The organism is Lentzea kristufekii, assembly GCF_033949925.1.
Lineage (GTDB): Bacteria > Actinomycetota > Actinomycetes > Mycobacteriales > Pseudonocardiaceae > Lentzea > Lentzea kristufekii.
On record NZ_JAXAVV010000009.1, the window covers coordinates 168,920 to 226,590 of the forward strand.

Annotated in this window: 44 protein-coding genes (2 of these 44 running past the window's edge); 22 read left to right on the forward strand and 22 right to left on the reverse strand. The window is 69.6% G+C overall.

Going from position 1 to position 57,671, the window contains the following annotated elements; all coding sequences use genetic code 11:
- The 11 genes from SK571_RS20010 to SK571_RS20060 all read left to right on the forward strand — a co-directional run.
- On the forward strand, positions 1–367 hold the 3' portion of the coding sequence (locus SK571_RS20010; protein ID WP_319985604.1) for a PH domain-containing protein. The gene continues 185 nt to the left of window position 1, outside the view; the window shows 367 of its 552 coding nt (coding positions 186–552); its start codon lies off the left edge, out of view; its stop codon occupies positions 365–367.
- A 40-nt stretch (positions 368–407) separates the two neighbouring features.
- A complete protein-coding gene (locus SK571_RS20015) occupies positions 408–1,004 on the forward strand; it encodes an NPCBM/NEW2 domain-containing protein (protein ID WP_319985605.1) in 597 nt (198 codons plus the stop codon).
- Positions 1,005–1,106: 102 nt separating this feature from the next.
- Positions 1,107–1,997: a cellulose binding domain-containing protein gene (locus SK571_RS20020; protein WP_319985606.1), complete on the forward strand. Its 891-nt coding sequence runs from the start codon at positions 1,107–1,109 to the stop codon at positions 1,995–1,997.
- A 77-nt stretch (positions 1,998–2,074) separates the two neighbouring features.
- Positions 2,075–2,530 carry a hypothetical protein gene (locus tag SK571_RS20025; RefSeq protein ID WP_319985607.1) on the forward strand — a complete coding sequence of 152 codons (456 nt, stop codon included), beginning with the start codon at positions 2,075–2,077 and terminating at the stop codon, positions 2,528–2,530.
- 173 nt (positions 2,531–2,703) lie between these two features.
- On the forward strand, positions 2,704–3,627 hold the full coding sequence (locus SK571_RS20030) for a carbohydrate ABC transporter permease (protein WP_319985608.1): 924 nt from the start codon (positions 2,704–2,706) through the stop codon (positions 3,625–3,627).
- Positions 3,617–4,450, forward strand: a complete 834-nt coding sequence (locus SK571_RS20035) for a carbohydrate ABC transporter permease (protein WP_319985609.1) — start codon at positions 3,617–3,619, stop codon at positions 4,448–4,450. Before SK571_RS20030 ends, SK571_RS20035 begins: the two co-directional genes overlap by 11 nt.
- Positions 4,451–4,465: 15 nt before the next feature.
- The gene (locus tag SK571_RS20040; protein WP_319985610.1) at positions 4,466–5,776 is read left to right on the forward strand and encodes an ABC transporter substrate-binding protein; all 1,311 of its coding nucleotides are present in this window, start codon (positions 4,466–4,468) and stop codon (positions 5,774–5,776) included.
- Complete coding sequence (locus SK571_RS20045) at positions 5,773–6,855, forward strand: Gfo/Idh/MocA family protein (RefSeq protein ID WP_319985611.1); 1,083 nt, start codon at positions 5,773–5,775, stop codon at positions 6,853–6,855. The genes SK571_RS20040 and SK571_RS20045 overlap by 4 nt, the downstream gene beginning before the upstream one ends.
- A complete protein-coding gene (locus tag SK571_RS20050; RefSeq protein WP_319985612.1) occupies positions 6,837–7,718 on the forward strand; it encodes a DUF6807 domain-containing protein in 882 nt (293 codons plus the stop codon). The genes SK571_RS20045 and SK571_RS20050 overlap by 19 nt, the downstream gene beginning before the upstream one ends.
- Positions 7,712–8,425 carry a cupin domain-containing protein gene (locus SK571_RS20055; protein WP_319985613.1) on the forward strand — a complete coding sequence of 238 codons (714 nt, stop codon included), beginning with the start codon at positions 7,712–7,714 and terminating at the stop codon, positions 8,423–8,425. Before SK571_RS20050 ends, SK571_RS20055 begins: the two co-directional genes overlap by 7 nt.
- A 74-nt stretch (positions 8,426–8,499) precedes the next feature.
- On the forward strand, positions 8,500–9,282 hold the full coding sequence (locus tag SK571_RS20060) for a glycoside hydrolase family 16 protein (RefSeq protein ID WP_319985614.1): 783 nt from the start codon (positions 8,500–8,502) through the stop codon (positions 9,280–9,282).
- Positions 9,283–9,331: 49 nt separating this feature from the next.
- On the opposite strand, the gene SK571_RS20065 is transcribed toward SK571_RS20060, so the two are convergent.
- Positions 9,332–10,603, reverse strand: coding sequence for a YncE family protein (locus SK571_RS20065; RefSeq protein WP_319985615.1), 1,272 nt, complete (start codon positions 10,601–10,603; stop codon positions 9,332–9,334).
- Between the two features lie 164 nt (positions 10,604–10,767).
- Between SK571_RS20065 and SK571_RS20070 the strand changes: the two genes are divergently transcribed.
- The gene (locus tag SK571_RS20070; protein ID WP_319985616.1) at positions 10,768–11,412 is read left to right on the forward strand and encodes a TetR/AcrR family transcriptional regulator; all 645 of its coding nucleotides are present in this window, start codon (positions 10,768–10,770) and stop codon (positions 11,410–11,412) included.
- A gap of 76 nt (positions 11,413–11,488) precedes the next feature.
- On the opposite strand, the gene SK571_RS20075 is transcribed toward SK571_RS20070, so the two are convergent.
- On the reverse strand, positions 11,489–15,202 hold the full coding sequence (locus SK571_RS20075) for a glycoside hydrolase family 2 TIM barrel-domain containing protein (RefSeq protein WP_319985617.1): 3,714 nt from the start codon (positions 15,200–15,202) through the stop codon (positions 11,489–11,491).
- 214 nt (positions 15,203–15,416) lie between these two features.
- Between SK571_RS20075 and SK571_RS20080 the strand changes: the two genes are divergently transcribed.
- From SK571_RS20080 to SK571_RS20095, 4 genes are all read left to right on the forward strand, one after another.
- Positions 15,417–16,820, forward strand: a complete 1,404-nt coding sequence (locus SK571_RS20080; RefSeq protein WP_319985618.1) for a BNR repeat-containing protein — start codon at positions 15,417–15,419, stop codon at positions 16,818–16,820.
- 1 nt (position 16,821) lies between these two features.
- Positions 16,822–19,659 carry a glycoside hydrolase gene (locus tag SK571_RS20085; protein ID WP_319985619.1) on the forward strand — a complete coding sequence of 946 codons (2,838 nt, stop codon included), beginning with the start codon at positions 16,822–16,824 and terminating at the stop codon, positions 19,657–19,659.
- A gap of 141 nt (positions 19,660–19,800) precedes the next feature.
- Entirely contained in the window at positions 19,801–21,564 is a 1,764-nt protein-coding gene (locus SK571_RS20090; protein WP_319985620.1) for a rhamnogalacturonan lyase, read from the forward strand.
- 130 nt (positions 21,565–21,694) lie between these two features.
- Positions 21,695–22,564 (forward strand): GNAT family N-acetyltransferase, encoded by an 870-nt coding sequence (locus tag SK571_RS20095; protein ID WP_319985621.1) that lies wholly within the window; start codon positions 21,695–21,697, stop codon positions 22,562–22,564.
- A 14-nt stretch (positions 22,565–22,578) separates the two neighbouring features.
- On the opposite strand, the gene SK571_RS20100 is transcribed toward SK571_RS20095, so the two are convergent.
- The gene (locus SK571_RS20100; RefSeq protein ID WP_319985622.1) at positions 22,579–23,544 is read right to left on the reverse strand and encodes an SGNH/GDSL hydrolase family protein; all 966 of its coding nucleotides are present in this window, start codon (positions 23,542–23,544) and stop codon (positions 22,579–22,581) included.
- 32 nt (positions 23,545–23,576) lie between these two features.
- Positions 23,577–25,826 carry a rhamnogalacturonan lyase gene (locus SK571_RS20105; protein WP_319985623.1) on the reverse strand — a complete coding sequence of 750 codons (2,250 nt, stop codon included), beginning with the start codon at positions 25,824–25,826 and terminating at the stop codon, positions 23,577–23,579.
- Between the two features lie 188 nt (positions 25,827–26,014).
- Between SK571_RS20105 and SK571_RS20110 the strand changes: the two genes are divergently transcribed.
- Positions 26,015–28,174, forward strand: a complete 2,160-nt coding sequence (locus SK571_RS20110; RefSeq protein ID WP_319985624.1) for a glycosyl hydrolase family 95 catalytic domain-containing protein — start codon at positions 26,015–26,017, stop codon at positions 28,172–28,174.
- 68 nt (positions 28,175–28,242) lie between these two features.
- Here the strand turns inward: SK571_RS20110 and SK571_RS20115 are convergent, their stop codons facing one another.
- Positions 28,243–29,535, reverse strand: coding sequence for a jacalin-like lectin (locus SK571_RS20115; protein ID WP_319985625.1), 1,293 nt, complete (start codon positions 29,533–29,535; stop codon positions 28,243–28,245).
- Positions 29,535–31,451, reverse strand: coding sequence for a ricin-type beta-trefoil lectin domain protein (locus SK571_RS20120; protein ID WP_319985626.1), 1,917 nt, complete (start codon positions 31,449–31,451; stop codon positions 29,535–29,537). Before SK571_RS20120 ends, SK571_RS20115 begins: the two co-directional genes overlap by 1 nt.
- Positions 31,452–31,779: 328 nt before the next feature.
- Between SK571_RS20120 and SK571_RS20125 the strand changes: the two genes are divergently transcribed.
- Both SK571_RS20125 and SK571_RS20130 read left to right on the forward strand, forming a co-directional pair.
- On the forward strand, positions 31,780–34,041 hold the full coding sequence (locus SK571_RS20125) for a cellulase family glycosylhydrolase (protein WP_319985627.1): 2,262 nt from the start codon (positions 31,780–31,782) through the stop codon (positions 34,039–34,041).
- 141 nt (positions 34,042–34,182) lie between these two features.
- Complete coding sequence (locus tag SK571_RS20130; RefSeq protein WP_319985628.1) at positions 34,183–37,302, forward strand: family 78 glycoside hydrolase catalytic domain; 3,120 nt, start codon at positions 34,183–34,185, stop codon at positions 37,300–37,302.
- A gap of 27 nt (positions 37,303–37,329) precedes the next feature.
- Here the strand turns inward: SK571_RS20130 and SK571_RS20135 are convergent, their stop codons facing one another.
- The 9 genes from SK571_RS20135 to SK571_RS20175 all read right to left on the reverse strand — a co-directional run bounded on the left by SK571_RS20135 (position 37,330) and on the right by SK571_RS20175 (position 48,067).
- Complete coding sequence (locus SK571_RS20135) at positions 37,330–38,565, reverse strand: SGNH/GDSL hydrolase family protein (protein ID WP_319985629.1); 1,236 nt, start codon at positions 38,563–38,565, stop codon at positions 37,330–37,332.
- A gap of 129 nt (positions 38,566–38,694) precedes the next feature.
- On the reverse strand, positions 38,695–39,990 hold the full coding sequence (locus tag SK571_RS20140; protein WP_319985630.1) for a rhamnulokinase: 1,296 nt from the start codon (positions 39,988–39,990) through the stop codon (positions 38,695–38,697).
- Positions 39,987–42,011, reverse strand: coding sequence for a bifunctional aldolase/short-chain dehydrogenase (locus SK571_RS20145; RefSeq protein ID WP_319985631.1), 2,025 nt, complete (start codon positions 42,009–42,011; stop codon positions 39,987–39,989). Before SK571_RS20145 ends, SK571_RS20140 begins: the two co-directional genes overlap by 4 nt.
- Positions 42,011–43,165 carry an L-rhamnose isomerase gene (rhaI, locus tag SK571_RS20150; protein ID WP_319985632.1) on the reverse strand — a complete coding sequence of 385 codons (1,155 nt, stop codon included), beginning with the start codon at positions 43,163–43,165 and terminating at the stop codon, positions 42,011–42,013. The genes SK571_RS20145 and rhaI overlap by 1 nt, the downstream gene beginning before the upstream one ends.
- Positions 43,166–43,183: 18 nt before the next feature.
- Complete coding sequence (locus SK571_RS20155) at positions 43,184–43,495, reverse strand: L-rhamnose mutarotase (protein ID WP_319985633.1); 312 nt, start codon at positions 43,493–43,495, stop codon at positions 43,184–43,186.
- Position 43,496: 1 nt separating this feature from the next.
- The gene (rhaS, locus tag SK571_RS20160) at positions 43,497–44,558 is read right to left on the reverse strand and encodes a rhamnose ABC transporter substrate-binding protein (protein ID WP_319985634.1); all 1,062 of its coding nucleotides are present in this window, start codon (positions 44,556–44,558) and stop codon (positions 43,497–43,499) included.
- On the reverse strand, positions 44,555–45,514 hold the full coding sequence (locus tag SK571_RS20165; RefSeq protein WP_319985635.1) for an ABC transporter permease: 960 nt from the start codon (positions 45,512–45,514) through the stop codon (positions 44,555–44,557). The genes rhaS and SK571_RS20165 overlap by 4 nt, the downstream gene beginning before the upstream one ends.
- Positions 45,507–46,553, reverse strand: a complete 1,047-nt coding sequence (locus SK571_RS20170) for an ABC transporter permease (RefSeq protein ID WP_319985636.1) — start codon at positions 46,551–46,553, stop codon at positions 45,507–45,509. Before SK571_RS20170 ends, SK571_RS20165 begins: the two co-directional genes overlap by 8 nt.
- On the reverse strand, positions 46,550–48,067 hold the full coding sequence (locus tag SK571_RS20175; RefSeq protein ID WP_406602009.1) for a sugar ABC transporter ATP-binding protein: 1,518 nt from the start codon (positions 48,065–48,067) through the stop codon (positions 46,550–46,552). Before SK571_RS20175 ends, SK571_RS20170 begins: the two co-directional genes overlap by 4 nt.
- A gap of 108 nt (positions 48,068–48,175) precedes the next feature.
- On the opposite strand from SK571_RS20175, the gene SK571_RS20180 reads away from it, so the two are divergent.
- Entirely contained in the window at positions 48,176–49,189 is a 1,014-nt protein-coding gene (locus SK571_RS20180) for a LacI family DNA-binding transcriptional regulator (RefSeq protein WP_319985638.1), read from the forward strand.
- 32 nt (positions 49,190–49,221) lie between these two features.
- Here the strand turns inward: SK571_RS20180 and SK571_RS20185 are convergent, their stop codons facing one another.
- Positions 49,222–49,545: a hypothetical protein gene (locus SK571_RS20185; protein WP_319985639.1), complete on the reverse strand. Its 324-nt coding sequence runs from the start codon at positions 49,543–49,545 to the stop codon at positions 49,222–49,224.
- Here SK571_RS20185 and SK571_RS20190 point away from each other — a divergent pair.
- Positions 49,538–49,720 carry a hypothetical protein gene (locus tag SK571_RS20190; protein ID WP_319985640.1) on the forward strand — a complete coding sequence of 61 codons (183 nt, stop codon included), beginning with the start codon at positions 49,538–49,540 and terminating at the stop codon, positions 49,718–49,720. The two genes, SK571_RS20185 and SK571_RS20190, sit on opposite strands and share 8 nt — an antisense overlap.
- Here SK571_RS20190 and SK571_RS20195 read toward each other — a convergent pair.
- On the reverse strand, positions 49,698–50,501 hold the full coding sequence (locus SK571_RS20195) for a S1 family peptidase (RefSeq protein WP_319985641.1): 804 nt from the start codon (positions 50,499–50,501) through the stop codon (positions 49,698–49,700). The two genes, SK571_RS20190 and SK571_RS20195, sit on opposite strands and share 23 nt — an antisense overlap.
- A 165-nt stretch (positions 50,502–50,666) precedes the next feature.
- Here SK571_RS20195 and SK571_RS20200 point away from each other — a divergent pair, with 165 nt between their 5' ends.
- Positions 50,667–51,782 carry a serine/threonine-protein kinase gene (locus tag SK571_RS20200; RefSeq protein ID WP_319985642.1) on the forward strand — a complete coding sequence of 372 codons (1,116 nt, stop codon included), beginning with the start codon at positions 50,667–50,669 and terminating at the stop codon, positions 51,780–51,782.
- Between the two features lie 7 nt (positions 51,783–51,789).
- Here SK571_RS20200 and SK571_RS20205 read toward each other — a convergent pair whose 3' ends face one another.
- From SK571_RS20205 to SK571_RS20225, 5 genes are all read right to left on the reverse strand, one after another.
- Positions 51,790–53,376 (reverse strand): CocE/NonD family hydrolase, encoded by a 1,587-nt coding sequence (locus SK571_RS20205; RefSeq protein WP_319985643.1) that lies wholly within the window; start codon positions 53,374–53,376, stop codon positions 51,790–51,792.
- Entirely contained in the window at positions 53,373–53,945 is a 573-nt protein-coding gene (locus SK571_RS20210) for a TetR/AcrR family transcriptional regulator (RefSeq protein ID WP_319985644.1), read from the reverse strand. Before SK571_RS20210 ends, SK571_RS20205 begins: the two co-directional genes overlap by 4 nt.
- Before the next feature lie 40 nt (positions 53,946–53,985).
- Positions 53,986–54,981, reverse strand: a complete 996-nt coding sequence (locus tag SK571_RS20215) for a TerC family protein (protein ID WP_319985744.1) — start codon at positions 54,979–54,981, stop codon at positions 53,986–53,988.
- A gap of 71 nt (positions 54,982–55,052) precedes the next feature.
- Positions 55,053–57,350 carry a beta-xylosidase/alpha-l-arabinosidase gene (locus SK571_RS20220; RefSeq protein ID WP_319985645.1) on the reverse strand — a complete coding sequence of 766 codons (2,298 nt, stop codon included), beginning with the start codon at positions 57,348–57,350 and terminating at the stop codon, positions 55,053–55,055.
- Positions 57,351–57,357: 7 nt separating this feature from the next.
- Positions 57,358–57,671, reverse strand: partial view of a LacI family DNA-binding transcriptional regulator gene (locus SK571_RS20225; RefSeq protein ID WP_266040462.1) — the final stretch only. Its footprint extends 700 nt past the window's final position; only the last 314 of its 1,014 coding nucleotides appear in the window; its start codon lies beyond the right edge, outside the window; the stop codon is at positions 57,358–57,360.

Here is a 57,671-nt window from a genome sequence, read left to right on the forward strand (position 1 = left end):
GGTCGGCGCGCACTCGGTGGTGGAGGTGCACGACTCGGGTGTCCTGGTCGTGAACTGGTTCCGCAGGTACTGGGTGCCGTGGGCCGACCTCGCGTCGGTCGAGGCGACGCGGGAGCTCACCCTCGTCACCACCTCGGGGGAGCGGATCAACGTGGCCGTCGGCGCTTTCTCCGCGGCGAGCTCGTTGCGGGGGAACCAGGTGCAGGCGCGGCTCCGGGAGGCGATCGAGCAGCACCGGCCGCACCCGGTGCCCACCGGCGGCGGTGGCGTGCGCAAGAGCCTCGACCTGGTGCCGTGGCACTTCGCGGGCGTGGTCGCGTTCCTGCTCGTCGTCGCCTGGATCGGCCTGTGGCTCAACGGGAGCTGACCGTGTAACGAAGAGGTGCCCGTCTCGGACAAAGCCGGGCATGACAACTGGTGGCGCAGGTCACAAACCCAGGCGGTGGATCGCGGGCGCGGCCGCCGTGGTGATCGTGCTGGTGATCGGGACCTCCCTGCTCGTCAGCGGAGTGCTGAACGGCGACGAGCCCGCGGCCACCGTCCTCACCACGTCACCGGCCGCGCCTCCGCCGCCCGTCGAGGACTGGTACGACCTCACCGCCTACCAGACGGTCGAGTCCGGCGACGGGCACGAGACCGTGCCGTCGATCAGCATCGGGGTGGGCAAGGAGCCGTTCTCCCACGGCATCTGGGGTTCGGCCGGCTCGTCGGCGAACTTCCGCACCTGGTCCACCGCGGGCAGGTGCACCCGCCTCTCGGTGTGGATCCGGAAGGACGCGGCCTCACCTCAGCAGGACGGGATCGGGCAGTTCGTGATCAAGGCCGACGAGAAGGAGGCCACCACCCGGCAGGCGAGCATCGTCGACGCTCCCCAGCACGTCGAGATCGACATCTCGGCCGTCACCCGGCTGACGTTGCTCGACGTGCGTGGTGGCCGGGACGCGCACAACGCCCGGGGAACCCCGAAGGTGTTCTGTTCCGCTCCGCCCGGCAGGACCGTCTGACCCGGACGTAACGCGGTGATCAGCTCAACCGACATTCCAGCAGCTGGGTGAGTGCTGTCGTCCACGCAAGACAGCGTGTCGGGGAGATGGTCGGGAGTGACGGTGGCGCGCAAGCACCTGCTGGTGATGTTGTTGCTGTTCACAGGCGCGTGCTCAGCGGAACCCGCAGCGCCGTCACCCTCTCCCCAGTCGCCGCTGAAACCACCGACGCTCGTCAACGAGGTGGTGCCGCCGCAGGACGTGCTCACCGTCGTGCGGGACGTGATCGACGCGCGGACGGTCGAGTTCGCCGACGGCACGAGGGTCCGCGTCGCGTCGCTGGCGGAACCGAAGGAGTGCTTCGCGGAGGCCTCGCTCTCCTTCGCCAGGTCGACGCTGCTGGCGAGCTCCGTCAGGTACACCGGGCTGGAGATCGGCGTGGTGGACCTGGAACTGGAGGACGGCACCGACTACGCGGTGCTCGCCGTGCAGCAGGGTGCCCTGAGGCCCGAGGGCGTCGAGAGCGGACCGCTGATCAACGCCCGGGACGAGGCGTCCGCGGCCAAGCGGGGGCTGTGGGGCCCGCCCTGCGAGGGTTCCGACACGTCCAAGCCCGCACCCACCACGACGACCACGACGCCCGCGCCGCCGCCACCACCTCCGACGACCACGACTCCGCCGCCGCCTCCCGCGAAGGCCTGTGCCGTCGCCTACCGGATCACCGAGCAGTGGCAGGGAGGGTTCCAGGCGAACGTGACCGTGCGCAACACCGGCACCGCCGCGGTGAACGGCTGGTCGCTGGTGTGGACCTTCTCGAACGGCGAGAGCGTCCGTGAGATGTGGGATGCCTCCGGGAGGCAGTACGGGTCGATCGTCAGCGCTGCGAACACGAGCTACAACCGGCAGATCGCGGCAGGCGCGTCGGTGCGGTTCGGGTTCAACGGCAACTCCCGCGGCCGTCCGGTCCCACCGGCCGGGTTCTCGGTCAACGGCGTGAAGTGCTCTGTGGAGTAGCGGGTCTCACTCGCACTGGCTTTGCGCTGGGGTGCAATAGCTTCTGCCCGCGCGGGTGAGCGTTGTCAACTGCCGCCATGGTTTCGAGAACCTTCACCAAGATCGCCGGCCGGGTCGCGGCCGCCGCCGTGGCCGCGCTCTCCGCCGTCGTCGTGAACACGCCTTCGGCAAGTGCCGCCGACCAGGAGTTCATCTACTCGGGACAGGACTACGGGTACGCCGGGGCGACGTTCGACTGGGCCGGGCGCAGCTCGGTCAGGAACATCGACCTGCTCGTCTCCGACTGGGGCTGCGACGCCAAGCCGGTGTACGCCTACTTCCTGTTCTACAACGGCTCGCTGCACCCCGACACGACGGCCACGCGCCGGTACGACCACTCCGGCTGCGACAAGGAGGACTACTCGTCGTACAACGACCTGACCTGGTCGATCAGCGGCGACTCGATCACCTACATGGGCGTCGTCGTCTGCCGTGACGCGGCGAACGGCCCGTGCAAGGTCGGCGGGCTGTCCGGACGCAACCCTTACGCCTAAAGCGAGCTCGGAGGGCGGCGATCCCGCCCTCCACCCCAAGCCTCCACAGAGGACTCCGCTGTTCGACGCCGTTCGACAGGTTGGTTCGACGGCATTCGACAGCTTGCTTGACGCTCATCAGGCGCCGATGCAGACTCCGGAAAGCGTTTTCCGAACGGCGAGGTCGGGGGTCGATGAGCGCTCTAGACGAACTGCGTCAGCTGCGCCGGGGTGGCGTCCAGGTCAGGAAAAGCGACAACAGAGCCGCGTTCTGGTTCCTCGCGCCCTGGTTCGCCGGACTGCTCCTCGTCACGATCGGCCCGGTGATCGCGTCCTTCGCACTGGGCTTCACGAAGTACAACCTGATCCAGCCGCCGAGGTTCATCGGGTTCGACAACTTCGCGCGCATCCTCAGCGACTCCCGCCTGCACAACGCCCTGCGGGTCACGTTCACCTACGTGCTCGTCTCCGTGCCCCTGCAACTGGCCTGCGCGCTGGGCGTCGCGCTGCTGCTCAACCGGGGGCTGCGCGGGCTCGCGTTCTACCGCTCGGCGTTCTACCTGCCGTCGCTGCTCGGGTCGAGCGTGGCGATCGCGGTGCTGTGGACACAGGTCTTCGGCACCGACGGACTGGTGAACCGGGTGCTGGACTTCTTCGGCGTCGAGGGCAGGGGCTGGATCTCCGACCCGGACACCGCGCTGTCGACGCTGATCGTGCTGAACGTGTGGACGTTCGGCTCACCGATGATCATCTTCCTGGCCGGGCTGAGGCAGATCCCGGAGGTCTACTACGAGGCCGCCGCGATCGACGGGGCGAGCAGGTGGTCGCGGTTCCTGCGGATCACCCTGCCGCTGCTCTCGCCGATCCTGTTCTTCAACCTGGTGCTGCAGATCATCCACGCGTTCCAGTCGTTCACGCAGGCGTTCGTCGTCTCCAGCGGCACCGGCGGGCCGTCCGACTCGACCATGTTCTACACGCTCTACCTGTACCAGCAGGGTTTCAGCCGGTTCGACATGGGTTACGCGTCGGCGCTGGCGTGGTTCCTGCTGCTGATCGTCGCCGCGTTCACCGCGATCAACTTCTGGGCGGCGAAGTACTGGGTGTTCTATGACGACTAGAAGGCTCGCCACTCCCGCCAAACATCTCGGCCTGGTCCTGATCGGGTTCGTGATGCTGTACCCGGTGCTGTGGATGGTCGCGAGCTCGCTGCGGCCGGGCGACGAGATCTTCCGCAGTCCGGGCCTGATCCTCGACGGGCTTCAGACCGAGAACTACACCGAGGGCTGGAACGCCCTCACGCCGTCGTTCGGCACCTACCTGCTGAACTCGGCGATCCTGGTGCTCGGCTGCATCGTCGGCAACCTCGTGTCGTGCTCGATGGCCGCCTACGCCTTCGCCCGGCTGCAGTTCACCGGCAAGCGGTGGTGGTTCGGCATCATGCTCGGCACGATCATGCTGCCGATCCACGTGATCATCGTGCCGCAGTACGTGCTGTTCTCGAACATCGGCTGGGTCAACACGTTCCTGCCGCTGATCGTGCCGAAGATCCTCGCCACCGACGCGTTCTTCGTCTTCCTGATGGTGCAGTTCATCCGCGGCCTGCCGCGCGAGCTCGACGAGGCGGCGCGCATCGACGGCTGCGGCCATCCGCGGATCTTCCTCCAGATCATCCTGCCGCTGATGACGCCGGCGCTCGCGACCACCACGATCTTCACGTTCATCTGGACGTGGAACGACTTCTTCAGCCAGCTGATCTACCTGACGGACCCGGACATGTACACGGTCCCCGTCGCACTGCGGTCGTTCGTCGACTCGACGGTCGCCACGTCGTGGGGCTCGCAGTTCGCGATGAGCGTCGTGTCACTCCTCCCGATCTTCCTCGCCTTCCTCGTCGGCCAGCGGTACCTCGTCAAGGGGATCGCCACGACCGGGGGCAAGTAGCCGAAAGGACAGCTCATGTTCAGAGGTGCTCGCCGCGGGACCGCGTGGGCGGTCCTGCTGTCGCTGACCGCGTCCCTGCTGACGGCGTGCGGATCCGGCTCGGACGCGGGTGGAGACCTGACGACGGAGAAGGTCACGCTGCGCTTCACCTGGTGGGGCGCGGACGATCGGCACAAGCGCACCCAGCAGGTCATCGAGATGTTCCAGCGCAAGCACCCGAACATCACCGTCAAAGGCGAGTTCAAGGAGTGGAACGGCTACTGGGACAGCCTCGCCACCACCATGGCGGCCAACGACGCGCCCGACATCATGCAGATGGACGAGCTCTACATCGCCTCCTACGCCGAGCGAGGCGCGCTGCTCGACCTGAACGAGGCCAAGAAGCACCTGGACACCGCGAACTTCGACCAGAAGGCGCTCGCGACCGGTGCGATCGCCGGCAAGCAGTACGGGCTGCCGGTCGGCCTCGGCATGTACTCGATCATGGTCAACCTCGACCTGCTGGAGAAGTACGGCATCCCGGTGCCCGACGACACGAAGTGGTCGTGGGACGACCTGAGGAAGGTCGGCGAGCAGGTGTCGAAGGCCGGTGGCGGCCAGGTGTTCGGCGTGCAGTCGCCGGGCATCAACGACGCGGCCGGGCTGAGCATCCGGGCGAGGCAGCAGGGCAAGGCGATGTTCGACGCCGACGCCAAGGTCGTGCTGCCGCAGGAGATCGCACGCGACTACTGGCAGTACATCCTCGACCTGTCCAAGTCCGGTGTCGCGCCACCGCCCTCGGTGAGCGTCGAGAAGGCGTCCGCCGGGCTGAACCAGTCCGCCACCGCGACCGGCACCGCGGCGTTCGGCCTGTGGTGGAACACCCAGCTGACCGCGCTGACCGCCGCCAGCGGCGCCAAACTGAAGCTGTTGCGGCTGCCCGGCGAGACCCAGGGCACGGCACCAGGCGCCTACTACAAGCCGTCGATGTTCTGGTCGGTGTCCGCGCGGTCGAAGTACCCGGCCGAGGCCACGGCGTTCGTGAGCTTCCTCGCCAACGACGACGAGGCGGCCAAGGTCCTGCTGACCGAACGCGGCGTGCCCGCCAACCAGAAGATCCGCGAGGCGATCGCCGGGCAGCTCAAGGACACCGACAAGGCCGCCAAGGAGTACCTCGACACCGTCCCGGTCAGCGATCCGCCGAGGATCACGCCGAACGGTGCCAGCACGCTCGACACGATCCTCAAGCGGCACACCGAGGACGTCCTGTTCGGCCGCACCACACCCGACGCCGCCGCGGCGGCGTTCATCAGGGAAGTCCAGTCCGAAGTGGACGCCGCGAAGTGAGGCGGGCGGCCGTCGTCGGCACCGGGGCGATCGCGGCCGCCCACGCCGAGGCGTTGCGGGCGGCGGGGGAGCGCGTCGAACTGGTGGCCGTGGTGGACGTGGACGCCGATCGCGCAGCGGCGTTCGCCGAGGAGTGGAATGTGCCGCGCGTGCACCCCACTTCCGCCGCGTTGCTGGAGGCGGAGGACCTGGACTTCGTGCACGTGTGCACGCCGCCACGCCATCACGTGCCGGTGGCGCTGGACTGCCTCGCCGCGAACGTGAACGTGCTGGTGGAGAAGCCACCCGCGTTGTCACTGAGCGGCATCGACGCGCTGATCGCGGCCGAACGCCGTTCGACCGGCCGCGTCGCGACGGTGTTCCAGCACCGCTTCGGGCCGGCCGCGATCCGGCTGCGGCGCCTGGCCGCCGAAGGCGTGTTCGGCCGGTCGCTCGTCGCCAAGTGCGACACGCTCTGGTACCGCGGCGACGCCTACTTCGACGTGCCGTGGCGCGGAACCTGGGACAGCGAGGGCGGCGGCCCGACGATGGGCCACGGCATCCACCAGTTCGACCTGCTGCTGTCGGTTCTGGGGCCGTGGCAGGAGATCCGTGCCGTGGCGGTCCGGCAGGCCCGGGACGTGCAGACCGAGGACGTCTCGATGGCGCTGGTGACCTTCGCCGACGGCACGGTCGCCTCGGTGGTCAACTCGCTGCTGTCGCCCAGGGAGACGTCGCAGCTGAGGTTCGACTTCGAACGCGCCACCGTCGAGGTCGAGCACCTCTACGGCTACACCGACGCGGACTGGACCGTGACACCGGCGCCCGGCCACGACGAGGTCGTCACGCACTGGCACGGGGAGCCGTCGGGGATCGTCAGCGGTCATCGGTGTCAGCTGACGGCGTTCCTGGACGCGCTGGACAGCGGCGAGGCACCGCCGGTGACCCTCGCGGACACCAGGAACACGATGGAGTTCATCGCGGCGCTCTACGCGTCCGCGTTCACCGGTACCGTCGTGAAGGCAGGTCAGATCGGTCCGGACAGCCCGTTCCACGCGACGATGGAAGGGATCGGTGCCCCGTGGGCGAACGCTCGGTGATCACGCGGCAGGACGACGAGGCGCTCACCGCGTCGGTGGGCGACGTCGAGATCTTCCGGTACGTCCACCGGCCGTCCACGCCCGCGTTCGAGGGCCCGAAGCCCTACCTGCATCCCGTGCGCACGCTCGCCGGTGACGTGGTGACGGCGTTCCGGCCGCACGACCACCGCTGGCACAAGGGTGTGCAGATGACCGCGACGGACGTGTCGGGGGAGAACTTCTGGGGCGGCGTCACGTACGTGCGCGACCGGGGCTACGCGGCGCTGTCGAACGTCGGGACCATGCGGCACGAGGAGTTCGAGGTCGACGGTGCCCGCTTCGACGAGCGGCTGTCCTGGTTCACCGAAGAGGGAGAACGCTGGGTCGGCGAGTCGCGTTCGTTCGCCGTGCGCGACGTCGAGGACGACTCGTGGACGCTGGAGTTCGCCACCACCCTGACGAATCTGCGTGCCGAGCCGCTGGTCTTCGGCAGTCCGACGACCAACGGGCGTGAGCTCGCCGGCTACACCGGGTTCTTCTGGCGCGGCCCGCGCTCGTTCACCGACGGCACCGTGATCGCCGCCGACGGGGGAGCCGGGCAGGAGATGATGGGCAAGGCCGCGCGCTGGCTCGCGTTCATCGGCCGGCACGACGAGGTCGACCGCTCGTCGACGCTGCTGTTCCTGGACCACCCGGACAACAAGAACACGCACTGGTTCGTGCGCAGCACGCCGTTCGCGGCGGTCAACCCGTCCTTCGCCTTTCACGACACGGTGGAGCTGGCTCCGGGCGCGACGCTGACCCTGCGCTACCGGCTCGTCGTGGCCGACGGCGACTGGGACAGAGCGCAACTGGAATCCTATGTGGAGGAACATCCGTGGTGACGCCGTTCCCGGGCGGTGTGGGCATCTCCGGCCTCCGGGTGTACGACTGGCCGGCGGTGGACGGGGTGTGCGGCGGTTCGCCGCACGTCCACCTCGCCTGCTCGGAGTGCTACTACGTGATCGGCGGGCAGGGCAGCGTCCAGACCCTGACCCGGCGCGGGTTCGCCGAGACACCGCTGCGCGAGGGCGGTGTCGTCTGGTTCACGCCCGGCACGATCCACCGCCTGGTCAACGACGGTGACCTGCGGATCATCGTCGTGATGCAGAACAGCGGCCTGCCCGAGGCCGGGGACGCGGTGTTCACCTTTCCCGCCGAGGTGCTGGCCGACGCGGAGACCTACCCCGCGCACGCCCAGGCCGGTGACGAGGAGTCCGCCCGGCGGCGCAGGGACCTCGCTCTCGAAGGGTTCCTGGAGCTGCGGCGACGCGTCGAGGCGGGCGAGGACGCGGCGCTGGACGACTTCTACCGCTCCGCCGTGCGGCTGAAGCAGGACGTCCTGGACGCCTGGGAGAAGCGCTGGCGGACCGGCGCCTTGGCGTCGGCCGAACGCACCGGTGAGCAGCTGGACCGGTTGCGGGACGGCGACATCGGCCACCTCGCCGAGGCGGACGTCCACGTGGTGCGCGCGGAAGGGCCGAGGCGGTTCGGGATGTGCGGCCGGCTCGACGTCCACGACCCGGCCGAGGGATTCTCGCCGCACGACTGACCTGTCGATTCGAACCGCCCGTCGAATCGACGGAACTGTTGTGCGGCAACGAGTCCGTCCAGGACAGTGAGGCGATGAGAATCGCAGCAGGCGCACTCGTCATCGTCCTCACCGCCGCCTCCACGACCCCCGCGAACGCGGCGGCGTGGGAGGAAGTGATCGGGACGGGGTCCTTCAGCGGCTACGGCGCGCTGGAGTCGGAATGGAACTACCGGTACCCGTGGGGCTCCGACCACAACGGCACGGCCAGGATGTACGCGAGCTCCAGCGACCACAACCACGTGTCGCTGTCCGGCGGTGTGCTGACGGTGAAGGCGACCCGCATCTCCTGGGACGAGGGCAACAGCAGCGCCGATCCGCACCTGCCCATCCGCTACCACTCCGGTGCGATCCACGCGAAGGAACACGTCGTGGTGAACGACCAGTTCCCGAACTGGGAGGTGAAGGGAGACTTCCAGGCGCCGTCCACCCGCGGCACCTGGCCCGCGTTCTGGCTGACCGGTGTCAACAGCTGGCCGCCCGAGAGCGACATCCTCGAGTTCAAGGGCGACAACCGGAACTGGTTCAACACCTTCCGGACGTCCAGCGACGTGTCGAGCTCGATCGTCGGCGTGTCCTCGCCGGGTTCGTGGCACACCTACCGGGCGTGGATGACCAAGGTGAACGGCACCGACGTCGACATCCACTACTACCTCGACGGCAAGTGGATCGCCAAGCACACCGCGAGGAACTTCGTCGGCAAGCCGCTCTGGGTGATCATCAACCTGCAGATGGAGGGCTCGTCCGGCAGTCCGGGCCCGACGGCGGAGACCAACTACCGGGCCCGCAACGTCTACATCGGACGCACGCGGGCATGAAAGTGAGGTGGCCCCGGTGGACACCGGGGCCACCTCCTTGGACCGGTTGTCAGTTGGTGGGGCTGGTCCAGCCGGCGGAGATGCGGGCGACGCGGACGCGTTGCGGGTGGTCGCCGACGGGTACGGAGGCGACTTTCCGGCCGGTGCCGAAGTCGATCGCGGTGACCTGGTCGGCGCCGCTCTCGGAGATGACGCACTGGCGGCCGTCGCCGCTGACGGTGGCCCAGTAGGGCTTGGAGGCGGTGACGAGCGGGCCTTCCTGCAGGGTGGCGCGGTCCACGACAGTGGCGTAGTCGTCCATGGTTCCGGCGACGCACAGCTTGCTGCCGTCCGGGTTCATGGACAGGCCGTGGTGGCGTGAGTCGTTGACGAAGGTGGTGCGGTCGTCGCTGGTGTTCGGGTTCTTCGGCAGGGTCTTCACGCGGGTGACCCTGTCGGTGGCGACGTCGTACTCGATGAAGCCGTTGAAGTACGACACCTGGAAGTACAGCTTCGAGAAGTCAGGGCTGAACGTCGCGGGCCGCACCGCGTTGGACAGGTCCTTGCGGCCGAAGGCGTCCAGCCTGCCGCGCAGGTCGATGGTGCGGACGACCTGGTAGGTGGCGGCGTCGACGACGGTGATGTGCCGGTCGCCCTTCAGGAAGTCCTGCCACGGGGCGTCGAAGTTGTTGTTGACCTCGCCGATCGACATGTTCCAGAGGTACCTGCCGCCGTTGGTGAAGACGTTCTCGTGCGGCTTGTCACCGGTCTTGAAGGAGCCGAGCTGCCTGCCGGTGTTGATGTCCAGCACGTGCACGGTGTTGGACGTCGACGCCGAGACCGCGATCTTGGTGCCGTCGGGGGAGACGGCCATGTGATCGGAGCGGAAGCCTGACACGGGGAACCGCCACTTGATGTTCCCGGTGGCCAGGTCGAGGGAGACGACGTCGGCGAAGCTCGGTCGTGAGACGACCATGGCCGTGCCGTCGGGGGTGGAGTACATGTCGTCGACGAACTGGTCGTGCCCCTCGCCGGGGCCCGAGCGAATACCGAGGAAGAAGGCCAGCTTGATCGGGTTGAGGTAGATCTCGGTGAGTCGCTGGTCCTTGTCGGGGATGACGTTGATCCGGCCGATCTTGGCGAAGTCGCCGGTGGACCTGATGACGTCGGCGGTGCCGTCCCAGTTGTTGCCGACGAACATCACTTCACGCAGCGGCGCCGCGGAGGCGGCCGGAGTGGTGACGCATGCGGCGAGCACTGCCACCGCGGTGACAGCGTGGGTGAGGCGGCGTGTGAGAGCGCTTCCGGAAGGTTTCCGCGCAGGGTTGGACGAAGCGTGCATCGTTGCATCTCCGAGTGAAGTGGGCGCCGGCAAGGGAGGGCGCATGCCGCAGGGAGATCTGAACTCGGCCAAGTTCAGATTTTACCTACTGGATAGTAGGCTGGCGTGATCCCGGCCACAAGAGCCAGTGGAGGCAACCACCGCACACATCCGTTGGAGGCACCGTGGCAGGCAGGATCACCCCGGCGGAGGGTCGTTACGGTGGCAAGGACGCGGCCGAACGCCGGGACGAGCGGCGCGGGCGGTTCCGGGAAGCGGGCCTGGAGACGTTCGGCACCGGACCGGGTTTCCGGGGGACCCGCCTGGGTGATCTGTGCAAGGCCGCCGGTCTGTCGAGCCGCCAGTTCTACGAGGAGTACCGCGCCCTGGAAGACCTGCTGGCCGATCTGCACCTCCACGTCAACGACGTGGCGGGGAAGGCCGTCGCCGAGGTGCTGCCCGCCGCCGGGCACCTGAGACTGCCGGAGCTGCTGCCCCGCTTGGTGCACGCCTACGTGAAGGGCGCCTGCGCCGACCCGCGGCACGCCCGCATCGCCTACGTCGAGGTCGTCGGAGTCAGCCCCCGCATGGACCGTCAGCGCCTCGAACGCCGCGCCATCTGGGTCGAGATGATCAACCGGCTGGCCGCGGACGCCGCCGCACGGGGCGAGATCCCTCCTGGCGACTACCGCATCACCGCCGCGGCCATCATCGGCGCCGTCAACGGACTCATGCACGACTGGGTCGTCGGGTGGGTCGATGCGACGCTGGACGAGGTCGCGGACGAGCTGACCCAGATGGTGCTCGGCAGGTACCAGATCGCCGAGTGAGCAGAACGTCCACATCGGACGAACGCGGGCGTGAAAAGGAGGTGGCCCCGGCGGACACCGGGGCCACCTCCACCGGTCAGGCCCCCGCCGGAAGGCCCGACCAGGCTTCCTGTGACGTCAGCGGTCGCATCGTGATCGTGTACTCGTAGGTGCTGTCAGGCCGGACCTGGCTGCGCTGCCGCACCGGGTTCGGCGTGTCACCGACACCGGTCACGGCGTGATCGGCGTGCAACGTGAAGTAGCCCTTGTTGCGCTGCAACATGAACGGGTACGCCGCACGCTCGATGTCGTCGTACTGCGTCACGCTGACCTCGCGAGCCCCCGACACCAGCAGACCGGACGTGCGTCCGTCGGTGAGCAACGCCCACCGGGTGTCGGTGTGGTTGCCGTGGTCCTGCGGGCGGTGGTACTCGACGTACTGGTCGGCCACCGAGGTGGAGTGCACCCCGATCGGCGTGCCGTCCCTGCGGTCGACGTAGCTCTCCGCCTTCCTGCCGTACCAGGAGAACTCGGAGAAGCGGTCGGGCACGGACAGCTGGACACCGATGCGCGGCAGGTACGGCAGGGTCCGCATGGAGCCCTGCGGCGTCACCCGGTGCCCGAGTCGCAGCACACCGGCCGAGTCCACCGAGTAGACCATCGTCTGGTCGAACCACGCCCCGCTCACTCCAGGCGCGGCCACCTTGCTGTCCACGACGATCCTGGTGGTCTTGTGCCCGTCCTTCTCCACGCGCACACCGGACACCGTGGTCTCCAGGCGGTCCAGTCCGGCCTTGCGCCAGTCCTCGCCCTCGGCACGGCCCCACGTGTAGGTCTCGTTGCTGATCGGCGCTCGCCAGGCGTCGAGCTTCGGGCCGCTGGCGAGCAGCTCGCGGCCCCACGACTTCATGGACGTCAGCGCGCCGGACTTCTTGTCCACCGTGTAGGCGGCGCCTGCCGCCGTGGCGGTGACCTTCTGGGCGTCCTCCTGGGTGAACACGACGGCCCAGTCGAGCGGCGCCTTGTCCAGACCGGGAACGCGGCTGCCGCCCAGCGAGAACTGGTCGTGCGCCAGCACGTGCCCGGCGGGCAGCAGCGGTGCCGCGGACGCCGTGACGGTCTCGACGGTCAGGAACCGTTCCCGATCGGCGTCGTTGACCGGCACCGGCAGCGAGATCGGCGTGGTCGAGCCGGCGGCGACCCGCAACGGCTGTTCGCCGCTCTTGACGACGCGTGAGCCTTCGGTGACCCGCCAGCGCAGGGTGAGGTCGTCGGTGCCGGTGAACTGCCGTTCGTTGGTCACCGACAGCACACCGCCGGAGTAGCCGAACCGGATCGGCTGGTGTGCCCACGCCATCTGCGTGGTCTCCGGCTGGGGCTTGCGGTCCGTGCTGATCAGACCGTCCACACCGGACAGCGTCGATCCGTACGCGAAGTGCGTGCCGCGTTCCCGCACGTCGTCGAAGTCGAGCGCCAGCACGGCGCCGCCGGCCGGGGCGGAAGAGGTGCCGAGTTCGGCCGCCGGCAACGCCCGGTCGTAGACGCGCACGTCGTCGACCTCGCCGCGGGCCATCCAGCCGACGGTCGACGGGTCGTTCCACGACATCTCGAAGTCGCGGCCGATGTTCACGTCCGCCGCCGAGTAGTCGATCGCGCCGGTGAACGGCAGGGTGCCGACCTCGGCGCCGTCGATGTACAGCCGCAGCGCGGTGCCGTCGTACGTACCGCTGACCCGGTGCCACTTGCCGTAGAAGTCGGCGGGCACCTTCGCCTGCACGGCACGCCACGTGCCGCTGTGGATGAAGAACTCGAGCGTGGTCTCGTTCTTCATCTTGAGCGTCCACTGGTGGTCGCCCTTGGCGATGATGGGGAACTGGCCGGTCCACTTGCCGGGCTTGACCCACGCGTCCAGCGTCAGCGCCGTGCCGGTGATGTCCAGCTTGCGGTCGCGGTAGACCTCGACGAAGTCGTCGAGCCCGGACAGCGACAGCGCCTTGCCGCGGTGGCCGTCGACCAGCTTCGGCGCACCGGAGAGCAGCGCGGTGATGTCGTTGCCCGAGCTGTCCGGCGCGATGCGGGTCTTCTGCTTGATGTTCTGCTCGGCCCAGTCCCAGATGAAGCCGCCCTGGGTCTGCGGGTTGGCCCGGATGATGTCCCAGAACTCGCGGAAGTTGCCCAGGCTGTTGCCCATCGCGTGCGCGTACTCGCCGAAGATCAGCGGCTTGGTCGTGCTCTTCGCCTGTTCGGCGAACCGCTCCGGCGACGGGTAACGAGGCCCCCACACGTCGGCGAACGGCGCGTCGCCGTCGGGGTTGTTGGACTGGTGGTAGATCGGCCGCGACGGGTCGTTGGCCTTGAGCCACTTCGCCATCTCGTAGTGGTGGGCGCCGAGTCCCGCCTCGTTGCCGGTGTCCCACAGGAAGACGCTCGGGTGGTTCTTGTCGCGCTCGACCATGCCGATCATGCGGTCCATGAACGTGTCGCGCCACTCCGGCTGGTTGGCCTGGCACCACCGGGAGCAGTTCTCGTGGTTGTGCGTCTCGATGTCGACCTCGTCGTCGATCCAGAGGCCGTGCTTGTCGGCGAGGTCGTAGAAGTACGGGTCGCTCGGGTAGTGCGAGGTGCGCACGGCGTTGACGTTGAGCTGCTCCATCAGCGCCACGTCGCGTTCCTGCGCCGCACGCGGGACGTGCCGGCCGTGTTCGGGGTCGGTCTCTGCGCGGTTGACGCCCTTGAAGAGCACGCGCTTGCCGTTGACCAGCAGCGTCCTGTTCCGGATCTCGATCTCGCGGAAACCGGTGGTGTCGCTGGTGATGTGCGTGATCTTGCCGTCGGGCGCGGTGAGCGTCAGCACGACGGTGTAGAGGTTCGGCGTCTCGTCGGTCCACTTGGCCGGGTTGCGGACGGGGAGCGTCAGGCGTGCGGTGCTGCCGTCGGTCTCCTGGCTCGCCGAACCGACTTCCGCGCCCTTCGAGTCACGCAGACTGGCGGTGACGCGGTGTGTGCCGGTGGTGCCGCCGGGCTTGTGGCCGAGCTCGACGTCCGCGGTCAGGGTCGCGTCGGTGTAGGTGGCGTCGAGGTCGGTCTTGAGCGTGACGTCCTGGATGAACGTGGCGGGCGTCGAGTACAGCGACACCGAGCGGAAGATGCCCGAGTACCGCCACTGGTCGTAGTCCTCCAGGTAGGAACCGGCGCTCCAGCGGTGCACCTGGACGGCGATCTTGTTGCGGCCCGGTCGCAGCGCGGAGGAGATGTCGAACTCGGCCGGGGTGTAACCCCCCTGGTCGTAGCCGATGTACGTGCCGTTGACCCACACGAAGTAGCCGGACGTCACGCCCTCGAAGCGCACGAACGTCGCGCGCTCGGTCCAGTCGGCCGGCACGTCGAAGTCGCGGACGTACGCACCGGTCGGGTTCACGTCGCGGGGCACGCGGGGCGGGTCGTCCGGCTGCACCTCGGTGGCGATGTTGCGGAAGATCGGGTGGTCCAGGCCGTCGGTCTGCCAGGTGTGCGGCACGGTCACGGTGCGCCAGCCGGACGTGTCGTGGTCGTCGGCGTAGAACCGCGCCGGAACGTCGGCGGGCTTGTCCGCCATGGAGATCCGCCATTTGCCGTCCAGCGACCGCGTGAACGGGGTGCGCTCGTCGCCGCGCACGGCCGAGTCGACGTCCGCCTGTGGGAGCAGCAACGCGTGGTGCGGCTCCTGCCCCTCGGCGATCTTGCTCGGATCCTCCAGATAGGTGTGCACGTCCGGAGGTGGATCGGCTGCGGAGGCGATCGGTGTCGTCGAACCCACCGCAACTGACAGCACCGTGGCAAGAACAATCGCGCGCCGCACGCGGAACCTCCATGTTCAGACAGAACCGAACACAAGTGAACAGTCGGTGTGGGAGGACGACAAGAGGTCACGAGGTCCGTGCCGTTCACACGGAGCCCGCTGTTATCGAACAAGTCGACGCTTGCGTTCGATTTTGTTCGACCTCACGCTCCGGGGACAAGCCGATCCGCGACCAGCCGGGGGAACCGTGAAGAGGACAGCTCTGAGTGTGGTGGCCGCGGTGCTGCTGGCATCGTCGGGAACCGCGGTGGGTGCGCCCGCGGCGGCACCGGCGGTGAGCCTCGTGGGCGACACACTGCTCGATGCGTCGGCGCTGTATTTCGTGTCCTACGACGGAGTGGTCAACAACAACTCGTTCCAGCAGGACGCGATCCTGACCTACCAGGGACGTCAGTACGCCACCTGGTACACCGCGAGCCGCAACGCCGTGGTCGCGCGGCGGGCCGTGGGCAGCACGCGGTGGGAGACCGTGGTCCTGCCGCACCGGCTCAGCGCCGACGACTCGCACAACGTGATCTCGCTGGGAATCTCCCCGCAGGACAACACGATCCACGTCGCGTTGGACACGCACAACACGCGCTTGTTCTACTTCCGGTCCCTGCCCGGTCTCGCGACGGGCGCCCAGCAGTGGAACGCCGCCTCGTTCGGTTCGGTGCAGCGCACGCTCGGCGGCGTGGAGCTCGGTTCCATGACATACCCGCAGTTCGTCGTGACGCCCGAGGGCAGGCTGCAGTTCAGCTACCGCACCGGTGGCTCCGGCAACGGTGTCAACGAGCTGGCCGAGTACTCCGGTGGCACGTGGCGCAAGCTCGGCGGCTGGTCGTCCGCCACTGGTTCGTACACCGGCCCGAACGGGGTCGTGTCCACCACCCGCAACATGTACCTGCACGGCCTGACCTATGACCGAAGTGGACGGTTGCACGCCGCTTTCACCTGGCGTGAAGGCAATGCCGGGGTGCTGTGCAACCCAGGCGGGCTGACCAACCACGACACCGGCTACGTCTACAGCAACGACCGCGGCCGGACGTGGCGCAACGGTGCCGGAACCGTGGTGGGCACCACCGGTGGCACACCGGTGAACGTCAACTCGCCAGGCCTGGTGGCCGATCCGCTCGACCCGAACCACGGCCTGATGAACCAGGAGAGCCAGGCCGTGGACGCGCAGGGCCTGCCGCACGTGGTGATCAGCTACGTGCCCGGCCGGTTCACCCAGTGCGTGTCGAACTACGCGCAGCAGCGCACGCAGTACGGCCGCACCTTCCACGTCTTCCGCGGAGCGGACGGCAGGTGGACCAAGAGGGAGGTCCCGATCCCGCCGAACCACACCCAGCGCACGAAGATCGTGTTCGACCGGGACGACAACGCGTACCTCGTGCAGCCACGCGGGAAGATCGTGGCGGCGAGCAAGGCCAGCGGGTGGACGGACTGGACGACGTTGTTCGACCGCCCGTCGCTGCAGGCGTTCGGCGAGGTGAACGTGGACGCCTCGCGCGTCGCGTCCCAGGGGATCCTGTCGGTGCAGTACCAGCAGACCTCCAGCGGCACCACGCCGTCGCCGATCCGCGTCGCCGACTTCCGGCTGGGGGCCTGACATGGTGCGACTTCTGCTGGCTCTCATCCTCGTCGCCACCGGTCTCGCCACGCCGGCGGCCGCGGACCCGTTGCCGCAGAACGGGGTCACCGTTCGCGTCGACCCGTCGTACCAGCAACCGGAGTTCGAGGGCTGGGGCACCAGCCTGGTGTGGTTCGCGAACATCACCGGTGGCTATCCGGAGCCGATCCGCCGCAAGCTCGTCGACCTGCTGTTCGGTGAGGACGGCCTGCGCCTGAACATCGCGCGGTACAACATCGGCGGCGGCAACGCGCCCGACGTCCGCAAGGACTACATGAAGAAGGGCGCCACGATGGAGGGCTTCTGGAAAGCACCTCCCGGCACCACGCGCGAGGACGTGGACTGGTGGCAGCCGGACAACCCGGACCACTGGGACTTCTCCGCGGACGCCAACCAGCGCTGGTGGGTCGACCAGGTCAAGCGCAAGGTCACGAGGTGGGAGGCATTCAGCAACTCACCCCCGTGGTTCCAGACCGTCAGCGGCTACGTCTCCGGCGGGTTCGACGCGAACACCGACCAGATCCGCCGGGACCGCGTCGAGGACTTCGCCACCTACCTGGCGCGCGTGACCCAGGAGGTGGAACGCGCGCACGGCATCAAGTTCGACACGCTCGCTCCGTTGAACGAGCCCAACACCAACTACTGGGGTACGCAGATCGGCCCTGACGGCCAGCCGACCGGTGGACGCCAGGAAGGCGCGCACGCCGGACCCGAGCTGCAGCAGGAAGTTCTGCTCGCGACGCGACGAGCGCTCGACGAGTTGCGGTCGCGGGTGAAGGTGTCCGCGATGGACGAGACGAACCCAGGCACGTTCGTGCGCAACTGGAACGGCTACGGCCCGGCGCGGGACGTGGTCGACCAGCTCAACGTGCACACCTACGGCACAGGCCAGCGCACCAGCGTCCGCGACATCGCCAAGGGCGCCGGCGAGAAGCTCTGGATGAGCGAGGTCGAGGGCACCTGGGGCAACGGCACCACCGACTACACCAGCATGGAACCCGGTCTGGGCATGGCTACCAGGATGCTCGAGGACGTCCGCGAGCTCGAACCGTCCGCGTGGGTGTTCTGGCAGCCGGTCGAGGACACCGCACCGCAGGCGGCCGCCGGCAAGAACTGGGGCAGCATCCACATCCCGTTCGACTGCACGGCGGACGACACGCTGGAGTCCTGTCCGATCAGGACCAACACCAAGTTCCACACCATCCGCAACTTCACCCACTTCGTCCGGCCGGGCGACCGGTTCGTCAAGACCGATGACCCGTCGAGCGTGGCCGCGGTGAAGCGGTCCGGTCTGGGCGCGACGGTCGTGCACGTCAACAGCGGCAGCACCGGCCGCGCGGTGACGCTGGACCTGTCCCGGTTCGGGCTCGTCTCGCCGCTGGCGAAGGTGACCCCGGTGGTCACCGACGCGTCCGGGGCCCTCGTGCGCGGCAAACCGGTGCGGGTGAACGGGAAGTCGGCGACCCTCTCGGTGCCGGCGAAGTCGGTCACCACGTTCCTCGTCGACGGTGTCGCGGGGGTGTCCGGTGACGCCGCGCTCGTCCAGCCCGATCACGTGTACCGGATCGCCGCGGGCGGGAAGTCCTTGCAGCCGTCCGACGACTGGGCGAAAGCGGTCCTGCGGGCCACCGACACGGGGAGTGCGCGGCAGCTGTGGGCGGTGCGGAAACTGGGGCTCGGCAACGGGAACCGCGAGCGCTACGAGATCGTCAGCGCGGTGACCGGAACCCGGTTGGCCGCGTCGGGTGACGCCGTCGTGCTGCAGTCGGCCAGGGACACCGCGACCCAGTGGATCATGTCCACGACCGGTGACGGCAGCTGGACGTTCGTGAACGCCGCCACCGGCACGCTGATCGAGGCGACCGGGGAGACCGTGTCGGCCAAGACCCCGACCTCGGGCGCGAACCAGCGCTGGACGCCGGTCGACGAGACCGTGCAACGGGTTCAGGACGCCGCCGTGTTCACGGTTCCCAAGCTGCGGCCCGTGTTGCCGCAGACCGTGACGCCGGTGTACCCGGACGGAGCGCGAGGCGCTCTTCCCGTGGTCTGGAACCTCCCACCGGACTGGCGGTGGCAGCACCCCGGCACCGTGCGCGTTCACGGCACTGCGACGGACGTGCTCGGGCGGAAGTTGCCCGCACTGGCCGTGGTCACCGTCGACACGATCGCCTCGACACTGCCCGCTCGCGCGAAGACCTACGTCGGCGGGCGGCCCGAGTTGCCGGCCACCGTCACGGGTATCGGAAAGCGGGGCGGCAAGGCCGAACTCCCCGTGGTGTGGGACGCCGCGGTGTTCGACCACGTCGGAACGGTGACGGTGACCGGACGTGCCCAGGTCGTCGACGGCAGCACGGTGGCCGCGACGGCGGTCGTGCAGGTGACCGAGCCCGTCGAGGTCAACGCGGCGCTCGACGCGGCCGTCGCGGCGACCTACACCGAGTCCGGCTACTCGGCGGAACGGTTGCGCAACGGGGTCACGGAGGAGAAGGCGTGGTCGAACTGGAGGTCTGGCACCAAGAACACGTCCGACACGATCACCTTCACCTTGCCGGGACTCCGTGATCTCACGCGGGTGGCGGTGCATTCACACCGCGACGGCGAGGGCGGCATCGCTCAGAGCCTCAAGGTTCAGGTGCGCACGGCCGACGGCTCGTGGGTCGACGCGAGTGGCGACGTCGAAGTCGCCGGGCTGCGGACAGAGGTCGTGCTGAACCCCTCACCGCCGGCGGCCGCCGTGCGAGTCGTCCTCACCGCACGTCCGTCCGGATACCTCACCCTCGGCGAGATCGAGGTGCTGGCGAAGGCACCGGCTTTGTGAGAGTGGCGTCGAATTCAGGTCGAAGAATCGCCCTCCGCGCCTTCGACCTGTTCGACGCTACTGTTTCTCGCAGTGAAACGTTTCAATTCTGCGGATCACTCTGTGCGAGAACAACTACTGGTGTGAGGAGGGTGATCGGCGATGAGGCGGACAACGATGTCAGCGCTGCTCGTGGCGATACTCGTCGCGGGCGGCGTGCCCGCGCTCGCGGCCGAACCGGCGAGCCCGGCCGACCGCGGGCTGGTCAGCATCCGGTCGGTGCGCGGCGACGGCAACTTCGTGTCGTGGCGGCTGCTCGGCAGCGACGCCACCGATGTGGCGTTCAACGTCTACCGCGACGGGGTGAAGGTCAACCGCGCGCCGGTGACGACGGCGACGAGCTATCTCGACGCGGGTGCGCCACCGAATGCGTCCTATTCGGTTCGTCAGGTGAGCGGAGGCGTGGAATCGGCGGCGGCCACGCGTTCCGTCGGCACCCTGGCGACGAGCAGGGACGTCCCGATCCAGAGTCCGGGTTCGGGCTACGTGGCGAACGACGCGTCGGTCGGCGACCTCGACGGCGACGGTGAGTACGAGATCGTCCTGAAGTGGGATCCCGCTGACGCCAAGGACAACTCGCAGGCAGGCCGCACGGGCAACGTGTACCTGGACGCGTACGAGCTGAGCGGTACCCGGTTGTGGCGCGTCGACCTCGGCCGCAACATCCGGGCGGGCGCGCACTACACGCAGTTCCAGGTCTTCGACTACGACGGTGACGGCAGGGCCGAGATCGCCGTGAAGACCGCGGACGGCACGCGGTCGGGCACCGGGCAGGTGATCGGCAACGCGAACGCCGACCACCGCAACGGCGACGGTTACGTCCTGACCGGGCCGGAGTTCCTCTCGGTGTTCCGCGGCACGGACGGCGCGGTGCTCGACACCGAGAACTACGTGCCACCACGCGGAAACGTCTCGTCGTGGGGTGACAGCTACGGCAACCGCGTCGACCGCTTCCTGGCCGCCACCGCGTACCTGGACGGCGCGCGGCCGAGCATCGTGATGGCCCGCGGGTACTACACCCGCAGCGTCATCTCGGCGTGGGACTTCCGGGGCGGCCAGCTGACCCAGCGCTGGACGTTCGACTCGGCGGCCCAGTCGAACCGCTCGGCCTGGGAGGGCAAGGGCAACCACAACCTCTCGATCGCCGACGTGGACGCCGACGGCCGCGACGAGGTCGTCTACGGCTCGATGGCCATCGACGACAACGGCCGCGGCCTGTGGCAGAACAGCACCCACCACGGTGACGCCCTGCACGTCGGCGACTTCATCCCGTCCAGGCCGGGCCTGGAGGTCTTCAAGCCGTCGGAGTGGACGACCGAGGTCACGCACTGGATGGGCGACGCGCGCACCGGTCAGATCATCTGGAGCGCGCCGTCGTGCGGCTGTGACAACGGTCGCGGGGTCGCCGCGGACGTCTGGGCCGGCAACCCCGGCGCCGAGGCCTGGTCGTCGTCCGTCGCGGGTCTGCGCAGTGCCACCACGGGCGCCCAGGTCTCGGCGCGGAAACCGGGTTCGACCAACTTCGTGATCTGGTGGGACGGTGACGCGCAGCGCGAGCTGCTCAACGGCACCACGATCGACAAGTACGGCCCCAACGGCGACACGCGGCTGCTCACCGGTTCGGGCGTGGCCTCCAACAACGGCACCAAGTCCACGCCGGCGTTGCAGGCGGACATCCTCGGTGACTGGCGCGAGGAGGTCATCTGGCGGACCTCGGACAGCCGGGCGCTGCGGATCTACTCCACCACGGAGCCGACGACCATCCGGCGGCCTTCGCTGATGGAGGACCGGCAGTACCGGGAGGCCGTGGCGTGGCAGAACACCGCCTACAACCAGCCGCCGCACCCGAGTTTCGCCTCACCCTGAATCGTGTGACGAATGCCGAATCCGCGAACGGGTCGCCTGTTCGCGGATTCGGTGTTTTCCGCCTGTTTCGCGAATTGCGCTTGGTGGAAAATCGTTGGACGCATCAGGTGCGCCTGTGTTTGATCACGTGATGTCCGTCTTGTTGAGCACGCCGGGTGTTGACGACCTGGACGAGGTCGTCCGCGCTCTGGCGGAGTGGCGGCGCGAAGGAACCCCGATGCAGCTGCATTCGGGGGACGTCGGCTTCTACTGGCAGTTCGGTTCGGAGGTGACCGCCGCGGCGTTGCGAACATGGCGTCGTGAGGGCCGGATCCTCGGCGTCGGCCTGGTCGACGGCCCCGACCTGGTGCGGCTGGCCATCGAGCCGGAAGCGCGAGAGGACGAAGCGCTCGCCCGGCAGATGGCCGACGACGTGACAAGGCCCGAACGCGGCGTCTTGCCGACGGACAAGGCCCATGTCGAGGCGCTCTGGGAGGGCCGATTCCGGGAGGTGCTGCAAGAGGACGGCTGGGAACTGGATGAGCCGTGGATCCCGATGGTGTGCGACCTGAGCGAGCCCGTGGCGAACAGCGGCGTGCGGATCGAGGTGGTCGGCCCCGAACGGGTCGAGGACCGGGTCGCGGTGCACCGCGGGGCGTTCGACGGGTCGAAGTTCAGCGTGGAGCGGTGGCGGGCCATGGCCGCCGGGACGCCGTACGCCGATGCCCGATGCCTGGTCGGGTACGACGACCGGGGCGAGGCGGTGGCGGCCACGACCGTCTGGTCGGCGGGCCCGGGAAAACCCGGCCTGATCGAACCCCTCGGCGTGCACCGCGATCACCAGGGACACGGTCACGGCAGGGCGATCGCGACCGCCGCCGCGGCGGCCCTGCGTGACATGGGTGCGTCCAGCGCGACCGTGTGCGCCGAAGGCGCCAACACCGCAGCCGCTGCCACCTACCGCGCTGCCGGATTCCAGGCCCGACCCGAGGTGCGGGACCTGCGCCGGATCGGCTGGTGATCCAGTCGAGTGCCCTAGATCCTGGCCGCCACGATCGGTGCCAGCCGGTCGGCGATCTTGCGGTGGCCCTGGTCGTTCGGATGCACGTTGTCCGTCGTGTCGGTGGCCTCGTTGATCCAGCCCAGCGTGTCGACGAAGTGCACGTTGCGGTCGCCGCCGTCCGTGAGCGTCTTCACCGCCGCCTGGGTCTCCGGCACGTACCGCTTGCGGAACGTCGCGAGGGCGAAGATCGCCGCCGTCGGGTACTTCTCCCGCGCACGCCGCAGCAGCGTGACGTAGGAGGAGCGGAACTCGTCCTTGGTGACGCTGTGGCCGACGTCGTTGGTGCCGAGGTTGATCACGACGGCGTTCGCCCGGTACCGGGCGAAGTTCCACGCGGGCGCGTTCAGCGCCAGGCCGGTGCGCAGGAAGCCCTCCCGCATGCTCAGGCACCCGTCCGCCGCCGGGTGCAGGCACGCGCCGCCCACCGCGATCTGCGTGTGGCCGGCCTTGAGCTTCTCGCCGGTCAGCCAGCCGTACGCGGTGAGCGCCTGCTTCGACGACTGCTGGCCGACGGTGATCGAGTCGCCGACGAACTCGATGATCTTCGACGGCACGGTGGGCGCGAACGTGCGTGCGCCGGTGTCGATCTCGATGCCCTGGTACACCGCGTCGCCCTTGTAGGAGCCCGCGATCGGGCGGTAGGAGACGCGGAGGGTGTGGTTGCCCGCTACCAGCGGCGTCGGAGTGAGGTCCACCGTGCCGGTTCGATTCACATAGGACACGTCGGGTCCGCCGTCGATGCTCACGAAGAAGTCGATCGCGCGGCGTTGCTTGAGCTTCACCGTCCGGCCGGTGAAGCCGACGACGAGGTAGGCGCCCGCCCATTCGGAGACGTAGGCGCTGGACGAACTCGTGTTCCAGCGGCCGAAGTACTTGACGTTCGGGTCGGTGGGCGAGCTCGTGGTGGCGGCGGACGCCGTCGGAACCGCGGTGCTCATGAGCACCACCACCGTGACGAGAAGTCCTTTGATCATGATCCGGCCAATCGGTGCGAGGGCAGGGGAACGCGCGACCAGTCGACGTCCGAGGCGAGGTGGAAGCCCGGGTACGACGGCTGGTTGTAGGTGGTCTGCTGGCGGGCGACCTCGACGCGGTACTGGCGGTCGTGCATGAGCGTGTACATCTTGTGGTTCGTCGGCTCGGTGCTGAGGTAGAAGCGCAGGGCCGTGCTGTCCTGCGTGCGCACGACCAGTTCCTCGCGCCAGTCACCGAACACGTCGGCCACGAGCGACGGGTTTCCCTTGGTGCCGTTGTTGGTGCGCGTTCCGGTGGCGGTGAGCAGCGTGCCGCGCCGCCAGTCCTCGACGGCCGGTGTCACGTCCTGGGCACCGGTCACGATCTGGGTGGTCAGGTCACCGGCCCAGCGGATGCTCATGTTCGTTCCGGGAGAACGGGTGTCGAGCCGTCTGCCGTCCGCGCTCCAGGTGCCCGCGGAGTCCGAGCCGTTCGGCATGGACGCCCACGTCTCGATGCCGGGCACGTCGGGGCGGACGTCGCCGATCATGCCCCGGCCGGTGTCCATCCCGGAGTAGGCGCCGTAGATCGTCGCGCCGGTGCGGGCGTCGCGCAGCGCGTAGCCGTACGGCGCGGAGCGGGCGCCCTCGTGGACCATGTAGATCTCGAGACCGGGCCGGTTCGGGTCGATGTCGGTGACGTGCAGGGCATCACCGTGACCGACCCGGACCGTGGCTCCCGGTTCCACGCTGCCCGGTGGCAGCACACCGACCGAGCTGTACTTCAGCGAGCCGTCGTCGTCGAGCGTCGCGCCGCCGTAGATGATCTCCTGCCTGCCGTCGCCGTCCACGTCGGCGACGCTCAGCGAATGCGAGCCCTGCGTCGTGAGCTCGGCATGACTCGGATTTGTGCCGTCGCGGCCGTGCGGGGAGTCGCGGAACGGGTTCGTCATCGGCACCCAGCCGCTGTCGACGAGCCAGCGCTTCTTGAGCCGCCTGCCGTCCCAGTCGTAGGTCGCGACCGTGGAGCGGGTGTAGTAGCCGCGGGCGAAGATCGCGGACGGCCGCTTGCCGTTCAGGTAGGCGACTCCCGACAGGAACCGGTCGACGCGGTTGCCGGGTTCGATGCGCGGCATCGCGTAGTCGCCCCACATCAGCCCGTCGTCGGTGCGGCCGGGTTCGTAGCGGACGGTCTGCAGCTCGCGTCCCGTGGCGCCGTCGAACACGGTCAGGTACTCGGGGCCGTCGACGATGAAACCGGCGAACTGGCGCAGCTTGTTGTTGGCGCTGCGGGACGGCGCGTAGACGTCGATGAAGTGGTCGGCCAACGCGGCGGCGTCCTCTGTGGACAAGGGGTAGGTGTACCGCTGCTCGATGCCGAACGCCTGCTCCAGCGTCGCGGGCCACCGGCCGGCGGCCACCTCGGGATGGGAGTCCCAGCCGCGGAACACGCCGATGAGGTGGTTGCGATAGCCCTCCGGGCTGAGCCGGTAGTCGTCGGTGTGCCGGTACCCGGCGCGCACGTCCTCGCGCGGCATCGTGATGAACCGCTCGCGGCCGTCACGAGTGCCCGGCGCGGTCTTCGTCATCAGCTCCGCGCGGCCGTCACCGTCGAAGTCGTAGACCAGGAACTGGGTGTAATGCGCGCCCGCCCGGATGTTCACGCCGAGGTCGACCCGGTGCAGCAGCGTGCCGTCGAAGCGGTACGTGTCGAGGTACACCGGTCCGGTGTAGCCGACCTGCGAGACGTCCTTGGAGTTGCTGGGATCCCACTTGACGACGTACTCGTACCGCCCGTCGCCGTCCACGTCACCGACGCTGACGTCGTTGGCCGAGTAGGTGTAGCGCTCACCGGCCGGCGTCACGCCGTCAGCGGGCTTCTGCAGCGGAAGGTCGTGGTGGGACGCCGCCCACGCCGTCACGGGCCTGCTGCGCCCCAGCGGGACACCGCGCCGCACAGGAGCGACCTGGTACCGCGCACCAGGTGTCGCGCCGGTGTCGACGTACGTGGTGCTGTCGGTGACGGTCGCGATGCGCTTCCCGTCCCGGAAGACCGCGAAGCCGGGTCCGGAGAGGCCGGTGGCGGTGGCGCCGGTGGCTTCCTGGCCGAGCAGGCGCCAGCTCAGGTGCACGCCGCCCTCGACGGACGCCGCGACGAGCCCCCGGTCCAGGCGCTCACCGGGTGAGGGGTGCGCGGAAGCCGGCAGCTGCCCCGCCAGGACGGCTGTGCACACCAACGGCAGCAGAACCCCTCGTCGCAGATCCACGACGGCTACGATGAACCGTCCCGGCACCGGAAGCAAGGGCTGAATGTGTTGCTGCACAATGCGGAAAGCGTTTTCCACATCAATCGTCGAATCGAGCGCGCCGTTCGACGGAAGAGCTGTCGAACGAGTCGAATCGACGTCATCGCCTCCGCGGACCGTCGAGGTGCCGGCGCGCTGGTGGTGCCGCGATGACCCGGCTGTGGTTCGAGGCCCCCGCCGCGGCGTGGGAGGAAGCGCTGCCGCTGGGCACCGGCAGGCTCGGCGCGATGTGCTTCGGCGGCGTCGGCACCGAACTGGTGCAGCTCAACGACGACCGGCTGTGGACCGGGTCGCCGCTGCCGGCGCCGTCCGGTGATCCGGATCTGGTGGAGCAGGCACGTTCGCACGTGCTGGCCGGCTCACCTCGTGCGGCCGAAGAGGTGCTGCGACGCGTTCAGGGGCCGGACACCGCGAAGTACCTGCCGCTGGCCGACCTCTCGCTCGCCGGTGGACCCGATCAGGCCGAGGCCTACCGGCGTGAGCTCGACCTGCGCACCGGCGTGTACTCGGTCTCCTGCCGGACCGGGGAGACGGAGGTCCGGCGCGAGGCCGTGTGCCACGCTGACCTGCACGTCCTGGCGCTGCGGGTGACCGGTGCCGCCGTGAGTCCGGTTCTGCGCGGGTCGTTGCCCGGCGAGCACTTCACCTCGCCCGGCGGGATCACGGGGGTGCGCGGCGTGGTGCCGTCCGGAATGGCCTGGGCGGCGGTCGTGGCGGTGGACGGCGACACGGTCTACGTCACCACCGAGACGGGCTACCGCGGGCCTGGCGCCGCGCCGGTGGACGATCCCGCCGAGTGCTCCCGCGTGGCGGTCGAGCGGGTCGACCAGGCCCGCGGCCTGGGCTGGGTGACGTTCCGGGACCAGGCCGTCGAAGCCCACCGGACGTTGTTCGACCGGGTGAGCTTCCAGCTGGGCCCGGTGCCGGACCTGCCGACCGGTGAGAGGATCGCGCGGCCCGACCGGGCGTTGCCGGCGTTGCTGTTCCAGTACGGCCGCTACCTGCTGATCACCAGCTCCCGGCCGGGCACGCTGCCCGCGAACCTGCAGGGCATCTGGAACCCGCACACCGATCCGCCGTGGCGCGGCAACTACACGCTCAACATCAACCTGCAGATGAACTACTGGCCGGCCGAGGTCACCGCCCTGCCCGAGTGCCACGAGCCGCTGCTGGAGTTCGTCGCACGGCTGTCCGGACCCGGTGCGGCGACGGCGAAGGCGCTCTACGGCGCGCCGGGCTGGGTGGCGCACCACAACAGCGACCCGTGGTGCCTCTCCACCCCTGTCGGTGATGGTGACGGGGACCCGGCGTGGGCGAACTGGCCGATGGCCGCGGCGTGGCTGTGCCGGCATCTCCGCGACCACTACGCCTTCACCGGTGACGTCGGCTGGTTGCGCGACCACGCGTGGCCGGTGCTGCGCGGGGCGGCCGAGTTCTGCCTGCACTGGCTGGTCTCGCGCGACGGAGTGCTCACCACGGCGCCGTCGACGTCACCCGAGAACCACTACCTGGCCGGGGGAGAGCCGGTCGCGGTCGGTGTCGGCTCGACGATGGACCTGGCGTTGACGGCGGACCTGTTCGCCGGTCTGGTCGAGGTCGCGGAGGTGCTGGGGCTGCGCGACGACGTGGTGGACGAGGTGCGGAAGATCGTGCTGCCGCCACCGCCGATCGGCTCGCACGGCGGATTGCTGGAGTGGGCCGACGAGGTGCCCGACGCGGAGCCGGACCACCGGCACGTGTCGCACCTGTTCGGCCTCTACCCCGGTGACCAGATCGACCCCGTGCGCACCCCGGAACTCGCCGAGGCCGCACGGCGTGCGCTCGTCGCCAGGGGAGACGCGGGCACGGGCTGGTCGCTGGCCTGGAAAGCCGCGCTGTGGGCACGGCTCGGTGACGGCGACCGGGCGCACACGGTGCTGTCGATGTTGCTGACGGAGGCGACGGACGGCAGCCCGCACGGGGGAGGGGTGTACCGCAACCTGCTGTGCGCGCACCCCCCGTTCCAGATCGACGGCAACTTCGGTGCCACCGCGGCGATCGCGGAGATGCTGCTGCAGAGCCACACCGGCGAGCTGCGCCTGCTGCCCGCGCTGCCCTCGGCGTGGCCGACCGGGGTGGTGCGCGGACTGCGGGCACGGGGCGGCGTGGTGGTCGACCTGTGGTGGGACGCAGGGGAGTTGAAGGCTGTCGCGTTGCGAGCCCTGCACGGTGAGAAGACAGTTGTCGTGACGTGCCAGGGACATGCGGCAGAGGTGACGGTCCGGCCGGACGTCCAGCTGATGCTCGGCGAGAAGCTCGTCCCGCGGTGACGAACGTCCGCGCCCTGCACGGGTGTGCGGGGCGCGGACGTCGGCTTCACCGCTGCGAAGCGGGGCGCTCAGGCCGGCACGAAGATCACCCCGAGCCGGTCGATCTCGGTGCCCGCCCGGCCGGTGAACCCGGCGATGCGCCAGCCCGCGGGCGCGGTGGCGGTGAGCGTTTCCCCGGTCGGCTGCCCCGCCGAGAGCGTGCGCCCGCGGTTGGTGGTGAAGGCGGCCGAGAACACCCGCGTGTGACCGTTGTACTTGCTCTGGCTCAGTTTCGCGGACACGAAGTGCTCACCCGGCTCGAGCGTGAGGGACGTGGCCGTGCCGCCAGAGCCGCCGTGGGTGAGCGTGGTGCCGTTCGTGAGCGTGGCCGCGACCTGGTCCAGCCTGCTGCCACCGCGCAAGGTGAGCGTGCGCACGGCACCGAGGTCGATCGCCGCGATGTCGGTGAACGGGCTTCCGTGCGGACCACCGGCTTCGGCGCTGAGCTGGATGTTCTCGTCCGCCGTCCAGTCGAACCGGGCGGCGATCGGGTAGTGGTCGGACAGCGGCTTTCCCTGCGCGTCGAGGAAGGCCGCGTTGTCGTTGCGGTAGTCCCGTGCGGTCAGCGTGATCTGCCTGCTGCCGCGGTAGAGGATCTTGTCGACCACCTCGCAGGAGTCGGTGACCGCGGCCGGGTCGCACACGAGTGCCGGGGTGCCCGCCGCGGGTGCCTGGCCGCCGCGTTCGAGCTGGACCCACGCGTCGGTCAGGCCGTTGGTGGTGACCAGCTCGCGGATGTTGTCGGCCTCGCGGGTGTAGCGGGTGTTGGTGTCGCCCATGACGATGACCGCGTTGCCCGCGGAGTGCGCGGCGATGTGGCGGGACAGCTGGGTGATGTTCGCCCTGCGCGCGGCCAGGTCGGCGGCCTCGACGCCCGCGTTGGGGTGCAGGTTGTACAGGTCGACGGTCACCCCGGCCGCCAGCGTGACCCGCTGGTAGGTGAACCCCTTGGGCGTGAGGCAGTCCGTGCCGTTGCAGGACGACCACTTCGTGCGTTCGAGATCGCTGTAGGGCCTGTGCGACAGCGTGTTCAGGCCGCTGCCGAACGGGACGCCACCGGTCGTGGGCGTGCGGTGGGCGTGGTTGTCGCCCGCGTACAGGGCCGCGTGGTAGTTGAAGTCCTCCTGGACGTTGACGACGTCGTAGGGCGCGAGACGCGGGCTGATCAACGGAGTGTTCACGGCGGGGTCGCCGGAGGACAGCGGCTCCGGCAGACCCGCCACGTTGTAGGTCAGCACCTCGAAGCTGCCACCGGTGGCGGCGTGTGCCGGCGTGACGAGCGCCGCCAGCACCACGGGGATCAGGAGCAGGGGTCTGATCATCAGTTGCGCGTCCACTTCTGGTTGGCGGCGCCGTTGCACGTCCACAGCACGAGCTTCGTGCCGTTGGCCGTCGCGGCGTCGTAGGCGTCGAGGCAGAGACCGGACTGCACGCCGGTGATGGTGCCGTCGGCGTTGACGTTCCACTGCTGGTTGGTGCCACCGGTGCAGTCGTAGATGGCCACCTTCGTGCCGTTGGTGGTGCCGTGGTCCCACGCGTCGAGGCACTTGTTGCCGTAGACCACGAGCTCCTTGCGGGCGGTGTGCGTGAACGTCTGCTGCTCGCCGCCGTTGCAGTCCCACAACTGGGCCTGCGTGCCGTTGGTGATGGTGTTGCCGTTGATGTCGGCGCACCGGCCGGACTGCGAGCCGATCAGCTCGGTGCCCGCCGTGCCGGGCAGTTCGCGCACCTCGACGGCCGTCACCCCGGCTCCGGACACCGTCAGGGAGTTGGTCCCCTTCGCCAGCGACACGATCGCGGACACGGTGCCCCCGGGCGTCGGCGGAAGTGCGAGCGTCGTGGGGATCTGACCGCCGTTGACCTGCAGGGTGCTCTGGCGGGCGACGCGGTCGCCGTTGGTGTACTCGAACGTGGCGACCGCCAGCCCGCCGGTCTTGGCGGTGATGCCGGTGGCGCGGGAGTTCACGACGGGGTAGGTGGCGGCGCTCGCCTCCGTGCCGGCGATGGACAGCATCACCGCGTCACCCGCGGGAACCGTGACGCTGAGGCTGCCGTTGGTGATCGGTGTGGCCACGCCGCTCCACAGGTTCCGCGCGGCCGCCGTCCGACCGGCCAGGCCGAGATCGGCCAGCCTGACCGTCGTGGTGGCCGCCGAGGACGTCCGGTTGAGCAGGGTCACCGCCCTGCGTCCGTTGCCGGACAACACCTTCGCGTAGACCTGCTGGTCGCGGACGTCCTCGGCGACCTCGACGGCGGGCAGGCCGCGCGGGTCCTGGCCCACGGCGAGCACCTCGCGGTTCGTCAGCACCGAGATCGTGCTGTCGTTCAGCTTCGTCAGGTCGTTGCCGAGCAGCATCGGCGAACCACCGACCGCCCACAGGCTCATGTGCACCCGGCTCGCCGCGGCGGACAGGCCGGGCATGCCGATCATCATCATGTCCGGGTCGTTGTAGTAGCCGGTGTGCTGAGCGGTCGGCCGCTGGTTCTTGTCGAAGTTCTCGTAGACCATGTCGATCGACGGGGTCTCGTGCGCGAAGACGATGTCCGTGCCGGTGCGCCACAACGGGGCCATGCCCGGCGCCCAGTTCCACGGGTCGTTCTTGCCCCACTCGCAGATCGACAGCACCAGCTCACGTCCGGTGGTCGCGCTCGCCTTGGCGGCGGCGTCGCTGAGCGCCCGGTAGGTGCTGGGCGCGTCGAGCTTCTCGACGTCGGCGCCGCACCAGTCGACCTTGACGTAGTCGAAGCCCCACTGGGAGAACCGCAGCATGTCCTGCTCGTAGTGCCCCTCGCTACCGGTGCCGGCGTGCGGAGGACCGGGGGTGGGGAAGTAGTAGCCGCAGCCGTTCTTGCCCGCGTCGGTGTAGATCCCCGCCTTCAGGCCCTTGCCGTGGATGTAGTCGGCGATCGCCTTCATGCCGCCGGGCCACTGGGCCTCGTCGATCGTGATGTCGCCCGCGCTGTCACGGGTCCCCTTCCACCAGCCCGAGTCGATGTTGACGTACCGGTAGCCGGCGGCCGCCAGCCCGGACGACACCAGCGCGTCGGCCTGCGCCTTGATCACGTTGTGGTCGATGTTCTCGAAGAAGGTGTTCCACGAGGCCCAGCCCATCGGTGCGGACGGCACCCGGACCTGGTTGTGGACGACGGCGGGTTCGGCCGAGGCAGCAGTGCCCCCGAACGCGGTGACGGTGCTCAGGGCGACCGCTAGGACGAGGAAGCGTGTGAACGTTAACATCGTTGTTGCAGGCTCACTTTCCGCTTTGCAGGATGTTTTCGAGGAAAGGCCGTTCTGATAATGATGTGAGCGCTGACATACTGGGGTGGCGGAGTGGGGCCGTCAACCGTCTGGTGACTGTTCGCGAAAGATTCGACGGAATCCTTCGACGGTGTGACAGAGGTTGTCCGGCAGGACAAACCCGACGTCAGCAGCCTGTCCACACCGGACAGGCTCCGGCGGTGGGCCACTCGGCGGTGTCCTCGGGTGATCGGCTGGCTAGTGTCCGAATTCCGGGAGCGCTCCCAGAATTCCTCGTATCAGCCGAACATTTCCCCTGGAGGTCGTTGTGACCTTGCGATTTCTCCGAGCGGTGGTGACCGGTCTGCTGCTGGCGGCCTGTGTGGTCATCGCTCCCGCCGCGGCGAACGCCGCCGCTCCCACCCGAGTGATGGCGCTCGGTGACTCCATCACCGGCTCTCCGGGCTGCTGGCGGGCGCTGCTCTGGAAACACCTGCAGGACACCGGGCACACCGACGTCGACTTCGTCGGCTCACTGCCGGCGCCGGGCTGCGGCTTCACCTACGACGGTGAGAACGAGGGCCACGGCGGGTACCTCGCGACGAACATCGCGCGGGACAACCAGCTTCCCGGCTGGCTCTCCTCGGCCCGGCCGGACGTCGTGCTCATGCACCTGGGCACCAACGACGTCTGGAACAACATCCCCGCGAACACGATCCTGAGCGCCTACAGCACGTTGCTCGGTCAGATGCGGGCGAGCAACCCGGCGATCAAGCTGGTCGTCGCCCAGATCATCCCGATGAACCCGTCGAACTGCTCCGCGTGCGCGCAGCGGGTGGTGGACCTGAACGCCGCGATTCCCGGCTGGGCAAGGGCGAACAGCACGGCGGCCTCGCCGATCACGGTGGTGGACCAGTGGACCGGGTTCAGCACCGCGGCCGACACCACCGACGGCGTGCACCCCAACACCACCACCGGTATCCAGAAGATCGAGAGCCGCTGGTACCCGGCGGTCGTGGCCGCACTGGGGGCCGAACCCCCGGCCGCGGTGGGTCTGCACGTCGAGGGCGCGAAGGTCGTCGAGGGCAACGGCACCCCGTTCGTCATGCGCGGCGTGAACCACGCCCACGTCTGGTACCAGTCGCAGACCAGGGCGTTCGCGGACATCAAGTCCTTCGGCGCCAACACGGTGCGCGTCGTGCTCGGCAGCGGTCAGCGGTGGGGCCCGACCCCGGCGGCGGAGGTCGGGAGCGTCATCGGGCTGTGCAAGCAGTCGAAGCTGATCTGCGTGCTGGAAGTCCACGACACCACCGGGTACGGCGAGCAGAGCGGGGCGGCGACCCTCGACCAGGCGGCCAGTTACTGGATCAGCGTGGCGAGCGCGCTCAAGGGGCAGGAGAACTACGTCGTCATCAACCTGGGCAACGAGCCGTTCGGCAACAACGCCCAGGCCAGTGCCACGTGGGCGAGTGCGACGAGCAGCGCGATCAGCCGGTTGCGCGGAGCCGGCCTGCAGCACCTGCTGATGGCGGACGCGCCGATGTGGGGCCAGGACTGGGGCAACATCATGCGCGACAACGCGGCTTCGGTGCTGAACGCCGATCCGCAGCGCAACACCGTGTTCTCCATCCACATGTACGGCGTCTACAACACCGCGGACAAGGTCAACGCCTACTTCGACTCGTTCAAGTCGGCGGGTCTGCCCCTGGTGGTGGGGGAGTTCGGGCACAACCACAGCGACGGTGACCCGGACGAGGACACGATCCTGGCCCAGGCGCAGGCCCGCGGCCTCGGTTACCTCGGCTGGTCGTGGAGCGGCAACAGCAGCGACGTCGCGTACCTCGACATGGTCAACTCCTTCGACCCGGCGAGCCTGACCCCGTGGGGTCAGCGGATCCTCAACGGCGCCAACGGAATCCGGCAGACCTCGAAGGAGGCCACGATCTACGGCGGCAGTCCGGGTGACACCCAGCCGCCGTCGACGCCGGGCACGCCGACGGCGTCGGGCGTCACGTCCACCGGCCTGACGCTGAACTGGGCGGCCTCGACCGACAACGTCGGCGTCACCGGTTACGACGTGCTCCGTGCCGTGGGCAGCGGCTCCTTCACGCAGGTCGGCTCGACGGCGACGACCTCGTTCGCCGACAGCGGCCTGACCCCGTCGACCACCTACCGGTACCAGGTGCGGGCGAAGGACGCGGCCGGCAACGTGTCGGCGAGTTCCGGCATCGCGTCGGCGACGACCGGCGCGGGTGGTGGCACCGGTACCTGCAAGGTCGGTTACTCGGGTCAGAACTGGGGCGGTGGCAACGGCTTCACCGCCAGCATCGCCATCACCAACACCGGCACGAGCGCGATCAACGGCTGGACGCTGGCCTTCAGCTACGCGAACGGTCAGAGCGTGACCCTGCCCGGGTGGGGCGCGACGTTCGCCCAGTCCGGTGCCGCCGTCACCGCGACCAACCTGACCTGGAACGGCGCACTGGCGCCGAACGCGTCGACGACCATCGGGTTCAACGGCACGTTCAGCGGGTCCAACCCGGCGCCGTCGACGTTCACGCTCAACGGGAGCACCTGCACGACCGCCTGAGTCCGCGTTTGCACGATTCAACAGGCTGTCCGATTGCGGACAGCCTGTTGTCGTGTGCCTTGACACACCTCCGCGTACCCAACACGCTGGGCCCGCTGCCGCGATTGAAACGTTTCATCCAGCGACGAAGGTGGAGGCGACGTGCGCAGACGGGTGTTCCTCAGGACGTCGGCGGTCGGGCTGACCGCCACCGCGCTGCCGGTCGGGGTGGCACACGCCGCACCGCAGGAGCGGGCGGGTGGGGTGCGCGTGGTGCGCACGACCGTGGAGTACGCGGAAACGTTGCTGGGCACGGACGTCACCGCGCCCCGGCTCGGCTGGGTGCTCGCGGCCGACGGCACCGGCGCCCGGCAGACCGCCTACCAGGTCGAGGTCGGCACCGCGCCCGGACGTGCGGACGTCTGGCAGTCCGGCAAGGTCGGCTCCGACCGCACCACAGGAGTCGCCTACGCGGGCAAGGAGCTGAAACCGCGCACCCGCTACCACTGGCGCGTGCGGGTGTGGGACGGCGCGAACCGGCCGTCGGCGTGGAGCACCACGAACTGGTGGGAGACGGCGCTGCTCGGCACGCCGTGGCAGGCGCGGTGGATCGGTGCCGCGGACACGTCGATCGCCTTCACCGGCGCGAGGTGGATCTGGTCGGCCTCGACACCGCCCGAGAGCCGATGGTTCCGCACCTCGGTCGACCTTCCCGCGGACGCGGTCAGGGCCAGGCTCGTCGCGACGGCGGACGACGACTTCACCTTGTACGTCAACGGGTCCGAGGTTCTGCACGTGCCCGAGCAGGTCGACGTCTGGAAGGTCGGGCAACGCGCCGATGTGACCCGCCTGGCCGGCCGGCGGATCGTGCTGGCCGCCCGCGCCACCAACAGGTCGGCGGGACCGGCCGGATTCCTGCTGCGCCTCCTGGTCGACCTTCCCGACGGTCAGCGCGAGGTCGTCACCGGACCGGGGTGGAAGGTCGCCGAGACCGAGCAGGCCGGCTGGCAGACCCCGGACTTCGACGACTCGGCGTGGGCTCCGGCGACCGTTCTCGACCCGTACGGCCAGGGCCCGTGGGGTGCGAACGTCACGGTGAAGGAGCAGCCGGCACCGTTGCTGCGCAGAGAGTTCGCGCTGACCAAGCCGGTCAGGCGCGCACGGCTGTACGTCAGCGGCCTCGCCTACCACGAGACCGAGATCAACGGCCGCCGTGTCGGCGATCGCGTGCTCGACCCCGGCTTCACCGACTACGACAACACGGTCCTGTACGCGACGCACGACGTCACGAGCCTGGTTCGCAACGGCCGCAATGCCATCGGCGTGACACTGGGCCGCGGCTTCTACGGCATGAAGACGCCGAACGTGTGGCGGTGGGAGCGGCCGCCGTGGCACGACGAGCCGAAACTGCTGGCGCAGCTGGAGATCGACCACCCGGACGGCACGCGCACGACCGTCACGTCGGACGGTCAGTGGCGCCTGACCGACGGCCCCACGGTGTCGAACTCGCTCTACACCGGCGAGACCTACGACGCCCGCCTCGCCCCGCGCGACTGGACGAAACCCGGCTTCGACGACGGCGCGTGGCAGCGCACCTCCGTCAGGCCGGCACCGAAGGGCACGCTGAAAGCCCAGGAGCACGAACCGATCCGCGTGATCGAGTCCGTCACACCGACTGTGAGCGTGCTCAAGCCCGGTGTCTTCGTGGCCGACATGGGCCGCACGATGTCCGGCTGGACCCAGCTCACCGTCACCGCTCCCGCGGGCACGGTGGTGCGGCTCAAGCACGGTGAGACGCTGAACTCCGATGGCAGCGTTCACATGGAGAACGGTCACGTCAGCGGTGGCCGCATCCAGCTCGACGAGTACGTCTGTGCCGGCGGCACGGAGACGTGGGAGCCGAAGTTCTCCTACAAGGGCTTCCGCTACGTCGAGGTGACCGGCCTGACGGCGGCACCGAAGCTGGTCGGCCGCCTGGTGCACTCGGACGTGCCGCAGGTCAGCACGTTCCGCTGCTCCGAGCCGTTGTTCGAGCAGTACGACGCCGCGATGCGCCGCACGGTCGCGAACAACCTGCACGGCATCCCCACCGACACCCCGACCTACGAGAAGAACGGCTGGACGGGTGACGCCCAGGTCGGCGCGCCGTCGATGCTCGCCGAGTTCGGCATGGCGAAGTTCTTCACGAAGTGGCTCGGCGACCTCGCGGACAGCCAGGACGCGGCCGGTCAGCTACCGGTGATCGTGCCGAGCGGCGGCTGGGGTTACCGCGAACTCGCGCCCGCTCCCGAGTGGACGACCGTGTACCCGTTCGTGCTGCGGGAGATGTACCGGATCTACGGCGACGACCGGTTGCCGGAGCAGCACTGGCCGGTGCTCACCCGCTACCTGGACTGGGAGATCGGCAGACTGCGCGACGGCCTCGCGGTCACCGCGCTCGGCGACTTCCTGCCGCCAGATTCCGGTGGCATCCCGCCGGAGGACACCCGGCTCACCGCGACCGCGTACCTCTACCGGGCCCTGCTGCACACCGCCGAACTCGGTGACGTGATCGGCAAGCCCGTCCCGCGGTACCGCGACGTGGCCGCAAGCCTGTTGTCAGCGTTCAACAAGGCGTTCCTGGACGGCTACTACCGCACCGCCAAGGACACGGACTACCGGCAGACGTCCAACGCGATCCCGCTCGCCTTCGGCATGGTGCCCGCCGGCTCCGTCCAGGCCGTCGCGGACAGGCTGGCCGCCGAGGTCCGGGCGAACGGCAACCACGTCAACGTCGGCTGCCTCGGTGCCAGCGTGCTGCTGCAGGCGTTGGGCGACAACGGACACGCCGACGTCGCGCACGCCATGGCCACCGAGCGGTCGTACCCGAGCTGGGGACACTGGTTCTCGAACGGCGCCGACACCATGTGGGAGATGTGGGACACCGGCACCCGTTCGCGCAACCACTACTTCAAGGGCACCATCGCGCAGTGGCTGTACGAGCACGTCGCCGGTCTGCGGCCGGGCGACGCGGGCTACCGGACGTTCACGGTCCGGCCTTCCGCGACCGCCCTGTCGTGGGCGCGGTTCGAGTTCGAGAGCGTGCGCGGACGCATCAGCGTGGCGTGGGCGAAGGTCGACGGCGTGCTGAGGCTGACCGTCGAGGTGCCGGTGGGGTCGACCGCCGAGGTGCACGTGCCGCATTCCAGCGGTGTCGCGGTGGTGAAGGTGCCGCACGGGAGGTGGAGGTTCACCGGGGGAGGTAGCGCCGCAGCTGCTGCGACCGCCGTACCGGCTTCCTGAGGCCGGCAGCACCGCGAAGTGCCGCCGCTACCGGAACAGGCGGATCGGCACGGCCTCCGCGAGCATCCGGTAGCCGGTCGGGTTCAGGTGCAGGTGATCACCGACGTCCGCGGCGGCCAGGAGTCGCCGCGGTTCGGCCGGATCGCGCACGGCGGCGTCGAAGTCGACGACCGCGTCGAAGCGGCGGCTCGTGCGGATCCAGCGGTTGACGGCCTGCCTGGCCGACTCCCGCAAGCCGCCGGGATCGTCGTAACCGCTGCCGCCGAACGGAAGCAGAGTGGCGCCGTAGACCTGGATGTCGTGTGCGTGTGCGCGGTCGATGATCTGCTGGTAGGCGGCGATCAGGTCGTCGGCCACCTGTTTCTGGGCGGCTTCGGTCGCGGCGGCCGTGCCGATGTCGTTGACCCCCTCGAAGAGGATCAGCCACCGGACGGCGCTCTGCGCGAGGAGGTCGCGGTCCAGCCGGGCCAGCACGCTGGGACCGAGGCCGTCGTTGAGCACGCGGTTGCCGCCCGCGGCCTGGTTGAGGACCGCGATGTCCTTGCCGCGCAACCGGTCGAAGAGCTGGTTGGGCCAGCGGTCGTTGCCGTTGGTGGTCGAACCGCGGCCGTCGGTCAGCGAATCCCCGATCACGACCAGGCTGGAGGCCTCCGCGCGCACCTCGACGCCGCTGAGGAAGTACCAGTGGTCGGTGGGGACCGCGCCCGGCAGGTCCGGGGAGTCGACGTGGTTGCCCGCCACCAGGTGCGACGTGGTGCGGGAGCCGGGATGCGAGGTGATCGCCGCAGACGCCTGGCCGCTCGCGAGGTAGACGGTCACGGTGAGGTTCGTGCCCGGCGCGAGGGTGAAGCCGAGCGGGTCGGACAGGACCAGTGCGCCGACCGGAACGTCCGCGGAGGGCCTGCCGCTGAACGTCACCCGCCGGACCGTGCCCGGCTGGACCCCGCTGACGCCCGCGCGGCCGTCCACCGGCAGTGCGACGGTGACCGCGGTGATCGGCAGCACCGCCCCGCCGAACGCGTTGGAGAACCGCAACCGCATCCGCCGCCCGCCCACCGAGACCTGGACGGTCTGGCGCAGCGTGGCGTCCGCCAGCACGAGGTTGTCCTGGGTGAACGGCGGCGGTGGCATGTTGTGCGGTTCCGTCAGCTGTGGCATCGACGTCCACGTGGTGACCCAGCGTTCGCGCCTGGCATCAGCCCGGGCGACGGTGGGGACGAGTGCACCGGTGGCAGCCAGACCGAGAAACGAACGCCTGCGCATCTCTCACGTTCCTCTCGAAAGGAGTGGAAAGGAAAGAACACGATCTCTGGCAACGAACCTAGGGGTGCGCGCGAACGAGAGTCAATCCGCAGGGCCAGACGAATAATTTTCGAAACTTCCCGCGAAGAATCATCGCGGGAGGTAACGCCGCAAAGCTTGTGAACGCCGGACGAGCGTCCTGAGGTCGGCCAGCGTGCCGTCGGCCGCGCCCACGGCACGTGCCTGCACCAGTACGTTGCCCAGCGCGGTCGCCTCGGCCGGGCCCGCCACGACGGGCAGGCCGCACGCGTCGGCGGTGAGCTGGCAGAGCAACTCGTTGCGCGAGCCGCCACCGACGACGTGCACGACTTCGACTTCTTTGCCGGACAACCGCTGCGCGTCCGCGATGGCGTCGCGGTGAGCCAGCGCGAGACTGTCCAGGATGGACCGGACGATCTCGGCGCGAGTCATGTTCTTCCCGCACCACTGCTGAATCCGGGCGGGCATGTCGCCGGGTGGGAGGAACACCGGGTCGTTGGGGTCGAACACCGAGCCGGTCGCGTGCGCGGCTTCGCGCAACAACGGTTCGAGCTCGGCGCCCCAGGACCGCAGGCATTCCTGCAGCAGCCACAAGCCCATCACGTTGCGGAGGTAGCGAACCGTGCCGTCCACGCCGCCCTCGTTGGTGAAGTTGGCGGCGCGGCTTTCGGCGGTGAGCACGGGTTCGGGGAGTTCGACGCCGACCAGTGACCAGGTGCCGCAGGAGATGTAGGCGAACCGATCGGTCTCGGCGGGAACGGCCACCACGGCGGACGCGGTGTCGTGCGACCCGACCGCGATGACCGGGACTCCGTTGTAAGTGCCGGCGAGGTCGCCAGGCCGGCGCAGCGCCGGGAGGAGGCCCGGCAGTTCACGGGTCAGCTCGGGCGACCACTGTCCTGTTCGGACGTCGATCAGTCCGGTCGTGGTGGCGTTGGTGTACTCGGCGCCGCGTTCGCCGGTGAGCCAGTAGGAGATCAGGTCGGGGATGAGCAGGAGCTGGGAGGCCTGGGGGAGCAGCGGTTCGGCCATGAGCTGGAACATCGTGTTGAACGGCTGGAACTGCAGCCCGTTGATCTCGTACAGGCCGTCGGCCGGCTTGATCCCGTCGGTGCGGGAGTCGCGGTAGCAGACGGGATCTCCGAGCAACTCGCCCCGCGCGTCGAGCAGGCCGTAGTCGACCGCCCAGCTGTCGATGCCGATGCTGCCGACCTCACCGGCGAGCCGAAGCCCGGCCAGCACCTCGCGGTACAGGCCGGGCAGGTCCCAGTGCAGCGAGCCGTGCCGGTGCACCGGGCCGTTGGCGAACCGGTGCACCTCCTCGATGTGAACGCGGCCGTCGGTGACGACCCCGCGGACCACCCGGCCGCTGGACGCACCGAGGTCGACGGCCGCGACCGCCGTCATCGCAGGAACGCCGCGGCGACGCCGGCATCGACCGGCACGTGCAGGCCGGTCGTGAGCGACAGGTCGCCCGCTGTGAGCGCGAACACCGCCGCGGCCACGTGGTCGGGCAGCACCTCGCGCTTGAGCAACGTGCGCTGGGCGTAGAACTCGCCGAGCTTCTCCTCCGGTACGCCGTAGACGGCGGCGCGCTGGGCGCCCCAGCCGCCGGCGAAGATCCCGGAGCCGCGCACCACGCCGTCCGGGTTGATGCCGTTGACGCGGATGCCGTCCTCGCCGAGCTCGGCCGCGAGCAACCGCACCTGGTGCGCCTGGTCGGCCTTCGCCGCTCCGTAGGCGACGTTGTTCGGGCCGGCGAAGACCGCGTTCTTGCTGGAGATGTAGATGATGTCGCCGCCCATGCCCTGAGCGCGCATGACCCTGGCGGCCTGCTGCGAGACCAGGAACGAACCCTTGGCCATCACGTCGTGCTGCAGGTCCCAGTCGGCCTCGGTCGTCTGGTCGAGCGACTTGGAGATCGACAGGCCGGCGTTGTTGACCACCAGGTCCACGCCGCCGAACGCGAGCACCGCCGCGCGGAACGCCTCGGCGATGCCCGCCGCGTCCGTGACGTCGACGGTCACCGGCACCGCCACGTCCGGGGAACCGATGCCCGAAGCGACTTCACGCGCGCTCTCAGCGTCGCGATCGGCGACCACGACGCACGCACCCTCGGCCGCCAGCCGTTCGGCGACCGCCCGGCCGATGCCCGAACCGCCACCGGTGACGAGTGCGACGCGGGTGGCCAGCGGCTTGGGCTTCGGCATCCGTTGCAGCTTGGCCTCTTCGAGCGACCAGTACTCGATGCGGAACTTCTCGCGCTCGTCGATCGGCGCGTACCGCGAGACCGACTCGGCGCCCCGCATGACGTTGATGGCGTTCACGTAGAACTCGCCCGCCACCCTTGCGGTCTGCTTGTTCCTGCCGAAGCTGAACATGCCGACGCCCGGCACGAGCACGACGGCCGGGTCCGCGCCGCGCATCGGCGGGCTGTCCGGCTCGGCGTGCCGCTCGTAGTAGGCCCGGTAGTCCTCGCGGTAGGCGGCGTGGAGGTGTCGCAGGCGTTCCACGACGTCCGCCACCGGCGCGCTCGGCGGCAGGTCGAGCACCAACGGCCGGACCTTGGTGCGCAGGAAGTGGTCGGGGCACGACGTGCCGAGCGCGGCCAGTTCCGGATGCCGTTCCCGCGACAGGAAGTCCAGCACCACGTCCGAGTCCGTGAAGTGGCCGACCTGGGGGCTGTCCGTGGAGGCCAGACCGCGGATCACCGGCGCGAGTTCGGCTGCCCTCACCCGCCGCTCCTCCGGGGACAGCGGCTCGTGGACCACCGGTCCGAACGGCTCGGCGCGGCCGTGGTCGTCGAGGTAGCGCTGCGCGGTCTGGATGATCTCCAGCGAGTGCGCCTCGCACTCCTCGCTCGTCGCACCCCACGCGGTGATGCCGTGCCCGCCCAGGACGACGCCGATGGCCTGCGGGTTGTCCCGCTTGATCGCCGCGATGTCCAGGCCCAGCTGGAAACCCGGCCGCCGCCACGGCACCCACGCCACGCGTTCGCCGAAGCACGCCTTGACCAGTGCCTCGCCGTCCGCCGCCGTCGCGAACGCGATACCGGCGTCCGGATGCAGGTGGTCGACGTGCGCGGCGTCCACGAGGCCGTGCATGGCCGTGTCGATCGACGGCGCCGCGCCTCCCTTGCCGTGCAGGCAGAAGTCGAACGCGGCGACCATCTCGTCCTCGCGCTCCACGCCCGGATAGACCTCGGTCAGCGCGCGGAGCCGGTCGAGCCTCAGCACCGCGAGCCCGGACTCCTCCAGCGTTCCCAGGTCACCGCCGGATCCCTTGACCCACATCAGTTCCACGGGCTGCCCGGTCACCGGGTCGGGCGCCTGGTCCTTGGCCGAGGTGTTGCCACCCGCGTAGTTGGTGTTGCGCGGATCGGCGCCGAGCCGGTTGCTCCGCCCCAGCAGCGCTTGGACCTGCTCCATCACGCACCCCACCCGGCGGCCTCGCCACCGACTCGTTCCCGGACGATCTGCTCGGCGTACCCGGATCGCCGGTACGCGGCCATCGGATCGGGATCCAGTCCCATGTCCTCGCGCAGCTCCCGCAGAAGCGGCCGCACGTCGGTGTTGTAGGCGTCCATCAACGCGGCGTTCGCCTCCAGCACGTCACCGGACCGCTGGGCCGCGTCCAACGCGCCGTGGTCGACGAGGAGCGCCTTCGCCGTGGCCTCCTGGACGTTGAGGACCGAGCGGATGATCGCCGGGATCTTCGGCTCCAGGTTGTGGCACTGGTCGAGCATGAACGCGATGCCGGCGGCGGGCTTCAGCGCGTCGGCCAGCACGATCTCGTGCATGATCCGGAACAGCTGGAACGGGTCGGCCGCCCCGGCCATCAGGTCGTCGTCGGCGTAGAAGCGCGAGTTGAAGTCGAACGCGCCGAGCTTGTCCGCCCGCAGCAGGAACGACACGATGAACTCGATGTTCGTGCCGGGGGCGTGGTGCCCGGTGTCGATCACGACCTGCGCCCGTTCGCCCAGCTGCAGGCAGTGCGCGAACGCCGTGCCCCAGTCCGGCACGTCGGTTGCGTAGAAGGCGGGCTCGAAGAGCTTGTACTCCAGCAGCATCCGCTGATCGGAACCGAGCCGGTCGTAGGTCTCCCGCAACGCCTCGGCGAGCCGGTCCTGGCGGGCGCGGATGTTGTCCTGGCCGGGGTAGTTGAGGCCGTCGGCGAACCACAGCTTGAGGTCGCGCGACCCCGTCTGGTCCATGATGTCGACGCACTCCAGCAGGTGCCCGATCGCCTTGCGCCGCACCGTCGCGTCCGGATGGCAGACGCTGCCGAGCTTGTAGTCGTCGTCCTGGAACACGTTGGAGTTGATGGCCCCGAGCGCGACACCCCGGTCCCGTGCGTAGGAGGCGAGCTTGCCGTAGTCGTCGACCCTGTCCCACGGGATGTGCAACGCGACGGTCGGCGCGATGCCGGTGAGCCGGTGCACCACCGCGGCGTCGTCGATCTTCTCGTACGGCGTGCGCGGAACTCCCTGCTGTGCGAACACCTTGAACCGGGTGCCGGAGTTGCCGTACGCCCACGACGGCGTCTCGATCCGCTGCTCGCGCAGCGCGTCCTTCACGCTCATTGTTCTCCCCAAAGCTTTTCAGTCGAGGTGGAAGACCTCGTCGAGCGGGCGCATCCGTTCGTCGGCGTTGCCGTCGCCGACGAAGAACTCCGCCATCTCGGTCTGCCAGCGCGCGTTCACCTCGGTGCGCGCCATCTCCGCGAGAGCCGCGTCGAAGTCGTCGCACTCGAGGTAGCCGATGAGCAGGCCGTCCCCGGCGAGGAAGAGGGAGTAGTTGCGCCATCCCGCTTCGCTGAGGGCGGCCCGCATCTCCGGCCACACCTCGCGGTGCCGCGCCCGGTACTCGCCGAGACGGTCCGGGCGGACCCGCAAGGTGAAGCAGACGCGCATGTCAGAAGTCGAACTTGTCGATGTTGTCCTTGGTGAACACGGTCGGCGGGCCGAGGACGACCTCGCCCTTGGCGCCGATCGTGTAGTCGCCGAGCTCACCGGCCTTGTACTTCTCGCCCTCCGCGCCGGTGATCTGCCCGGACGCGAGCGCGGCGGCGGTGTAGGTGGCGAGGTAGCCGAGCTTGCTCGGGTCCCACAGCGCGAACGACTTCACCGTGCCGTCCTGGACGAACTTGCGCATCTGGTTCGGCGTGCCGAGACCGGTCAGCTGCACCTTGCCCTTGTACTCCGACGAGCTGAGGTAGCGGGCGGCCGCCGCGACACCGACGGTGGTCGGCGAGATGATGCCCTTGAGGTTCGGGTGCGCCTGCAGCAGACCCTGGGTCTTCTGGAACGACGTCTGGTCGTCGTCGTTGCCGTACGCGGTCTCCACGAGCTTGAGACCCGAGTACTCGGGCTTCGCGAGCTCGGTCTTCATGACCTCGATCCACGCGTTCTGGTTGGTGGCGTTGGGAGTCGCGGACAGGATGGCGATCTCACCGGACCCGCCGACCGCCTCGGAGATCAGCTTCACCTGGCCGGCCGCGATCTCGGTCGAGGTGGCCTGGTTGATGAACACGTCGCGGGCGTCCGGGGCGGCGTCGGAGTCGAACGTGACGACCTTGAGCCCTTGTGAACGTGCGCTCTTCAGCGCGGGTGCCACGGCATTGGCGTCGTTCGCGGAGATCACCAGCGCGTCCTGCTTCTGCTGCGCGGCGGTGTTGATGTAGGTGACCTGCGAGGAGGCGGCCGCGTCGGACGGTCCGGTGGCCTTGACCTCGGCCTTGATCGCCGTTCCCGCCTGCTCGGAACCCTTCTGCGCCACGGTGAAGTACGGGTTGTTGACCTGCTTGGGCAGGAACGTGATCTTCAGACCTTCTTTGAGCGCCGCGTTGGGGTCACCCTTGGCGGCGTTGGTGGCGCCACCGGTCTGATCACCCGCGCTGTCCTTCGTGGTGCCACCGCAGGCGGTGAGCGCGACAGCCCCGGACATCACCAGGGCGAGCACTAGACGTGTGTTCATGTCGCGGCCTTTCGTAGGGTTCCGACGCGTCGGGTGATTGACGGGGCGAGCACGCTCACCAGCAGCAGGAGGCCGGTGACGATGGTGAGGACCTCGGTGGAGGTGTCCTGCAGGATCAGGAGGTTGCGCAGGCCGCCCAGCAGCAGCACGCCCGCGAGCACGCCGAAGAGCGATCCCTTGCCGCCGAAGATGGACACGCCGCCGAGCAGCACGGCGGCGACGACGGCCAGTTCGAGCCCGACGCCGTTGTCCGCACGGGCGCTGGAGAACCGGAACGTGTAGACGATGCCCGCGATCGCGGCCACGGCTCCGGCGAGCACGAACAGGCTGAGCTTCACGCGCTTGACCCTGATGCCGGAGAAGCGCGCACCCTCCTCGTTGGCACCGATCGCGTAGACGGACCGGCCGAACGAGCTGGCGTGCAGGGCGACGCCGAACAGGACGGCGAGCACCGCGGCCAGCACGATCGGGTACGGGATGTCGGTGCCGGGCACCGGGGTCGTGCCGAACGACGTGTAGCTCGCCGGGAAGTCGGCGACCGCGGTGTCGCCCAGGACCACCAGCGCGAGGCCGCGGTAGAGCGCGAGCGTGCCGATGGTGACCGCGAGCGACGGCAGACCGAGCCTCGTGACCAGCAGGCCGTTCACCGCTCCGCACACCGCTCCCGCGACGATCACCGTCGGCAGGATCGTCTCCAGCGGCCAGCCCGCGTTCCACAACCAGCCGATCAGCGCGCTGGACAGGCCCAGCACCGACGCGACGGACAGGTCGATCTCGCCCGCGACGATCACCAGCGTGAGGGGCAGGGCGATCAGCGCGATCTCGCCGATGTCGAGGCCGAGGTAGAAGAGGTTGCCGCCGGACAGGAACGAGCCGTCGGTGCTGACCTGGCCGGTGAGCGCCACCACGACGAGCAGGAACACCAGCGCGGTCTCCCACCGCAGGAGGTTACGCATGGCTGGTCCCTTCGGAGGTGCGCAGGGCTTTGGCCAGTCGCAGTGCCAGGAGCCGGTCGACGGTGATCGCGCTGAGCAGGAGCGCGCCCGCGATCGCCTGCTGCCAGAACGCGGGGATCTGCAGCACCACCAGGCAGCTCGTGATCGTGCCCAGCAGGAGCGCGCCGAGCGCGGCCCCGGTCACCGTGCCGGATCCGCCGAAGATCGCGACGCCACCGACCACGACCGCCGCGACGACCTGGAGTTCGAGGCCGGTGCCCGCGGCGGCGTCGACGGTGCCGTAGCGGGCGACCCACAGGGCACCCGCGAGCCCGGCGATCAGGCCGGAGACGGCGAACGTCGTGAGCGTGCGCTTGGCGACGGGGATGCCGGCGAGCGTGGCGGCCTCCGGGTTCGAGCCGATGGCGTAGAGCTCGCGGCCGGAGCGGTACGAACGCAGGTACACGGCGGCGACCACGATCACCACGACGGCGACCAGCACGAGGACCGGGATGCCGAGGACGCGGCTGCTGCCGAGGTCCAGGAGGGCGTCGGGGAGGTTGGCCGCGTTGACCTGCTTGCCTTGGGCCAGCGCGTAGTCGATGCCCCGGAACACGTACAGCGTGCCGAGGGTGACGACGAGGCTCGGGACGTTGCCCAGTGCCACCAGCAGTCCGTTGAGGAACCCGCAGGCGAGGCCGACCGCGACGCCGAAACCGATGCCCAGCAGGAGCGGGGTGCCGGGGTTGTCGGCGAAGTGCTGGGCGGTGAGGAAGGCGGACAGGCCGAGGACCGAGCCGACGGACAGGTCGACGTTGCGGGTGATGACGACGAGGGTCTGGCCCACGGCGAGGAGCGCGACGATCGAGGCGTTGAGGAGGAGGTCGCGGAGGCTCTGGGGCTGGATGAAGCGCGGGTTGACGATCGCGGTGGGGAGGACGACGAGGGCCAGCGCCACGACGATGCCGAGCTCGCGCACCCGGCCGACGCGGCTCGTGAGACGGCGGGCCGCGGTGCGCCGGGCGGGTGGGGTGACGGCGGGGGTGAGCTGGGCGGTCATGGCGCCACCGCCTGTCCTGCCGCCGCCATCGCCACCCGTTCCTCCGTCGCCTCGGCCCGCGACAGCTCCTCGACCAGCCGGCCCTCGTGCATCACCAGCACGCGGTCGGCCATGCCGAGCACCTCCGGCAGTTCGGACGAGATCATCAGCACCGCCACGCCCTGCCCGGCCAGTTCCGACAGCAGCCGGTGCACCTCGGCCTTCGTGCCGACGTCGATGCCGCGCGTCGGTTCGTCGACGATCAGCACGGACGGGTTGCGCGCCAGCCACTTCGCCAGCACGACCTTCTGCTGGTTGCCGCCGGACAGCACGCCGACCGGGTCGCTCAGCTTCGAGAACTTCAGCCGCAGCTTCACCGCCCAGTCCTGGGCGAGAGCGCGTTCGGAGCTCCGGCGCAGCAGGCCGAACTTCGACAGCCGGCCCAGCGAGGCCAGCGCCGTGTTGCGTTCGATGGACGCGTCCATGACGAGTCCCTGCTGACGGCGGTCCTCCGGCACGAACCCGATGCCCGCGGCCATCGCGGCGGTGGGGGAGCCGTACTTCAGCCGCTTTCCGCCCACGTGCACGGAACCGGCGTCGGGACGGTCGATGCCGAAGACCGCCCGTGCCACCTCGCTGCGTCCGGCGCCGACCAGCCCGGACAGGGCGACGATCTCGCCCGCGCGGACGTCGAACGACACGTCGGTGAACACGCCCTCGCGAGTCAGCCGCCGCACGGAGAGCAGCACGTCACCCGCTGTCGTGTCCTGCTTGGGGAAGAGCTGCGACAGCTCGCGGCCGACCATCCGGCGCACCAAGGAGTCCGGCGTCTCGCCGGAGAGTTCGCCGGACCACACGAACTCGCCGTCCCGCAGCACCGTGGCGCGCTGGCACAGCTCGAACACCTCGCCGAGCCGGTGCGAGACGAACAGCACGGCGGCGTCCTGTTCCCGCAACGCCCGCACCACACCGAAAAGCCGCTGCACCTCGTGCGCGGACAGGGCGGCGGTCGGTTCGTCCATGACGATCACCCGGGCGTCGAACGACAACGCCTTGGCGATCTCGACGAGCTGCTGGTCCGCAATGGACAGTCCGCGCGCCGGACGGGCCGGGTCGAGCTTGACTCCCAGGCGCGAGAACAACTCCGAGGTGCGGGCGTGCATCTCGGCGACGTCGATGCGGCGGCCGAACCCGAGCGGCTGACGGCCCATGAACACGTTCTCGGCCACCGACAGGTCGCCGAACAGCGTCGGCTCCTGGTAGATGATCGCGATGCCCGCCGCCAAAGCGTCGGCGGGACCGGAGAACCGCCGCGCGGAGCCGTCGACCAGCACCTGGCCCGCGTCCGGGCGGTGGACCCCGGCCAGCGTCTTGATCAGCGTCGACTTGCCGGCACCGTTCTCCCCGAGCAACGCGTGGGCCTCGCCGGGCAGCAGTCGCAACGACACCCCGGACAACGCGCGGACCGCGCCGAAGGACTTGCTCACCTCGTCCAGTGTCACCACGGGAGGTCGGTCCACGTCCGTCTCCTCGATGTTGAAACGTTTTAACGCCTGAGTTACGAGCACTCTGGGTGTGTTACGTCACGATGTCAAGGGTCGCGGGGTACGATTCGTTGTCACGTTTCAACAAAGGAGCCGCCGGTGAAGCCGTCAGTGGGCATCCGCGACGTCGCGCAGCACGCCGGCGTGTCCAACGCGACCGTCTCGAACGTGCTGAACCGGCCCGACGTCGTCGCTCCCGCCACCCGCCAGCGAGTGCTGGCCGCCATCGAGCAACTCGGCTTCGTGCGCAACGAGTCCGCACGCCAGCTGCGCGCGGGTAGCAGCCGGGTGATCGCCTACGTCGTGCTGGACGCGGCGAACCCGTTCTTCACGGACGTGGCACGCGGCGTCGAGGACGCGGCAAGAGACGCGGGCCTCGCGTTGTTCCTGTGCAACAGCGCCTCGGACGGCGGCCGTGAACGCGAGTACCTGGAGCTGCTGCACGAACAACGCGTCGAGGGCATCCTGATCACCCCGGTCGACGCGGAAAGCGCGCAGATCGCCGAACGCGGCACGCCCGTCGTGCTGGTCGACCGCGAGGCGACGGACGGAACGCGCTGCTCGGTGGCCGTGGACGACGTGCTCGGCGGCGAACTGGCGGTCACCCACCTGATCGAGAACGGCCACACCCGCATCGCGATGGTCGGCGGCCCGCTGTCCATCCAGCAGGTGCGCGACCGGCGCGAGGGCGCGGTGCGGGCGCTGACGAACGCCGGTCTGCCCGCGGAGTCGCTCACGTTCCTCGAAACCAGGAGCCTGCAGGTGGCGGAGGGCCGCGGTGCGGGGGAGCGGCTGGTGGGCCTGCCCGCCTCCCGTCGTCCGACGGCGGCGTTCTGCGCCAACGACCTGCTCGCGCTCGGCCTGCTGCAGTCGATGACGCAGCAGGGCCTGCGCGTGCCGGACGACCTGGCCGTCGTGGGCTACGACGACATCGAGTTCGCCGCTGCCGCAGCCGTTCCGCTGACGTCGGTGCGCCAGCCGCGTGAGCAGCTGGGGCGCACCGCCGCCCAGTTGCTGCTGTCGGAGAACGAGCCGGACCACGAGCACCGGCACGTGAAGTTCCAGCCAGAGCTCGTGGTCCGCGCTTCTACCGCGGTAAAGCGGCGAAAGTGACCCAGTGGCGTGGCCCGGAACGGGCCACGCCACTAACGGACGAGCAGAATTTCCCTGTCGCTTTCGACAGTGCGCGAACCTTCCGGCGGAAGGTAGACGTTCAGCGAAGCGGAAGTGAATGCGACGCCCGGCCGAAACGCTTTCGTGCGCGCCACCACGGTCACGTTGACCCTGTGGTGGTCGCCGGTGCACGGAACGTTCGCCGTGTATTTGTCGCCGATCGCGAGTTCACCGCGCACGTTCTGCGTGACCTGCACCCACAACGAGCCGGTGGCACCGTTCTGGCACATCACCCGCACCGGCACGACGACCGCGACGCCTCGCGCCTCCAGTTTGGCCTGCGACTGGATGGCCATCGCGGCCTCCACCGTCGCCGCCGACGCCGGCATTGTGGTGGCCAGCACCGCGGCCGCAGTCAGTACGAACGCCGAAATTGCACGCACGATTTTTCACCTCGTTCTTGTGGAAGGCGGAATGCGGCCGCACGCCGACATTAGCCACGAGGTGTTCAGCGGTGCGAGGGGCCATTGATCGTCACGCGAATCCACTGCGCGTGCGCCGGTACGTTCGTGTACAGGCCGGGGCCGTTCGCGCAGAGGCTGTCCGTGTCACCGGGGCCCGACGTCGTGCCGATCAACTCCCACCGGCCGTGCTTGCCGCGCTGGATCTGCGGGCCGCCCGAGTCACCGACGCACGCCATGGCGCCCGCCTTCCGGCTGATCGTGCACAACCGCGTCACGGCGGCGTAGCCCGGCGCGCACTCGGACTCCGCGCCAAGCCGGGTGTCGAGCTGCTGGAGTCGTTCGGGGAACACGGCCTCGGTGATGTCGACCGTGTCCACCGTGGTGCCGAAACCGAGCAGCCGGGTCGGTGTTCCCGCCGGGCCGGGCCGGGCGGCGATGCGGATCGGCCGTTCCCGCACCGGGTGGTCGAGCCGGACCAGTGCGATGTCGTGCTCGTTGGGCTGCCCCAGCCGGTAGCCCGGATGCCGCACCACGCGGTCGATGGAGCGCACGGTGCCGCCGGACGTCCTGTGGTCGCTGCCGACGCGGACCGTCCCGTCCGGCACCGCTCCCGTTCCCTCCGGATCGACGCAGTGCGCGGCCGTCACGACCCAGCGGGGATGGATCAGCGACGCCCCGCACACGCCCTTCGCGCCACCTGCGGCGGGCACGGTCTCCGGGATCGACGCCATGAACTCGTAGCGCTCGGTGGAGCTGTCGCCGTGGACGACGGCGCCTGCGGTTCCAGTCATCGCCACGGCGCACAAGGCACCTGTCAGCAGGACGAGGGCCGGTTTCAAGCTGGGCATGATCTTCTCTCGTTCGCCGGACATCTGTCCTGATCAGGATGGTCGCGCGGCGCCGAAAGATCGATCTGGCCAGCTGGCGTCCCGAGGTGGAGCCTGCTCCACGGTTGGATCACCGATCGGGTGGGCACCCCTGAGCGGTCCCGCCCGAACGGAAAGGCCGCGCCCATGTCGAACACGAGTCTCCTCGCCGACCGGTACCGGCTGGGTGAGGTGCTCGGCACCGGCGGGGTCGCGCAGGTGCGCCGGGCCTGGGACGTGCTGCTGGCGCGTGACGTCGCGGTCAAGCTGTTCCGGCCGGGCGACGACCTCGCGGACGCACGCCGGATCGACAACGAGATCTGCGCGCTCGCGGGACTGTCCCACCCCGGCCTGGTCAAGGTCTACGACGCGGATCCGGGCGGCGAGACGCCGTACGTGGTGCTGGAGCTGATCGAGGGCCGGACCCTGCGCGACCGCGTCGCGGACGGGCCGATGGCCGTCGAGGACGTGCGCCGGGTGGGTGCGGCCCTGGCCGACGCACTGGCTCACGTGCACGCCCGCGGTTTCGTCCACCGCGACGTCAAGCCGTCCAACGTGCTGCTCGACGACGACGAGCTCCCCCGCCTCTCCGATTTCGGCCTGGTGAGCATGGCGGGCGGGGCCGGCATCACCAAGACCGACCACGTCGTGGGCACGGCGGCCTACCTCGCGCCGGAACAGGTGCGAGGACAGGAGGTCACCGCCGCGGCCGACGTGTACGCGCTCGGACTGGTGCTGCTGGAGTGCCTGACCGGGCACCGCGAGTACGAGGGCTCGGAGGTCGAGGCCGCCGTCGCCCGCCTGCACCGGCCGCCCGCGATGCCGGACGGCCTGCCGTTCGACCTCGTGCGGCTGCTGTCCCGGATGACGGCCCTGAGCGCGGCCCGCCGCCCGACGGCGCGCGAGTGCGCAGAGGCCCTGCGCTCTCCGGTGGCGGACCCGCCGACCCTCGTCGTGGCCAAGCCGCCCCGCTCCCGGGGACTGCTCGCGGCCGCGGCGGCCGTGGTGCTCATCTCGGCCGTCGGCACGGGGATCAGCACGTGGAACAGCGTCACCTCGACGGGGTCCGAGCCGCCGGCCACGAACGCGCCGGCGTCCGACCCCACGCGCACAGCGGGCTTCGTTCCCACGCCCGTCGTGGTGCAACCGACCGCTCCGGTCGTCGCACCGGCACCGGTCGAGGTCGTGGACCGGGGCACGCCGGCCGGACCGGGCGGCAAGGGCAAGTCCGGCAAGGGGAAGGACAGGAAGGGCGGAGCCTGACGGCCCGTCAGCGCACGGGAAGCACGATCGCGGACGGCCGCTCCGGTCCGGAGTGGACCGACTGGGTGGCCGCGACCATCCTAGTGGCCGTCGCACGTGGTTCACCGGTGCCGGGATTGCGGGCGTAACGGGGGAACGCGCCACTGGAGACCTGCACGCGGATCCGGTGCCCGCGCCGGAAGCGGTACGCCGTGGGCCACAACCGGACAGCGGCGCACTGCGGTTCCTCCGCCGACGTGAGGCTCACGAGTCCGTCGCAGACGTTCCACGAACGTCCCTCCGGATCGACGTCGCACAGCCGGACGAACACGTCGGCGTGCGCGAGGCTGGACGAGAACCATATCCCGGCGCTGACCTCACCGACCACCTCGACGTCCTGGTCGAGAACGGACGTGGTGTAGGTGAGCACGTCCGGCCGGGCCTCCAGGGCGGTGTTGTCGACGCGGCCGCCGTCCCGCGCCAGGCGCACACCACCGGACGCCGGAGTCGGGTCGGCAGGGTCGTAGCGGAAGGTGTCCACCGAGGACTCACCGAGCTCTGGGCCGAGCACACCGCCCGCACCGAGGTGGAAGCGCGTGGGCGAGTAGCCCGGCGGCGGCCAGGAGTCGAACGGGCGCCAGGCGTCCTCGCCCATCACGTACAGCTGCACGGGAGCGCGGTCCGGAGGTTCCTCGCCACGGGCGTGTGCCAGGCCGAACTCCACGGCTTCGCGGACCGGCGCGGCCATGACCTCCGTGTGGGTCCACGGCCCGACGGTCAGCCGCGCGGTGCGGCCGTTGTCCTGCAACGCCTGGAAGTCGCGCAGCTGACCGGGCAGGAAGATGTCGTACCAGCCGCCGATGGAACTGACCGGCACGGTCACGCCGGCGACCCGGTGGCTGTGGTCGAACTCCTGCCACCGCGCGGAGTCCGAGTCGTGGACGAGGATGTCCTGGACGTAGTCGGAACGCGAGCCGAACGCCACGACGTCCGCGTCCCGCAACGGCAACGTGTGCAGCGCTCGTGCGGTCTTCTTGTCCTGGAACGGCTTGCGCAGCATCGCCAGCGGGCGTTGCTGGGTGCCGACGAGCACGCCCCACTCGAACGGCGTCTCCAGCGACATGCCGTCCGCGCGCAGGAACTCCAGCGTCAGAGCGGATTCCGTGACCACCGGGATCATCGCCTTGACCTGGGGCGGCAGCTGATCGGCGACGGCCCACTGCACGTGGCCCAGGTAGCTCAGCCCGTAGAGCACGATCGCGTCGCTCCACGGCTGCTCCACCAGCCACTCGAGAGTGGCGTGACCGTCCGCGCGTTCCTGGCGCATCGGGTCGAACGTGCCGCCGGAGCCGAAGCCGCCGCGCACGCTCTGGATCACCACCTGGTAGCCGCGTTCGGCCAGCGGCCTCGCCATGACCGACCCGAACAGGCGCCGACCGTACGGGGACCGGATCAACGCCGTCGGCAGGCCGTCACCACCCGAGCGCGGCATCCACCGGTCGGCGAGCAGGTCGACGCCGTCGGGCATGGGGACGCGCAGGTCCCGCTGCACCACGACATCACGGGTCAGCGGCGGCGAGAGCTTGAGCCCGCGCTGGAGAAGAAGGCTGATCATCGATGCTCCAGGAGTAGGGAGAGCACACCCAGCAGGCGGTCGGTGAACGTCTCCGGATCGGGTGCTCCCGCGACCACCCAGGACGTGACGAACGATCCAGCGCCGCCCGTGATGAACGCGGCGAGGTTGTCGGCGGTCTGGCCGGAGAGTCCGCGCAGGTGTGCGACGGCCTGCCGGTTGACCGGCAGGAGCAGGCTGATCAGCCCCCGGTCCAGCGCGAACGCGCACGACCCGGTGAACAGGGCGCGGTAGAACACCCGGTGGTCGGCGAAGTGCCTGGCCACGGCGAGCGTCTCGGCCCGTGCGTCCACGGGGGGCGCGAGGTCGGAGAGCCGGGGCAGCAGTTCACGGCGGGCGAGGTCGAGCCCCGCCTCGAGCAGCAGCGAGTCCAGGTCCCCGAAGTGCTGGTACACGACCCGGCGGCTGACGTCGGCCGACTCGGCGACCTCGGACACCGTGATCGCCGTCGTGCCCCGTGCGGTCACCAGGTCGACCACGGCGGCCAGGACGGCCGCACGGGTGCGGCGCACCCGGCGGTCGCGTGGCGGCTCGACCTCGCGCAGCTCCATGCGCCAGATCGTGTTACAGCTGTTACTAAATAGTCAAGTGTTACTTATCTTCATCGCGGTGACCGCGCAGCGAACCGGGGTGCGCCTTGGCCGACGGGTCGTTGCGCGTCTTGACGAGGCTGGCGACCGTGACGACCACCAGGATCGCGATGATCACGCCGAGGCTGAGCGGCGTCGGCACCTCGGGCACGCTCGGGGAGATGTCCACGTGCGCCCAGTGCAGGATCAGCTTCACGCCGATGAACGCGAGGATGATCGCCAGCCCGGCCGACAGGTAGACGAGCCGGTCGAGCAGGCCCTTGACGAGGAAGAACAGCGCGCGCAGGCCGAGCAGCGCGAAGGCGTTGGCGGTGAAGACGATGTAGGGCTCCTCGGTCACGCCGAACACCGCGGGGATCGAGTCGAGCGCGAAGAGCAGGTCGACGCCACCGATCGCGACCAGCACGACGAACAAGGGAGTGGCGAACCGCTTGCCGTCCACGCGGGTGAAGATCTTGCCGCCGACGTAGTCGTCCGTGACGGGCAGGAGCTTGCGCGCGGTCTTCACGACGATGTTGTTCTCGACGTCGGGATCCTCGTCGCGGTGCCGGAACAGCTGCACGGCCGTGAAGATCAGCAGCAGCCCGAACAGCAGGAACATGAAGGAGAACAACGACAGCAGCGTTGCGCCGACCGCGATGAAGATGCCTCGCATGATCAGCGCGAGCACGATGCCGAACGTCAGCACCTTGTGCTGGTGCTCCTCGGGCACGAGGAACGTGGTCATGATGATCACGAAGACGAAGAGGTTGTCGACCGACAGGCTCTTCTCGACGATGTAGCCGGCGAAGTACTCCGCGCCGAACCCGCCGCCGTGCGCGCTCGCGAACCACACGCCGAAGCCGATGGCGACGAGGATGTAGAACACCGACCACAGACTGGCTTCGCGGAAGCCGATCCGGTGCGGTCGCCACGCCGCGAGCACGAGGTCGACCGCCAGCAGCGCGACGATCACCCCGATCGTCGTCGCCCACGTCAGTCCGCTGATCTCCAGCACCGCAAGTCCCTCCACCCGCCCGGTCCGTCCGCAATGGACGTTACCGGGCGGTGGAGGCGGGCGTCAGGACGTCAGGGTGTGTCGAACTCGGGTGTCAGGACGCGGTCGAACCCGACCTGCCTCGCCGGCCCGGTCAGCGCGAGCTTCAACGAGGTGTGGATGTTCGCGCTCGACGTGCCGACGTGCAGCTCGACGTCACCGGGATCGACCTGGCGGTGGCCCGCGCGGCCGGTGTAGGAGGTGAGGTCCGCGTGCAGCCGTGCGGTGACCGTGCGGGTCTGGCCGGGAGCCAGGTCCACCTTCACCGCGCCGATCAGCTGGCGGACGGGCCGGGCGACCTCCGCCACCGGGTCGTGCAGGTAGATCTGGACGACCTCGGCGGTCGCGACGTCCGTGTCGTTGCGCAGGACGACGTGCACCGCGCAGGTGCCGTCGGTCGGCCACTCGCGTTCCTCGCAACCCGCCGTGACCCACGTGGCGGACGCGTAGGACAGGCCGTGGCCGAACGGGAACAGCGGGGTCGGGTCGACCGTGCTGACCTCGCTGCGGGTGCCGAGCGGGGCGCTGAGGTAGGTGGACGGCTGGGTGGAGCCGGCGCCGGGGAAGCTGACCGGGAGCCTGCCGGACGGGTTGACGCGCCCGCTGAGGACGCCCGCCAGCGCCGCCGCGCCCTCCTGGCCGGGGTAGAAGCCGCACACGACGGCGGCGAGCCGGTCGACCTGCCGGGACAGGTCGTAGGGCCGGCCCGACAGCAGCACGAGCACCACCGGCATGCCGGTGCCGAGCACCGCCTCCAGCAGTTCCTCCTGGCGGCCGGGCAACCTCAGGTCCTCGACGTCACAACCCTCACCGGACGTGCCCTTGCCGAACAGGCCGGCCTGGTCGCCCAGCACCACGACGCAGACCTCCGCCTGGCGCGCGGCCTCGACCGCCTCGGCGATCTCGTCGTCGGTCCCGCCGACCACCGGACATCCCCGCGCGAACACCACGTCGTGGTCCTCGCGCAACGCGTCCAGCACGGTGGCGACCTCGATGCCCATCTCGGCGTCCGGGTGGTGCACGCCGACGTGCAGCGGGAACGAGTAGCAGCCCATCATCGCGCCGGGTTCGTCCGCGCGCGGGCCGACGACGGCCAGCCGCTTGCCGGCCAACGGCAGCACGCCGTCGTTCTGCAGCAACACGATCGAGCGTTCCGCCACCTCGCGGGCGAGGGCGCGGGACTCGGGGTCGTCCAGGTCGAGGTTCGCGTCGGGTGCGGGGGAGTAGCCGGGGTCGAGCAGTCCCAGCTCGAACTTCTGCGCCAGCACGCGGGACACCGCCCGGTCGACGACCGCGATGTCCACCCGGTCGAAGTAGAGGCCTTCGAGCAGCGGCTCGCCGTAACAGTCCACAGTGGGCAGTTCGACGTCGATGCCGGCCGTCAGCGCCTGGGCGGCCGCGTCCTCGCGTCCGGCGGCGACGTTGTGCAGCTTGTGCAGGAACGCCACCGAGAAGTAGTCGGCGACCACCGTGCCGGTGAAGCCGTACTCGCCGCGAAGCCGCTCGGTGAGCATCTCCGGATCAGCCGCCACGGGGACGCCGTCGTTGTCGGCGTAGGAGTTCATCACCGACCGGGCGCCGGCGTGCAGCGCCATCTCGAACGGCGGCAGGATCACGTCCGCGAGCTCGCGCGGCCCGATCGACACCGGCGCGAGGTTGCGTCCCGCGCGTGAGGCCGAGTACCCGGCGAAGTGCTTGAGCGTCGACACGATCCCGGCGGACTCCAGGCCCGCGACGTAGGCGGCACCGATGGTGCCCACGAGCTGCGGGTCCTCGCCGATGGTCTCCTCGACCCGGCCCCAGCGCAGGTCGCGCGCGACGTCGAGGACGGGGGCCAGGCCCTGGTGCACGCCGAGGCGGCGCATCGAGTCGCCGATCCGCGCGGCCATGCGCCGCACCAGATCCGGTTCGAAGGTCGCGCCCCAGCACAGCGGTGAGGGGTACACCGTCGCCTGCCAGGCGGCCAGCCCGGTCAGGCACTCCTCGTGCGCCACAGCGGGAATCCCGAAGCGGCTCGCCTCGATGATCTGCCGCTGGGTGCGCGCGAGCGTGCGGGCGCCGACCTCCGGCGCGATCGGCCGGGTGCCGAAGACGCGGGTGAGCTGGCCGATGCCGTGGCGGGTCAGCTCGTCGAAGTCCTGCGGTGCCACGGCGAACTCGTGCTGGTGCGGGGCCATCTCGCCGCCGGCGTCGATGCCGGCCCAGATCCCTTGCAGCTGCGCGATCTTCTCCTGCGGGGTCATCCGCGCGACGAGGTCGCGCACACGTTCGGCCACGGGGGCGTGCGGGTTCCGCCAGATCTCGTCCGGCGTGGTGGCTTCTGTCGTCACAACAACCTCAGGGGTTCAGTGGGCGGGTCGACTGCCGGACGACCAGTTCGGTGCCCAGGGTGATGTGGGTTTCGTCGGGCTCGGCGCCGTTGATGAGCCGCACCAGCAACTCGACGGCGCGGTGGCCCATCTCGCGTATCGGCTGCTGCACCGTCGAGAGCGGCGGTGTGCACAGCGCGGACTCGGGAATGTTGTCGAAGCCGACCACCGACAGGTCCTCCGGCACCCGCAGGCCGAGCTCGCGGGCGGCGTCGATGGCCGCGATGGCGGTGGTGTCGTTGGCGGCGAAGATGGCGGTCGGCCGGTCGGGCCGGCTCAGCA

What these genes read in the sequence shown, in the direction of transcription:
- SK571_RS20155 (WP_319985633.1), bottom strand. Translation starts at nt 43,495, where the DNA reads ATGCGCGTCTGCTTCACCTTGCGGGTCCGCCCGGACCGTCTCGGCGAG.
- SK571_RS20090 (WP_319985620.1), top strand. Translation starts at nt 19,801, where the DNA reads ATGAGGCGGACAACGATGTCAGCGCTGCTCGTGGCGATACTCGTCGCG.
- SK571_RS20110 (WP_319985624.1), top strand. Translation starts at nt 26,015, where the DNA reads ATGACCCGGCTGTGGTTCGAGGCCCCCGCCGCGGCGTGGGAGGAAGCG.
- SK571_RS20210 (WP_319985644.1), bottom strand. Translation starts at nt 53,945, where the DNA reads ATGGAGCTGCGCGAGGTCGAGCCGCCACGCGACCGCCGGGTGCGCCGC.
- SK571_RS20025 (WP_319985607.1), top strand. Translation starts at nt 2,075, where the DNA reads ATGGTTTCGAGAACCTTCACCAAGATCGCCGGCCGGGTCGCGGCCGCC.
- SK571_RS20015 (WP_319985605.1), top strand. Translation starts at nt 408, where the DNA reads ATGACAACTGGTGGCGCAGGTCACAAACCCAGGCGGTGGATCGCGGGC.
- SK571_RS20065 (WP_319985615.1), bottom strand. Translation starts at nt 10,603, where the DNA reads ATGCACGCTTCGTCCAACCCTGCGCGGAAACCTTCCGGAAGCGCTCTC.
- SK571_RS20205 (WP_319985643.1), bottom strand. Translation starts at nt 53,376, where the DNA reads ATGATCAGCCTTCTTCTCCAGCGCGGGCTCAAGCTCTCGCCGCCGCTG.
- SK571_RS20040 (WP_319985610.1), top strand. Translation starts at nt 4,466, where the DNA reads ATGTTCAGAGGTGCTCGCCGCGGGACCGCGTGGGCGGTCCTGCTGTCG.
- rhaS (WP_319985634.1), bottom strand. Translation starts at nt 44,558, where the DNA reads ATGAACACACGTCTAGTGCTCGCCCTGGTGATGTCCGGGGCTGTCGCG.
- SK571_RS20060 (WP_319985614.1), top strand. Translation starts at nt 8,500, where the DNA reads ATGAGAATCGCAGCAGGCGCACTCGTCATCGTCCTCACCGCCGCCTCC.
- SK571_RS20165 (WP_319985635.1), bottom strand. Translation starts at nt 45,514, where the DNA reads ATGCGTAACCTCCTGCGGTGGGAGACCGCGCTGGTGTTCCTGCTCGTC.
- SK571_RS20140 (WP_319985630.1), bottom strand. Translation starts at nt 39,990, where the DNA reads ATGACGGCGGTCGCGGCCGTCGACCTCGGTGCGTCCAGCGGCCGGGTG.
- SK571_RS20120 (WP_319985626.1), bottom strand. Translation starts at nt 31,451, where the DNA reads ATGTTAACGTTCACACGCTTCCTCGTCCTAGCGGTCGCCCTGAGCACC.
- rhaI (WP_319985632.1), bottom strand. Translation starts at nt 43,165, where the DNA reads ATGAGCGTGAAGGACGCGCTGCGCGAGCAGCGGATCGAGACGCCGTCG.
- SK571_RS20095 (WP_319985621.1), top strand. Translation starts at nt 21,695, where the DNA reads ATGTCCGTCTTGTTGAGCACGCCGGGTGTTGACGACCTGGACGAGGTC.
- SK571_RS20135 (WP_319985629.1), bottom strand. Translation starts at nt 38,565, where the DNA reads ATGCGCAGGCGTTCGTTTCTCGGTCTGGCTGCCACCGGTGCACTCGTC.
- SK571_RS20185 (WP_319985639.1), bottom strand. Translation starts at nt 49,545, where the DNA reads ATGGCCATCCAGTCGCAGGCCAAACTGGAGGCGCGAGGCGTCGCGGTC.
- SK571_RS20200 (WP_319985642.1), top strand. Translation starts at nt 50,667, where the DNA reads ATGTCGAACACGAGTCTCCTCGCCGACCGGTACCGGCTGGGTGAGGTG.
- SK571_RS20030 (WP_319985608.1), top strand. Translation starts at nt 2,704, where the DNA reads ATGAGCGCTCTAGACGAACTGCGTCAGCTGCGCCGGGGTGGCGTCCAG.
- SK571_RS20190 (WP_319985640.1), top strand. Translation starts at nt 49,538, where the DNA reads ATGGCCATCGCGGCCTCCACCGTCGCCGCCGACGCCGGCATTGTGGTG.
- SK571_RS20195 (WP_319985641.1), bottom strand. Translation starts at nt 50,501, where the DNA reads ATGCCCAGCTTGAAACCGGCCCTCGTCCTGCTGACAGGTGCCTTGTGC.
- SK571_RS20085 (WP_319985619.1), top strand. Translation starts at nt 16,822, where the DNA reads ATGGTGCGACTTCTGCTGGCTCTCATCCTCGTCGCCACCGGTCTCGCC.
- SK571_RS20145 (WP_319985631.1), bottom strand. Translation starts at nt 42,011, where the DNA reads ATGGAGCAGGTCCAAGCGCTGCTGGGGCGGAGCAACCGGCTCGGCGCC.
- SK571_RS20035 (WP_319985609.1), top strand. Translation starts at nt 3,617, where the DNA reads ATGACGACTAGAAGGCTCGCCACTCCCGCCAAACATCTCGGCCTGGTC.
- SK571_RS20170 (WP_319985636.1), bottom strand. Translation starts at nt 46,553, where the DNA reads ATGACCGCCCAGCTCACCCCCGCCGTCACCCCACCCGCCCGGCGCACC.
- SK571_RS20115 (WP_319985625.1), bottom strand. Translation starts at nt 29,535, where the DNA reads ATGATCAGACCCCTGCTCCTGATCCCCGTGGTGCTGGCGGCGCTCGTC.
- SK571_RS20100 (WP_319985622.1), bottom strand. Translation starts at nt 23,544, where the DNA reads ATGAGCACCGCGGTTCCGACGGCGTCCGCCGCCACCACGAGCTCGCCC.